At 59.3% G+C, this 57671-nt stretch carries 46 protein-coding genes (2 of these 46 cut by a window edge); 30 read left to right on the top strand and 16 right to left on the bottom strand.

Annotation, left to right across the window (positions count from 1 at the left end):
- The 3 genes in view from ACUNV4_RS15620 to ACUNV4_RS15610 are tightly spaced (at most 50 nt apart) and all read left to right on the top strand, a layout consistent with a single transcriptional unit that may run on beyond the window.
- A protein-coding gene (locus ACUNV4_RS15620; protein ID WP_430879514.1) for a mechanosensitive ion channel family protein crosses the window boundary here: on the top strand, positions 1 to 204 show its end. Its footprint begins 639 nt before the window's first position; the window shows 204 of its 843 coding nt (coding positions 640–843); its start codon lies off the left edge, out of view; it ends in the stop codon at positions 202 to 204.
- A 50-nt stretch (positions 205 to 254) separates the two neighbouring features.
- Positions 255 to 2567, top strand: a complete 2313-nt coding sequence (locus tag ACUNV4_RS15615; protein WP_430879513.1) for a 3-hydroxyacyl-CoA dehydrogenase/enoyl-CoA hydratase family protein — start codon at positions 255 to 257, stop codon at positions 2565 to 2567.
- Between the two features lie 27 nt (positions 2568 to 2594).
- A complete protein-coding gene (locus ACUNV4_RS15610; RefSeq protein ID WP_430879512.1) occupies positions 2595 to 4229 on the top strand; it encodes an NAD(P)H-hydrate dehydratase in 1635 nt (544 codons plus the stop codon).
- Between the two features lie 107 nt (positions 4230 to 4336).
- Here the strand turns inward: ACUNV4_RS15610 and ACUNV4_RS15605 are convergent, their stop codons facing one another.
- From ACUNV4_RS15605 to ACUNV4_RS15595, 3 genes are all read right to left on the bottom strand, one after another.
- A complete protein-coding gene (locus tag ACUNV4_RS15605; RefSeq protein ID WP_430879511.1) occupies positions 4337 to 5056 on the bottom strand; it encodes a hypothetical protein in 720 nt (239 codons plus the stop codon).
- Positions 5057 to 5422: 366 nt separating this feature from the next.
- Positions 5423 to 5821, bottom strand: coding sequence for an HIT family protein (locus ACUNV4_RS15600; protein WP_430879510.1), 399 nt, complete (start codon positions 5819 to 5821; stop codon positions 5423 to 5425).
- A gap of 46 nt (positions 5822 to 5867) precedes the next feature.
- A complete protein-coding gene (locus tag ACUNV4_RS15595) occupies positions 5868 to 6542 on the bottom strand; it encodes a DUF2461 domain-containing protein (protein ID WP_430879509.1) in 675 nt (224 codons plus the stop codon).
- 184 nt (positions 6543 to 6726) lie between these two features.
- Here ACUNV4_RS15595 and ACUNV4_RS15590 point away from each other — a divergent pair, with 184 nt between their 5' ends.
- From ACUNV4_RS15590 to ACUNV4_RS15575, 4 genes are all read left to right on the top strand, one after another.
- On the top strand, positions 6727 to 7914 hold the full coding sequence (locus ACUNV4_RS15590; RefSeq protein WP_430879508.1) for an MFS transporter: 1188 nt from the start codon (positions 6727 to 6729) through the stop codon (positions 7912 to 7914).
- A 17-nt stretch (positions 7915 to 7931) separates the two neighbouring features.
- Positions 7932 to 8810 carry a DMT family transporter gene (locus tag ACUNV4_RS15585; protein ID WP_430879507.1) on the top strand — a complete coding sequence of 293 codons (879 nt, stop codon included), beginning with the start codon at positions 7932 to 7934 and terminating at the stop codon, positions 8808 to 8810.
- Between the two features lie 68 nt (positions 8811 to 8878).
- Positions 8879 to 9151, top strand: coding sequence for a hypothetical protein (locus ACUNV4_RS15580; RefSeq protein WP_430879506.1), 273 nt, complete (start codon positions 8879 to 8881; stop codon positions 9149 to 9151).
- Positions 9152 to 9178: 27 nt separating this feature from the next.
- Positions 9179 to 10075 carry a phytanoyl-CoA dioxygenase family protein gene (locus ACUNV4_RS15575; RefSeq protein WP_430879505.1) on the top strand — a complete coding sequence of 299 codons (897 nt, stop codon included), beginning with the start codon at positions 9179 to 9181 and terminating at the stop codon, positions 10073 to 10075.
- An 11-nt stretch (positions 10076 to 10086) separates the two neighbouring features.
- Here ACUNV4_RS15575 and ACUNV4_RS15570 read toward each other — a convergent pair whose 3' ends face one another.
- Positions 10087 to 11616 (bottom strand): sulfatase family protein, encoded by a 1530-nt coding sequence (locus ACUNV4_RS15570; protein ID WP_430879504.1) that lies wholly within the window; start codon positions 11614 to 11616, stop codon positions 10087 to 10089.
- 162 nt (positions 11617 to 11778) lie between these two features.
- On the opposite strand from ACUNV4_RS15570, the gene ACUNV4_RS15565 reads away from it, so the two are divergent.
- From ACUNV4_RS15565 to ACUNV4_RS15545, 5 genes are all read left to right on the top strand, one after another.
- Positions 11779 to 12996, top strand: coding sequence for an ABC transporter substrate-binding protein (locus tag ACUNV4_RS15565; RefSeq protein ID WP_430879503.1), 1218 nt, complete (start codon positions 11779 to 11781; stop codon positions 12994 to 12996).
- Positions 12997 to 13060: 64 nt separating this feature from the next.
- On the top strand, positions 13061 to 13930 hold the full coding sequence (locus ACUNV4_RS15560) for a carbohydrate ABC transporter permease (RefSeq protein WP_430879502.1): 870 nt from the start codon (positions 13061 to 13063) through the stop codon (positions 13928 to 13930).
- Positions 13927 to 14811 carry a carbohydrate ABC transporter permease gene (locus tag ACUNV4_RS15555; RefSeq protein ID WP_430879501.1) on the top strand — a complete coding sequence of 295 codons (885 nt, stop codon included), beginning with the start codon at positions 13927 to 13929 and terminating at the stop codon, positions 14809 to 14811. Before ACUNV4_RS15560 ends, ACUNV4_RS15555 begins: the two co-directional genes overlap by 4 nt.
- Positions 14808 to 15575, top strand: coding sequence for an SDR family NAD(P)-dependent oxidoreductase (locus ACUNV4_RS15550; protein WP_430879500.1), 768 nt, complete (start codon positions 14808 to 14810; stop codon positions 15573 to 15575). Before ACUNV4_RS15555 ends, ACUNV4_RS15550 begins: the two co-directional genes overlap by 4 nt.
- Complete coding sequence (locus ACUNV4_RS15545) at positions 15568 to 16653, top strand: ABC transporter ATP-binding protein (RefSeq protein WP_430879499.1); 1086 nt, start codon at positions 15568 to 15570, stop codon at positions 16651 to 16653. The genes ACUNV4_RS15550 and ACUNV4_RS15545 overlap by 8 nt, the downstream gene beginning before the upstream one ends.
- Before the next feature lie 52 nt (positions 16654 to 16705).
- Here ACUNV4_RS15545 and ACUNV4_RS15540 read toward each other — a convergent pair whose 3' ends face one another.
- Positions 16706 to 17560 (bottom strand): SMP-30/gluconolactonase/LRE family protein, encoded by an 855-nt coding sequence (locus tag ACUNV4_RS15540; protein WP_430879498.1) that lies wholly within the window; start codon positions 17558 to 17560, stop codon positions 16706 to 16708.
- Between the two features lie 87 nt (positions 17561 to 17647).
- On the opposite strand from ACUNV4_RS15540, the gene ACUNV4_RS15535 reads away from it, so the two are divergent.
- Together ACUNV4_RS15535 and ACUNV4_RS15530 are read left to right on the top strand one after the other, a co-directional pair.
- The gene (locus ACUNV4_RS15535) at positions 17648 to 18349 is read left to right on the top strand and encodes a GntR family transcriptional regulator (RefSeq protein WP_430879497.1); all 702 of its coding nucleotides are present in this window, start codon (positions 17648 to 17650) and stop codon (positions 18347 to 18349) included.
- Positions 18342 to 19292, top strand: a complete 951-nt coding sequence (locus ACUNV4_RS15530; protein WP_430879496.1) for an SUMF1/EgtB/PvdO family nonheme iron enzyme — start codon at positions 18342 to 18344, stop codon at positions 19290 to 19292. The genes ACUNV4_RS15535 and ACUNV4_RS15530 overlap by 8 nt, the downstream gene beginning before the upstream one ends.
- Here ACUNV4_RS15530 and ACUNV4_RS15525 read toward each other — a convergent pair.
- Positions 19280 to 20689 carry a sulfatase-like hydrolase/transferase gene (locus tag ACUNV4_RS15525; RefSeq protein WP_430879495.1) on the bottom strand — a complete coding sequence of 470 codons (1410 nt, stop codon included), beginning with the start codon at positions 20687 to 20689 and terminating at the stop codon, positions 19280 to 19282. The two genes, ACUNV4_RS15530 and ACUNV4_RS15525, sit on opposite strands and share 13 nt — an antisense overlap.
- 296 nt (positions 20690 to 20985) lie before the next feature.
- Between ACUNV4_RS15525 and ACUNV4_RS15520 the strand changes: the two genes are divergently transcribed.
- The 3 genes from ACUNV4_RS15520 to ACUNV4_RS15510 are packed head-to-tail and all read left to right on the top strand — an operon-like array spanning position 20986 to position 23965.
- The gene (locus ACUNV4_RS15520; protein WP_430879494.1) at positions 20986 to 22428 is read left to right on the top strand and encodes an NAD-dependent succinate-semialdehyde dehydrogenase; all 1443 of its coding nucleotides are present in this window, start codon (positions 20986 to 20988) and stop codon (positions 22426 to 22428) included.
- Positions 22425 to 23336 carry a 2-dehydro-3-deoxygalactonokinase gene (locus ACUNV4_RS15515; protein ID WP_430879493.1) on the top strand — a complete coding sequence of 304 codons (912 nt, stop codon included), beginning with the start codon at positions 22425 to 22427 and terminating at the stop codon, positions 23334 to 23336. Before ACUNV4_RS15520 ends, ACUNV4_RS15515 begins: the two co-directional genes overlap by 4 nt.
- Positions 23333 to 23965, top strand: a complete 633-nt coding sequence (locus ACUNV4_RS15510) for a 2-dehydro-3-deoxy-6-phosphogalactonate aldolase (RefSeq protein ID WP_430879492.1) — start codon at positions 23333 to 23335, stop codon at positions 23963 to 23965. The genes ACUNV4_RS15515 and ACUNV4_RS15510 overlap by 4 nt, the downstream gene beginning before the upstream one ends.
- A gap of 333 nt (positions 23966 to 24298) precedes the next feature.
- Here ACUNV4_RS15510 and ACUNV4_RS15505 read toward each other — a convergent pair whose 3' ends face one another.
- Positions 24299 to 25327, bottom strand: coding sequence for a LacI family DNA-binding transcriptional regulator (locus ACUNV4_RS15505; protein WP_430879491.1), 1029 nt, complete (start codon positions 25325 to 25327; stop codon positions 24299 to 24301).
- Between the two features lie 199 nt (positions 25328 to 25526).
- Between ACUNV4_RS15505 and ACUNV4_RS15500 the strand changes: the two genes are divergently transcribed.
- From ACUNV4_RS15500 to ACUNV4_RS15455, 10 genes are all read left to right on the top strand, one after another.
- Positions 25527 to 26852 carry an ABC transporter substrate-binding protein gene (locus tag ACUNV4_RS15500; RefSeq protein WP_430879490.1) on the top strand — a complete coding sequence of 442 codons (1326 nt, stop codon included), beginning with the start codon at positions 25527 to 25529 and terminating at the stop codon, positions 26850 to 26852.
- Between the two features lie 39 nt (positions 26853 to 26891).
- The gene (locus ACUNV4_RS15495) at positions 26892 to 27785 is read left to right on the top strand and encodes a carbohydrate ABC transporter permease (protein WP_430879489.1); all 894 of its coding nucleotides are present in this window, start codon (positions 26892 to 26894) and stop codon (positions 27783 to 27785) included.
- A 6-nt stretch (positions 27786 to 27791) separates the two neighbouring features.
- Positions 27792 to 28613, top strand: a complete 822-nt coding sequence (locus ACUNV4_RS15490; RefSeq protein ID WP_430879488.1) for a carbohydrate ABC transporter permease — start codon at positions 27792 to 27794, stop codon at positions 28611 to 28613.
- 38 nt (positions 28614 to 28651) lie between these two features.
- On the top strand, positions 28652 to 29827 hold the full coding sequence (locus ACUNV4_RS15485) for an ABC transporter ATP-binding protein (RefSeq protein WP_430879487.1): 1176 nt from the start codon (positions 28652 to 28654) through the stop codon (positions 29825 to 29827).
- Positions 29828 to 29888: 61 nt separating this feature from the next.
- Positions 29889 to 31904 (top strand): alpha-amylase family protein, encoded by a 2016-nt coding sequence (locus ACUNV4_RS15480; RefSeq protein WP_430879486.1) that lies wholly within the window; start codon positions 29889 to 29891, stop codon positions 31902 to 31904.
- Between the two features lie 75 nt (positions 31905 to 31979).
- A complete protein-coding gene (locus tag ACUNV4_RS15475; protein ID WP_430879485.1) occupies positions 31980 to 32894 on the top strand; it encodes a LysR family transcriptional regulator in 915 nt (304 codons plus the stop codon).
- Between the two features lie 64 nt (positions 32895 to 32958).
- Entirely contained in the window at positions 32959 to 34650 is a 1692-nt protein-coding gene (locus ACUNV4_RS15470; protein ID WP_430879484.1) for an NAD(P)H-dependent oxidoreductase subunit E, read from the top strand.
- A 3-nt stretch (positions 34651 to 34653) separates the two neighbouring features.
- Positions 34654 to 37455 (top strand): formate dehydrogenase subunit alpha, encoded by a 2802-nt coding sequence (gene fdhF, locus ACUNV4_RS15465; protein WP_430879483.1) that lies wholly within the window; start codon positions 34654 to 34656, stop codon positions 37453 to 37455.
- A 145-nt stretch (positions 37456 to 37600) separates the two neighbouring features.
- On the top strand, positions 37601 to 39049 hold the full coding sequence (locus tag ACUNV4_RS15460) for a BNR-4 repeat-containing protein (RefSeq protein WP_430879482.1): 1449 nt from the start codon (positions 37601 to 37603) through the stop codon (positions 39047 to 39049).
- Between the two features lie 614 nt (positions 39050 to 39663).
- The gene (locus ACUNV4_RS15455) at positions 39664 to 41421 is read left to right on the top strand and encodes a hypothetical protein (RefSeq protein WP_430879481.1); all 1758 of its coding nucleotides are present in this window, start codon (positions 39664 to 39666) and stop codon (positions 41419 to 41421) included.
- 80 nt (positions 41422 to 41501) lie between these two features.
- Here ACUNV4_RS15455 and sucD read toward each other — a convergent pair whose 3' ends face one another.
- From sucD to ACUNV4_RS15410, 9 genes are all read right to left on the bottom strand, one after another.
- A complete protein-coding gene (gene sucD / locus ACUNV4_RS15450; protein ID WP_430879480.1) occupies positions 41502 to 42413 on the bottom strand; it encodes a succinate--CoA ligase subunit alpha in 912 nt (303 codons plus the stop codon).
- Between the two features lie 6 nt (positions 42414 to 42419).
- On the bottom strand, positions 42420 to 43613 hold the full coding sequence (gene sucC, locus ACUNV4_RS15445; RefSeq protein WP_430879479.1) for an ADP-forming succinate--CoA ligase subunit beta: 1194 nt from the start codon (positions 43611 to 43613) through the stop codon (positions 42420 to 42422).
- A gap of 429 nt (positions 43614 to 44042) precedes the next feature.
- A complete protein-coding gene (locus ACUNV4_RS15440) occupies positions 44043 to 44873 on the bottom strand; it encodes an SDR family NAD(P)-dependent oxidoreductase (protein WP_430879478.1) in 831 nt (276 codons plus the stop codon).
- Positions 44874 to 44950: 77 nt separating this feature from the next.
- The gene (locus ACUNV4_RS15435) at positions 44951 to 46282 is read right to left on the bottom strand and encodes a glycosyltransferase (RefSeq protein WP_430879477.1); all 1332 of its coding nucleotides are present in this window, start codon (positions 46280 to 46282) and stop codon (positions 44951 to 44953) included.
- Between the two features lie 111 nt (positions 46283 to 46393).
- Positions 46394 to 47674: a TRAP transporter large permease gene (locus ACUNV4_RS15430; RefSeq protein WP_430879476.1), complete on the bottom strand. Its 1281-nt coding sequence runs from the start codon at positions 47672 to 47674 to the stop codon at positions 46394 to 46396.
- Positions 47671 to 48198 (bottom strand): TRAP transporter small permease, encoded by a 528-nt coding sequence (locus ACUNV4_RS15425; RefSeq protein ID WP_430879475.1) that lies wholly within the window; start codon positions 48196 to 48198, stop codon positions 47671 to 47673. The genes ACUNV4_RS15430 and ACUNV4_RS15425 overlap by 4 nt, the downstream gene beginning before the upstream one ends.
- A 19-nt stretch (positions 48199 to 48217) precedes the next feature.
- Positions 48218 to 49261: a TRAP transporter substrate-binding protein gene (locus ACUNV4_RS15420; RefSeq protein ID WP_430879474.1), complete on the bottom strand. Its 1044-nt coding sequence runs from the start codon at positions 49259 to 49261 to the stop codon at positions 48218 to 48220.
- 206 nt (positions 49262 to 49467) lie between these two features.
- The gene (locus ACUNV4_RS15415) at positions 49468 to 52668 is read right to left on the bottom strand and encodes an efflux RND transporter permease subunit (protein WP_430879473.1); all 3201 of its coding nucleotides are present in this window, start codon (positions 52666 to 52668) and stop codon (positions 49468 to 49470) included.
- A complete protein-coding gene (locus ACUNV4_RS15410) occupies positions 52665 to 53867 on the bottom strand; it encodes an efflux RND transporter periplasmic adaptor subunit (protein WP_430879472.1) in 1203 nt (400 codons plus the stop codon). The genes ACUNV4_RS15415 and ACUNV4_RS15410 overlap by 4 nt, the downstream gene beginning before the upstream one ends.
- 191 nt (positions 53868 to 54058) lie before the next feature.
- Here ACUNV4_RS15410 and ACUNV4_RS15405 point away from each other — a divergent pair, with 191 nt between their 5' ends.
- The 3 genes in view from ACUNV4_RS15405 to ACUNV4_RS15395 are tightly spaced (at most 25 nt apart) and all read left to right on the top strand, a layout consistent with a single transcriptional unit that may run on beyond the window.
- On the top strand, positions 54059 to 55657 hold the full coding sequence (locus ACUNV4_RS15405) for an alkaline phosphatase (RefSeq protein WP_430879471.1): 1599 nt from the start codon (positions 54059 to 54061) through the stop codon (positions 55655 to 55657).
- Positions 55658 to 55682: 25 nt separating this feature from the next.
- The gene (locus ACUNV4_RS15400; protein ID WP_430879470.1) at positions 55683 to 57329 is read left to right on the top strand and encodes an alkaline phosphatase; all 1647 of its coding nucleotides are present in this window, start codon (positions 55683 to 55685) and stop codon (positions 57327 to 57329) included.
- On the top strand, positions 57326 to 57671 hold the beginning of the coding sequence (locus ACUNV4_RS15395; RefSeq protein ID WP_430879469.1) for a hypothetical protein. 458 nt of this gene lie beyond the right edge of the window; the window shows 346 of its 804 coding nt (coding positions 1–346); the start codon lies at positions 57326 to 57328; its stop codon lies off the right edge, out of view. The genes ACUNV4_RS15400 and ACUNV4_RS15395 overlap by 4 nt, the downstream gene beginning before the upstream one ends.

Below are 57671 nucleotides of genomic sequence, written 5' to 3'. Positions count from 1 at the left end.
ATCGGGGTGCTGGCGCTGGCCGACTCATCGGTGAACATTGCTGTCCGTCCCTGGGTTGCCACTGCCGACTACTGGCCATTGCATTTCGATCTGCATGAGCGGATCAAGCAGCGGTTCGACGAAGCGGGCGTGGGCATTCCCTATCCGCAGGTGGATGTTCATCTGCCCGAGCGACTCGATGGGGAGCCGGCGGCCGCGCTATAATCGGTGTCTGCAGTCTCGAGGCTGCGCCCACTCAGCGGAATGGATAAACGATGTTCAGGAACATTGCAGTCATTGGCTCAGGCACCATGGGCTCGGGAATCGCAGGACAGATTGCGAATGCTGGTCATCGCGTACTGTTGCTGGATCTGCCCGGTGAGTCGGATGCCAACAGTATCAGCCAGGCGGCGCTGAACCGTCTGCTGAAATCCGATCCGCCGGCGCTGATGCATCCCGATGCCGCAGCGCTGATCACGGTTGGCAATACTCGCGATGATTTTGACAAATTGGCCGAGGCCGACTGGATCATCGAAGCGGTGGTGGAGCGCCTGGACATCAAGCGGGAGCTGTACCAGCGGCTGGATGCCTTGATCAGCGAGGACTGCATCGTGACCTCCAATACCTCGACGATTCCCATCAGCCTGCTGGTCGAGAACATGCCGGAGAGCTTTCAGCGGCGCTTTGCCATCACGCATTATTTCAATCCGGTGCGCTATATGCGGCTGCTGGAACTGGTACGCGGCGCTGCAACCGATGCCGCCGTCATGCAGAAACTGGCTGACTTCAACGATCGCGAGCTCGGCAAGGGCGTGGTGCGCTGCAACGATACGCCGGGGTTTCTGGGCAATCGGGTAGGCGTATTCGCGCTGCAGGTCGGCATTGACGAAGCCGTGTCCCTGAACCTGCCCATCGAGCGTGCAGATGCCCTGATGGGCCGGCCGATGGGAATACCCAAGACGGGGGTGTTCGGTCTGTACGATCTGATCGGTATCGATCTGATGAGGGATGTGGTTCGCTCGCTGCGCAGCATCTTGCCGGAGGGCGATGCCTTCCACGCGGTGGGTGCAGAGAGCGAGCTGATCAACTCCCTGATCGAGGCAGGCCTGACCGGACAGAAGGGCGGTGGGGGATTCTACCGGCGTGGCGCTGACGGACAGCGACTGGCAAGAGATCTCGCCACCGGCGATTATCGTGCCGCCAGTGACGAGCTGCCGGCCCGCGCCCTCAAGGCGGCGACTGCCATCGCCGACCAGCAGGAACCGCTGCTGGATCTGGTTGCCTCGGACGAAGGCGAGTCGGACCGCGATGCGCGCTTCTGCCAGAATGTGCTGGGCCGGGTGCTGGGGTATGCCGCCAGTCTGCTGGGCGATGTCTGCGACTCGGCGCAGGACATCGACGATGCAATGAAGCTCGGCTTCAACTGGATTCGTGGCCCTTTCGAAATGATCGACGCACTGGGTGCGGATCGCGTGGCTGCCTTGTTGCAGGCCTGTGGACAACCGGTGCCTGCTGCCTTGCAGCGTGCCAGGCCCTTCTATGCGGAAGACGAAGGTCGTCTGATGGTGCAGCATGCCGATGGCGAGATGCAGCCTGTCGATCTGCCGGAAGGCGTGGTGCGCTTTCATCTGCAACGCCGCGTGACACCGGTTCTGCAGCAGAACCGCGCTGCCAGTGTGTACGCCATCGAGAACGATTTCCGACTGGTCGAGTTTCATTCCAAGGCCAATGCGCTGACGGATGAATCGATGGAGATGGTGGCCTTTGCCGCCGAGAATGCCGGGCGCGGCATACTGATTCACAACGATGCTCAACATTACTCGGCAGGCGTCGATCTGAATGCATTTCTGGCCATGATCGATGCGGCCGACTGGACCGGAATCGATGCCTTCCTGGCGCGATTTCAGCAGGCGGTACGAGCGCTCAAGTACGCGCCGGTTCCCGTGGTCGGCGCGCCTTCCGGTCTGGCGCTGGGCGGCGGCTTCGAGGTGTTGCTGCATTGCGATCAGCGCGTGATGCACAGCAACAGCGTAGTGGGACTGGTCGAGAGCGGAGTAGGGCTGTTGCCCGCTGGTGGTGGTGTCAAGGAAACCTATTGGCGCTGGTACCAGAAAACGGGTGACTGGCAGGAGGCAGCCTGGAAAGCCTGGATGAACCTGGGCTACGGAGCCACGGCATCATCGCCGAAGCTGGCCGGGAAACTTCAATATTACAAGCCTGGAGAAGATCTCTCGGTCATGAATCGCGATCGTCTGTACCGTCGTTCGCTGCAGGCGCTGGAGGAACTGAGTGTCGATTATCACAGACCCGACGAGCCACAGTTCGAATTGGCCGGTGGTGACATTCTGGAGCGCATGACGGCTTTCATGGACGCCGGTATCGAGCGGGGGGATTTCATGCCCCACGACAAGAGCGTGGCCATGCAGATTGCCTCGGTAATCTGTCGTGCAGAGGGCGAGTCCGGTACGGCGACGGAACAGGAGATGTACGACCGGGAACGCGCCGCCTTCATCCGATTGGCTCAAACCCCGCAGACCCGTGCCCGAATCCATGCCCTGTTGCACGAAGGCGGTGTGATCAGGAACTAGCCGAAGCTCGATCAGGAGGTCGGTGAAATGTATCGCACTCGCCCGAACAGCGTTGACCGAAGGCTCGCTTGCCGTGCTGAGGATGTGCAGGAGTCACCGACGCGATTGTTGAGTGCCGCCCAGATGCAGGCCGTCGATGCTCGTGCAGTGGCACAGGGGCTCGACAGCTTCGCGTTGATGACAGCTGCCGGCGAGGCGGTTGCTGCTGCGACCATCGATCTGCTGGTTGCTCGACCGGGTCGTGTTCTGGTCATGGCCGGGCCCGGCAACAACGGCGGTGACGGTGCGGTGGCTGCCAGAGCCCTGCATGAACAGGGGCACAGGGTTTGCCTGTGGCGATTCGTGTCTCGCTCGGACCCGTCACCAGCCACGCAGGGTGACGCAGCGAGTGATGCCGAGCGCGCGTTCGCCGACTGGCAGGGAGAGACGCACCACTGTCGTCTGGATGAGTCGCAACTGCCTCCTTCGCTTGCGGAGCTGATTGCGCGGGCTGATGTCATCGTGGATGCCCTGTTCGGAGCTGGCTTGTCGCGTCCTCTGGAGGGCGTACTGGCCGAGGTAGTTGCTCTGGTCAATGCGTCGGTTGCCAGGGTGCTGGCAGTGGACGTGCCGAGTGGTCTCGACGGCAATTCCCATCAGGTGTCTGGCGCCTGCATCGAAGCGACGGCAACGGTCACCTTCTTCCTTTTCAAACCCGCGCACTTCCTGTATCCGGGACGTGCCTTGTGTGGAGACAAGACGCTGGCACAGATTGGTCTGGGTGATGCGCAACTCGATCCTGCCTGGCCTGTCTGCCAGTTGAACGAGCCGGCTGCCTTTGAGGCGGAGCTGCCGGTGCTGTCCAACGATGGACACAAGTTCGATCGTGGTCATGTACTAGTGAGAAGTGGGCCCATGGTGTCCACCGGTGCGGCCAGGCTCAGCGCGCATGCGGCGCTTTACTGTGGTGCCGGGCTGGTTACTCTGGCCAGTCAGGAGCAGGCACTGGCGGTCAATGCCGCCCACCTGACGGCGGTCATGCTCAAGCACTGCGACACGGTATCGCAGTGGCGGGAGCTGTTGCAGGACTCCCGCATCAATACCGTGGTAGTCGGCCCGGGGAATGGGGTGGATGAGCACACCCGAGGCTGCACACTGGAGTCACTGGCAGCGGGCAAGCGCTGTGTACTGGATGCCGATGCGCTGTCGTGCTGGACGGATGCCGAGGATCGGCGCTCTCTGTTCCAGCAGCTGCAAGAGGCCGCCGGCATGGCGGTATTGACGCCGCACGGCGGGGAGTTCCGTCGCCTGTTCCCCGAGCTGTCGGCAGAGGACAGGCCCGGGGAATCCGCTTCACGCCTGCATCTAGCCAGGCAGGCAGCACGGCGGACCTCTGCGGTGCTTGTCTACAAGGGGGCGGATACGGTCATCGCGGCGCCCGATGGTCGGGCCGCCATCAGTGCCAATGCTCCGCCGTGGCTGGCGACTGCCGGGGCCGGGGATGTGCTGGCGGGGGTCATCGCCTCCTTGATGGCACAGGGCATGCCGGCGTTCGAAGCGGCCTGTGCAGCCGTCTGGTTGCATGGTCAGGCTGCGAGCGATCTGCAATATCCGATCAGTGCCGAGCAGCTGCTGACACGGGTGCCCGATGTCCTGCGCAGCATCAGTCCGGTCAATCGTTGAGATCGTTTCGCTGCAGGACGAATGCCAATGGGTCGGCACCGCGATGTGTGCGGCTGCATCGGGTGGCGGTGACAGGGGCAGCTCGATCCCCGTGCCCGGCCTGAGCGTCAACCGTCCCTGGCAGGCTCGGGTGCGCTGGTTTCATCCGTGTCGGTCTCGGGTGGATCGTCCTCGGATGGCTCCGCCGTCGATTCGGACTCTGTTGCCTCTTCAGTCGCCGTGTCGGCACTGCTCTCATCGGCAACCGGCTCCGATTCTTCCTGACTGCCTGTCAGCGGCAAGGTGGCCGAGATACCCGAGCTCTTGGACTTGAGCAGGGGTTCGAGGATGCCGACCACACGACCGAAGGCATGTCGCTGGCTGTGCAGGGCACTGCCTGCGACCTGAACCGGAGGAGACTTTCTCAACATGACACTGCCGGCGATGACATAGCGACGTGGCGCGGAATCGTCGGCATAGTGAACGCCACTGCGCGTCAGCCAGGCAATCATGCCCAATTCGCCTTCCTCGATTTCCTCACGTGACAGCAAGGGGGCGCGCTGGGCAACATTGAGCGCATCACCACGGGCCAGCAAGGTCAGACGCCGTCCGTCCACCGTATCGCAATGGATGAGCATGCGGGACGCTTCGCCATCGACATTGGCGTCGATGACCGTCTTGCCAGCCTGGGCGTTGGAATCGATGGTCAGCAGGCAGGAGCTGTCGGAGTAGAAGGCTGCAGAGAGCGAGGCATCGGCAACGGTAATGGGCTCGACGGCCAGCGTCGAGACGGCAGGCCATGACAGAATGGCAGCGCTGAGCAACAGTTGGCGGAGCACGCGATACATGTCAGGGGTGTGCCGTCCCGAATGCAGACAGGCATGCGCGAGTGGCCGGGACCCGGCCGCTGCCCCGGTGGGCGGCGACTCGCAGAGTTCCTTGCAGGTGGTGCAAGTGCTGCTTCTCTGGTTCAGGCTCGGGCAGAGTGTTCACTGCTTCGACGCTGTGCTGAAACCCGGGGAAGCTGTCAGGTAGTACTGAAATGCCAACTGTCGGTGCCTCGACTGAGTTTGAACTGGCTGCCTAGCATAGCCGCTGGGCAGGAATTAGGGTTGACTTCCTGCAGTCGCCGTCGATCTTTTATACTATCGAAGCTCTGTCGGGCGCAAGCTTTGCGGGAGAGCGGCAGGCCACGGCTGCAGGCAGGGCTCGTATCATTTGAATGACTTGCGCACGGTTGCCAGTAGCTCGTCTGCCTGTCCGGGCTCGTAGGGGACCGCTGTTCCAAAGCCCCAGACAGTTCCCGGCCAGTTGGGGTCATTGTCGTCCCGTGCCACAACATGGCAATGCAGTTGCGAGACCACATTGCCCAGCATGGCCACGTTCACGCTCTTGCACTGTGTAAACCGCTGCAACACGCGACTGACCTGATTGACGTCGGCCATGAAGCGATCGCGTTGCTCATGGGTCAGATCATGCAGTTCCTCGATATGCTCCTGCAGCGGAATCAGCAACAGCCATGGCCAGCGATTGTCATTCATCAGCCGCACATGTGCGTCTGGCGTGATACACACGGGCAGCGTGTCGGCAGCGATTCTGGGGTGCAGGTTCATACGGTTGTCCGGGCGGTGGTGATGAGTGAAGTCGGGCGGGTCAGGGTCAGAACATCAGGTCGTTGGCTTCGCACAGGAATTTCATCAGTGGTGCGGTGGTTTTCATGTGAGCTGCAATCTGCGAGGTAAAGTCTGCCTTGTGAATGGCGCTTGCCGGTAGCGTCAGCACGGCGATGAAATCCTTGCGCCTCAGGTCTTCGATCTCGGGATGTTCCGGCGAGAACCCCTTTGGCGCTCGTTTCAAGGAATCTCCGGACAACGCGAAGTCACTCTTGCCGAACACCTTTTTCTTCAGGGCGCGCCATTCGCGAGGATGCTCGTCGATCAGGGTGCGGATGGCCAGCACATTGGCACTGTCGGGTTTCCAGATGCCCGCCCCGAAGAAGACGTCGCCGGGCTCGATGTGCACATAGTAGCCTGGACAGTGAACGTCCTTGCCGCGCACATGCCGGAACTGGATACCGATATTGGTCTTGTACGGGGTCTTGTCCTTGCCGAAGCGAGTATCGCGATGCACTCGCATCAGTGCACCACCGACCTTTTTCGCGGTGCAATCCAGATAGGGCGAGAGCTGCTTGACGGATGGCTCCATGGCTTCGATGAAGTTCAAAGCAGGCGTTCGCACATCATCTTCGTAGCGGGACTTGTTGAGTGCAAACCACTCGCGATTGTTGTTGCTGGACAGTTCCTTGAGAAAGCGGATGGTCTTTTTCGGAAACATGGCGGCTCCGGGAAGTGCGGTGGCAGAAGGGCAGGGCGCGGCGGCTGATCACGCCACAGTTGTTGGTTACTGTCCCGATATTCTGATAGAGACACCGGGTGCCGCAATCAGGATAGTCGGAATACACAGAGCTGCTGTCTAGTATACGGTCGGTAGCCCTTCACTGTGCCAGCCCGTTCAGCCCATGTTTCACCGTCGCCCGGAAGCGCTGAGTCAACTATCCGGCAGCACCAGCCTGAATCTGGCACGAATGTCCGCCATTGAAGGTTTCTCCCGTTCGGTGCTTGTCAGTATCGTGCCTCTCGTGGCGCTGGAGACTCTCGGCAGCAAGGAGAATGTTGCTCTGGCCTATCTGCTGGGAGGTCTGTTGACCTTGAGCATCACCCTCAATGTGGGCACCATCGAGCGCTTCCTGCACCGCCGCTGGGTGGTGACTCTGGGAGGCAGTTTCGTGATGCTGGCCGCCGTCCTGTTGTATTCGCGTTCCACCGTCTTGCTGCCGCTGGGCATCGGCTTGCGCTCGGCGGCCGCCTCGGTCTATACCGTCTGCCTGTCCCTGTACATCATGGATTACATTGGCAAGAAGGATCTGACCCTCAATGAATCCCGTCGCACTCAATACACCGGGCTGGCCTGGCTGATCGGGCCGGCCCTGGGGTCATGGCTGGTTCAACAGGGGCATGTCAACCTGCCGTTCCTGCTGTCCATTCTTGCCGCGCTGCTCATGCTGGCTTTCTTCTGGCGCCTGCGGCTGGGGGACGATCAGGTGGTACGCCAGGCGCGTTCCCAGGCTCGCAACCCCTGGTTTGCAATCAAGCGATACTGGGGACAGAAGCGCTTGCGAATCGCCTATGGCATTACGGTCAGCCGTTCCTGTTACTGGGTGGCCCTGTATGTGTACGGACCCATCTACCTGGTGGAGGCGGGTCTGCCGGTCTGGTCAGCGGGGGTGCTGCTGTCGGCGGTGTCAGCCATGCTGTTCTTCAGCCCGGTCATTCGCCGAGTCTCCGATCGCTTCGGGACGCGGCAGGTCATCTACACCGGTTTGAGCATTACCGGCATCAGCCTGGTGGGGCTGGGTCTGGTCGGCCCGCCACACCCTGTCGGCATCCTGTTCTGGGTGAGCGGGGCCGTGGGTGGTGTTCTGCTGGATGTGCTGGGCAATATTCCGTTCATGCGCTCGGTCAAGGCGCATGAACGGGTCGCCATGACCTCGGTATTCTCCACCTGGCGCGAGGCCTCCGAGCTGTTGACTCCACTCCTGGTGAGCGCCGTGTTAATGTTGTTGCCGTTCCATGCATTTTTCTTCGTGCTTGCCCTGATGCATTTTTCCTCGGCCATCTCGACAAGTTATCTGCCCAAGCGCCTCTGATTCGTCTACGACTGCCTGTGTCTGCTCTCACTCTGGGCTATAGCCTGATGCTCTTCGCCTTTCTGTGCTTTGCCGGCATGGACACCTCGGCAAAGTGGCTGGTGGCTGCCGCCATTCCTGCCCTGCAAGTGGCCTGGTTGCGCTATCTGGGACATTTCATCTGCACGGTGCTGGTGTATGCGCCGAAGCACGGCACTGCCATGGTTCGCTCCAACAAACCGGCCGTGCAGTCCTTGCGTGCATTGTTTCTGCTCGCTGCCACCTGTTTCAATTTCACGGCATTGCAGTATCTGCCGCTGACCACGGCCATTGCCATTTTCTTCGTGACGCCGCTGACCGTGTGTCTGCTGAGCATTCCCATTCTGGGTGAAAAGGTGGGCATTCGGCGATTGCTGGCCGTCATGACCGGCTTCCTCGGCGTGCTGATCATTGTCGAACCCTGGAGCCAGAGATTCGAGCCGGCGATCCTGCTGTCGCTGGCCGCGATGGGTTGTGCCAGTGGGTATTTCGTCATGAGCCGTCTGGCGGCGGGGGTGGACTCCAATGCCACCGTACAGTTCTATGTCGCCGGTATCGCCACGGTGCTGCTGGCACCGGTGGCATTGATGAACTGGGTATGGCCGGAAAACCTCCTGACCTGGGGTGTCATTGTCGTGATCGGCAGTCTTGGCATCATCGGCCACTCGTGCCTGAGCAATGCTCATCGTCATGCCGAAGCTTCGGTGCTGGCGCCAGTCGTCTATTCTCAGATAATCTACATCGCTGTGCTGAGCTGGCTTGTGTTCGGCCAGACGCCGGACCAGAAGACCATCATCGGCACGCTGATCATCGTCAGCAGCGGACTGTTCATCTGGTTTCGCGAGCGGCAGGCGGTGCAGCAAAGCCCGGCAGCTTGAGTCAGTCTCATCAAGGTCAGTCTTGTGTCTTGCCACCATGTAAAGCCATTCGGGAGCAACTGAATTTCATGTCGACACTGCAGCAGGTTCTGGTTCTGTATCTGAAAAGCTCTGCGCTGGATTCGGCCGTTATCGGCTGGGCCCGCTACGATGGAACCGGACAGCAGCCGGGCGAACCGGGCGATTCGTCGGAGCCGCCTTATGAAACCGGGTTGGCGGCCTTGCAGGATGGATGGCGTCTGATTCAGGCCAGCCCTATCGAGGCACATGTGCCGGGCAGTGAATTCACCACTTCCTATCTCAAATTCGAGTTCTTTTTCGAAAAGCTGGTCGAGCTGTAGCCGCTCAGAACAGACGAGGAAACAGACATGCAAAAACTGACCACACTGCAGATGGCGGATTTTGCCGCTACCGGTCTGCTGCGCTTTGATGCCGTGGTGCCGGATGCCGTCAATCAGCACTTCATGCAGGCCATGAGCGAATTGCCGGATGAATCCCCGCGCGATCACTCGCAGCGCCTGATGCGTGAGCGGGCGGTACCGGAAGTCTCGCCAGGGTCACCGCTGGCGCAAGCCTATGATGCCGACTCGGCCATCGGCAGGGTATTGCAGGTACCGGAAGTCGCTGGGGCCATTGCCAGCCTGGTCGGGCAGAACGCCGTGGTGGATCATCACTACCTGCACATGACCTTCCCCGGCGGACGTGCCCAGGATACGCATCAGGACTCCACCATCGACTTGCGCCGGGCCTTTGATGTGCAGATGTTCTACTTCCCGCATGCCGTTACTCCCGACATGGGCGGAACACGCTTCGTGCCGGGCACGCATCTGCGCATTGTCAGCGAGATGAGTCTGGGGCGATATCAGAATATCCTGGGACAGCAGAGTGTTGTATGTCCGGCTGGCTCGGTGTTCTTCTTCCATCACGGTATCTGGCACGGCGCCGGGGCCAATCGTGGCCCCGACACGCGCTATGTACTGAAGATCCGCATGTGTCCTCGAGAGCCGCAGGTTCGACTCTGGGACACTGCCGACTTGCCCGAATCACTGGATGAGCAGCAGCCCATCTTCTGGAAGAATCCGGATGCACCCCGGCACCCGATCCATCAACGCCTCATGGCATCACAGCCCTGGTTCGAACACGATACCGGCCGGCTTGAGATGATCAATCGCATCCATCTGTGGCGTTACCTGACCGGTGATGAGTCCTTCGACATGGATTACTGGGCGACACGCGTCGAGAATGATCCGGCGCGAGTGAGCTGAGCGGAAACCGCTCAATGCCAGCCGACACGCGGTGAAACCGGAATCTGGTCGGCCGGCCGGGAGCGGATCATGTCCAAGTGTTCCTGTCTGACTGAGGCGTATCCCGGGTCATCGAACAGATTGATCAGTTCATCGGGATCTTCCTGCATGTCATACAGTTCCCCCGTATCGGTCTTCAGGTCGGTAGACATCCGGTAGCGTCGGCTGCGTACGGTCATCAGGTCCATGTCGACAGCACTGCGCATGGCATCGACTTCGTATTCGGATAGCGCAAAGTCGCGGCTCTGAGTGCCTTCCCACAGATGCCGCCAGGAATGCCCATGGTTGGTCGCCGTGTCGATGCCACACAGATCGGCAGCGGTGGCGAGAATGTCGATACTGCCGACCGGGTCGTCGATGACCCGACCCGAGGGTACGCCGGGGCCTTGTATCAGACAGGGTACGCGCAGTAGACCGTCATACAGCATTGGCCCCTTGAGCAGCAAGCCGTGATCACCCAGCCATTCACCGTGATCGCTGACATAGACGATATAGGTATTGTCCAGTTCGCCGGCGGCCTCGAGCGCATCCAGAATACGCGTCACCTGCGCATCGACGGCCGAGATCATGCCGAAATAGATGGCAGTCAGATCGCGCAGGGCGGCTTCGTTCAGCTCGCCTTTCTGTCCCCAGTCGATCCCCCCGGCATTGTGCTCAGCCCCCTGTTTTATCGGTCTGGCGCGATCCTCCACGAACACCTTGTGCCACCACGGGCGCCGTTCCAGGTCGAGCGTTGAATGCCTGGCAATCGAGACCTCGTCGCGCTGGTACATATCGCACCACGGGCGGGGCGCCAGAAAGGGCGGATGGGGGTCGGGAAAGGATACCCAGGCCATCAATGGTGAATCTCCCTTGGCCTCGATCATGTCCACGGCGCGATCACCGATCCAGGCGGTGGAATGCCAGGGTTCCTCCAAGGCAGAACGCCAGGTCTGGAAATGCGCGGTCTCGGGAGACAGATGCTGCTTTGCCAGATCCCAGCGCTGGCCTCCCTTGCCATCCGCGTCCAGCCAGTACTCGTAATGCAAGGCCTCGGGCGGCTCGGACCAGCGGGTGTGGTGATGAGGGCGAAGCATCATCTGTACGTTGTCGAATCCCATGTAGCTGCCGCGCCAGTCGCGTGGGAAATCCTTTGCGCTGGCATAGCATTCCGGGCGTCCGGTCGGTTCGAAGGTTTGCTGGCTGGACAGGTGTGCCTTGCCGATGAAGTGTGTGTCGTAGCCGGCCTTCGAGAAACTGCCGCCAAGCCCCTGTGCCCCCAGCGATTCATCGAGATCACGGCCGTTGTCCCGCACCCCGTGACTGTAGGGGAGCTTGCCAGTGAGTATCGAGGCGCGGGCGGCCTGACACATGGGGTGTGGTGTCACACAGCGCGAGAACCTGACGCCCGCTGCGCCCAGTCGGTCAAGCCCGGGAGTGCGAACACCGCGACCTTCGGCACCGATGCAGTCACCGCGCTGTTGGTCGGAACTGATGAGGATGAAGTTGGGCTTTCGAGACATGGCTGACCTTTGCTGTTCGAGTGAAGGAGAGTGCCACGAGAATACCGAGTCTCGAATCAGATTGCACGATGAAATAACTAAAATAATGTACAATTTCAAAAAATAATGTACTATCCATGAAAATAGTGTGCAATCTGCACATCCACTCAGGAGTAAATCACCATGGTTCGTATTCTTTTGTTGGGTTCATCACTGGCATTCGCCACGGCAGCGTTTTCGCAGACGACGTTGGATGTCGTGGCGTGGAAAGGCAACGAAGCGGAGCCGGCAGGCTTGCCCGAACTGATCGAGGCCTTCGAAGCTGCCAATCCGGATATCGATGTCGAACTGAGCTACGTCGCACGCAAGGATGTCGACAAGGTGATTCCACCGCGTCTGCAATCCGGCAATCCGCCGGACGTGACCATGGTGGACAGTTCATTGGTCGATCTCTGGGGAGGCGCAGGATTTCTGACCGACCTGGGTACCGATAGTGATTGGTATGCGCGCATGCAACCCGCGGTTTCCAGTGTTCTGACGTCGGACGAGGGCATTCTGGTGTTCCCGCTGGAAGTCATCGGCATGGGCAATTTCGTGAACATGGATCTGCTGGCGAAGGTTGGCATCGAGCAACCACCGCTGACGCTCGATGAACTGAAAGACGCCTGTCAGGCTCTGGCTGCCGAAGGCATTGCACCGATGATCTTCGCCGGTGGCTTCCCGGCAATGCTGTTCGTCGGTGCCAACGGTCTGGACCCGAACGACAATCTGGCGGCCAGCTACGGCGCGGGCGAACGCAGTTTTGTCGACGATGAGAATTTCAATGCGTCCCTGGATGCTGTACGCGATCTGGTCGATGCCCAGTGTTTCGATCCGGAGCTGCAGGCGGGGCTGGACCCCTGGGCGACTGCACCGCAGGAATTTCGTGCAGGCAATGTGGCCATTCTTCCCCAGGGTGCCTGGAACATCGGCAACTTCTCGTCGATCGAGGGGCTGAACTACCAGTTCGCACCCATGCCTTCAGCGTTCACTGATGCGGGGCTGGCGCTGGACCTGGTTGGACCCGGCTGGGCCATTCCCAAGGATGCCTCGAACAAGGAGGCGGCCCGCAAATGGATCGATTTCTTCACTGTCGAGGACAACCTCAACGTGTTCCTCGAAGCCGAAGGCGCCTATAGCCCGTTCACCGGTGGCCGCTCCACCATGCCTGAACTGGCCGCACCCTACACAGAGGCGCGTGAGCAGGGCAGCCTGATTCTCTGGCCTTTCTCGACACTGGAGTTTCCCAAGCCTCTGCAATCCGAGTGGGAAGACAGCATCACCGGTTTTCTGCTGAATATCGACGAACCCAACGAAGAAACACTGCAACGCTGGGACTACACGATTGAAGACAATCTGTAATCCGATGATTGCCCGGTGAGCGTCAGGCTCACCGGGAGCCCCCTCAACCAGACAGGAGTGTCCGATGCGTGCTCGCTATTCGCTGTACCTCTTCACATTGCCGGCGCTTGCCGTTCTGTTTCTGTTCTTTGTTCATCCGATCATTCTGACGGCCGACATGAGCTTCACCAGCTTCAAGGGCATCGGTGAATCGAAGGATATCGGCTGGCGCAATTATGAGCGTATCTTCTCGCGTGTGCGCTATCTGGATTCCATCTGGATCACGCTGTTCTATACCCTGATAGTGGTACCGGCGCTGACGGTCACCGGTCTGTTCTTTGCGGCCATCCTTCATCGCTTGCCGGCCATCCGCAATTTCAGTCGTGCCGCACTCTATACACCGGCGATGATGAGTTTTGTGGTCATCGGCTATGTGTGGCAGTTCCTGTACTCGCCACTCAATGGCGGTATCAATGTGGCATTGCGCGATCTGGGGCTGGGTGCGCTCGAGCAGAACTGGCTGGGCAATCCGGACATTGCTCTGTTCTCGGTGGCTTTCGTGCAGGTGTGGATGTTCACCGGATTCACCTGCGCCATCTTTCTCGCAGGCTTTGCCGGTATTCCCGAAGAGATAGGCGAGGCGGGCCGCCTGGAAGGTGCGAGCTCCTGGCAGCGGTTCCGCTACCTTGAACTGCCACTGCTGGGGCCGTCGATTACCGTGTCTGTCATGCTGACCACCATCGGTACGCTGAAGACGTTCGAGTTGCCCTTCATTCTGACCAACGGCGGGCCGGATGGGGCCACTCGAATGCTGTCGATCGAGATCATCGACAATCTGTTTGGTCAATACAAGTTCGGCTTCGCCAGTGCGTTGTCGATCATCATGCTGATCATCGTTCTGGCGGTGGCCTTTGTACAGAACACCGTACTGCGAGATCGGGAGCACACCTCATGAATGCACTCGGAAACAGCGTCAGGTCTGTTCGGCGTCAACGTGGCCTGAATCAGGAGTATTTTCTGAAGCGCTTGAGGTCTGTGCTGGCCCACGGCAGTGTGCTCATGCTGGTGCTGATCATGTTGCTGCCATTGTTCTATCTGGTGATGATGTCATTCAAGACATCCACCGAGATTGCCTCGGACCCGCTCGGACTGCCATCGAGTCTCTACTGGGGCAACTACATGAAGGCATTGTCCTCCATGGGCTATGTACGTTCGGTGCTCAACTCGCTCGGCATCACGCTCTCGGTCATCGTGCTTGTCGTTCTGGCAGGAGCCATGGCGGCCTACCCGCTGGCGCGATTGCACAACCGGGTCAGTCGCACCATTGTCATGATCATGGCGCTGGGTCTGGCAACACCGAATTTCGTCACCATCACACCGATCTACGTCATCTTTCGTGACCTGGGGCTGCTCGACAGCTATCTGGGAATCGTGCTGGCATTCACCGCCTTGAAGCTGCCTCTGGCCGTGTTCTTCTACACCAGCTTCATTGCGGCGATACCGATGGAACTGGAAGAGGCAGCTCGCCTGGATGATTGCTCCAACTGGCAGATCTTCTGGCACATCATCCGCCCCTTGCTGACACCGGTGACGGCCACATTGAGCCTGTTCGTCATGATCATGGTGTGGAACGATTTTGTCTATCCGCTGTTGCTGCTGACCGACAAGGACAAGCTGACAGTGATGATCGCGGTGTACAAGTTCGTCGGTAACACCGGCGTCGATCCGACCAAGCTGTTCCCGGCTGCGGTGCTGGGCTCCCTGCCTTTGTTGCTTCTCTTTGCATTCTTTCAGCGACAGATTCTCTCGGGTGCAACAGCCGGAGCAGTGAAATGAGTCTGACGAATCGTCATGTCATCGTGACAGGGGCCGGTGCCGGGATCGGTCTGGGTATTGCGCGGCAGGCGCGCGCCGCCGGGGCCGAGGTCACCGGTTTCGATATCAGCGATGCCGGGAAGGCAAGACTGGATGAGATTGGCGCACGCTTCGAAAGGGTGGATGTGTGCGAGGTAGAGGCGTTTGTCGATGCCATCCATGGCGCAGCTGACAGAGTGGGTCGTCTCGATGGCCTGGTGAACAATGCGGGTGTGACCATCAAGGTGCCATTTCTGGACATGACACTCGAGCAGATGGAAACGCTCTGGCAGGTCAATCATCGTTCTGTGCTTGTTGGTTGCCAGGCTGCGGGCCGCATCATGACGGCAGCCAGGCAGGGTGCCATTGTCAATATCGCCTCGAACCATGCACGTGCGACCAATCCCGGGCATGAAGCCTATGCCGGAACCAAGGGTGCCATAGTTGCAATGACTCGCGCCATGGCCTGGTCGCTGGGGCCTTACGGTGTCAGAGTCAATGCCTTGATGCCTGGCATGACACAGACCGAGATCGTCGTCGAGGCCATGCAGGATCCGGCCAATAGCGAGAACTTTCGGTCCTGGGCGGCCGACCATGAAGTCAGCACGGTCGAGGAAATTGGTGATGCTGCCGTGTTCCTGTTATCCAATGCGTCGAGTGCACTGAACGGTGCCGACGTCATGGCTGATCGCGCGATGTCTGCGCTACTCGGCGTCAATGATTCTAGAAGGAGAAACCATGTCTGAGCTTGCGCTGAAAGAGGTTGTCAAGGTATTTGGTCAGATAGAAGTCATTCACGGCGTTGATCTGACGGTCGAGGATGGTGACTTCTGTGTATTCGTTGGTCCTTCCGGCTGTGGAAAATCGACCTTGCTGCGCATGATTGCCGGTCTGGAGGAAACCTCGGCAGGCCAGATGACCATCGGCGAGCGCGATGTCACGCACTCGGATCCGGCCAAACGTGGCGTGGCGATGGTCTTCCAGACGTACGCGCTCTATCCGCACATGACCGTGCGGGAGAACATGAGTTTCGGATTGAAGATCAGTGGTGCGGCGCCTGAGGAAATCAGAAGCAAGGTGGACAAGGCGGCCGGGATCCTGAAACTCGATGCCTATATGGATCGCAAGCCCAAGGCCTTGTCGGGTGGGCAACGACAACGTGTTGCCATTGGTCGTGCCATTGTCAGAGAGCCGGATGTGTTCCTGTTCGATGAGCCACTGTCGAATCTCGATGCCGAGCTGCGTGTGCAGATGCGGTTGGAGATCGCCAAGTTGCACAAGCAACTGGGAGCCACGATGATCTATGTCACCCATGATCAGGTAGAGGCGATGACCATGGCAGACAAGATAGTGGTGTTGCGAGACGGGCGCATCGAGCAGGCGGGAGCACCGGTGACGTTGTACGAAGACCCTGACAATGTATTCGTCGCAGGTTTCATCGGCTCGCCGCGCATGAACTTCTTCGAAGGTAGTGTGGTCAGGGTGGAGGCGGAGCATGCGCATATCAGCCTGCCTCGCCTCGGCGGTGTCGAAGTGCCGGTCAAGGTGGCTGAGCTGCCCAGGGAGGGGGATAGTGTCACACTGGGTATTCGGCCAGAGCATTTCGAAGAAGCGGCTTCGGTGCAGATCGATCTGCTCATCGACGTGATCGAGAACCTGGGCGGTGTGTCCTATGCCTACGCCTCGAGTGAAGGGGATGAATTGCCGGTCATCATCGAGCTGCGCGGCAAGGCACGTCCACGCGAAGGCGGCAGGATGACGGTAGGGTTCGACCCGAGTTCCACGCTTCTGTTCGACAGTGGGTCGGGCCGACGCATTCGTTGAGGCCGGCAAGCAGATTTCTGTTGCAGAAATCTGCTGCCATGGCTGGCTGCAATCAGTGAGGCCAGCGTGCTTCATGAGCTGGCAGGCCGGGTACCGCCATACGGGCGGCGAACAATCCGCCAGCCATTGGGTTGGCCGCCTTCTCCTGCTCACTCATGCTGAAGGTGCCAGTGGTGATGTACAGGGTGCTCAGGTCGTGTCCGCCGAAACAGCAGCTGGTAACGATCTCGCAGGGCAGGTCGAACTGCGAGGTGATGGTGCCAGAGGGTTCCATGCTGATTACGCGACCGTGATCACAGATGGCGATCCACAAGGTGCCGTTGCTATCGACGGTCATGCCATCGGGTTTGCCGGTGGTTTCATCAAAGCGATGCAACACCCGCCACTCATCATCCTCGCGTACGTACAGCACCCCCGGCACACTGTCGATGAAATACAATCGTGTCCCATCCGGGCTGAAACCCAGGCCATTGGAGATGGTTGTGCCGGACATCTGGGTGCTGGTACCGGCACCGTCGAGGCGATACAGTGCACCGGTGGGTCCACGGACGCCTTCGGACATGGTGCCGACCCAGAGCGCGCCATCGGGGCCTGCAATGATGTCGTTCAGGCGGTTGTCGGAGAGGCCCGGTTCGGGGTGCTCGAGTGGCGAGAGTTCGCCGGACCTGGTGTCCAGGCTCGCCATGCCACGCGCTGAGGCTATCAACAGACCTTCCGGTGCCAGCGCCAGAGAGCTGACCAGGCAGGGTGCATCGAACTGTCGGTTCTCCTTGTTGGCCGGATCGTGTGCATGAATGATTTCTCCGGCAATATCGACCCACCAGAGCAGGCCGCTACGATGATCCCAGAGCGGACCCTCGCCACAACCAGCCCTGGCTGCGTGAATACATTCAACTGTAATCGGCATAATCGTATGTCCCCTTTGTGTATGATTGTGGATATATCATGTGCGATAGCACTCAGTACCTGATTCCATGCAAACTCGACATTCTTGATGGTTCCGACACTTTCTCTGACAGCGCTACCGGGCACTCAGCCGTCTTCCAATGCGATCTACGAGCGTATTCGTCACGATATTCTTTCAGGAGCGCTCGAGGCCAATGAGCGTCTGAAGGTGTCAGCACTGGCAAAACAGCTCGATTCATCCACCAATCCGGTGCGCGAGGCGCTGCAGCAGTTGCGTGGTGAGGGCCTGGTGCTGTTCACACCCAACCAGGGCGCTCGGGTACGTCCCATCGACATGGAGTTCGTTCGTGATGTCGCCGAGGTGGGTTATCTGCTGGAGCCATATCTGCTGGAACTGTTCGTCGAAACGGTCAGCGATGAGGATATCGCCGAGCTGGAACGCATCCAGAACGAGATCGAGGCACTGAACTTCGAGGACAAGGCAAGACATACCCAGCTCAACAACACCTTCCATGAGAGCATGTACGAGCGACACTACAACCGTGTCGCTTTCAATGTGTGGAAGCAGCATCGTGAGGTCATCGGCTCGATCAGCACGCGCATCCCCATAGCCATCGGTCGTCAGGAAGCCATCTTGCGGGAGCATCGTGCGCTGATCGAGGCCGTTCGGAAACAGGATGTGGCCACGGCAGTGTCCGTGCTCAAACAACACATAGGCGATGCTGGCCGACATCTGGTCGACCAACTGAGAATCATGCAGACGCGCGCTGCACGCAGTGCCGGTGACTAGTCGGTCCTGTTGCACACCTCGCCGCGACGGTAGCGCGCTTGCCGAGGGCATGGTTTCTGCGCCGACTGTCCAGTCGGTGGGGGCGCATGCGCCAGATTGCGTGGCCGTGCCCGGTGGTCGAGCACTGGTCGGCACGAAGAAGCCTTTGCTTGTGGCGGACGGCGAAGGCCCGCTGGTGATACAGCGAGTTCGGGACCTGTGGTGGGAACGAGGCGCCATCAGCATCGGACAATTCAGGCGCTTTGTCGAGGCCACGGGCCATACCACGCTGGCGGAGCGTTATGGATGGTCCTTTGTGTTTCACACGCATGTGCCGGGTGGGGCAGAGGGGACTCTGGGTATCGAGGGGCTCGAATGGTGGCGCCGCATCGATGGGGCAAACTGGCAGTACCCGACAGGGCCGGAAGGGTCGCAGGGTAATGACGACATGCCGGCCACGCACATCGCTCTTGCCGATGCCGAAGCCTTCGCTGCGTGGGCCGGGGGACGGCTGCCGAGTGAAGCCGAATGGGAGCACGCCGCGCGGGGCGGACTGGGCGATGTGCCTTATCCCTGGGGTGATGAAGAGCCGGACGATATCGGCTTTTTCCCGTGCAATATCTGGCAGGGGCGTTTCCCGGATCAGGATACCGCCAGGGACGGATATGCCGGACCGGCACCCGTGACGAGTCTGACCGCCAATGGCTATGGGCTTCACCACATGGTTGGCAATGTCTGGGAATGGACCGCTGCTCCCTTTCGCTTGCGGTCATCAACAAGCGCCGCACGCAAGCGGAACCGGGAGATGAGGGGCCTGCATTTGCTGAAAGGTGGTTCATTTCTCTGTCACCGCAGCTATTGCCACCGCTACCGGATTGCCGCGCGAACCGGCAATACGCCGGACAGCACCAGTGAGCACACCGGTTTTCGCGTGGTCTATGATCAGCCGCCTCACGCCGGATGATGATGTTGCTCATCACGGCCGCGTCCGTCGATATAGCTGCCCACGGGTGGATGATGACCGGGCCCGGCCAGCCAGTCGCCTTCTTTTGACATCCAGTCGAACAGGCGTTTTTTCAATCGCGCAACCGTGTCGGCACGGGCCGGGTCATTGGCGAGGTTGAGGCGCTCTCCGGGATCGCTCTGCAGATCGTAGAGTTCCTCGATATCGTGTGGACTCCAGGCATACTTGAACCGTGCTTCACGAATGCCGCGGAAGCGGAATTGCCTGCCCTGATAGGCATCATAGACATAGAAGGCGGCGTCAGCCTCGGTTCTGTAGAAGGAACGCCCGGCATCGAGATCGCCACCGGCACGTTCGATCAGCGTGGGGAAGAGGTGGTGGAAACTGACGAATTCATCGCGTGTTGTGCCACTCTTGCAATTCGGTGTACGCAGCAGCATCGGAATGCGCATGACTTCCTCGTAGAAAAATGGCCCCTTGTCGAACCAGCCATGAGCACCGAGCATCTCGCCATGATCCGAGGTAAAGGCGAAGACCGAGTTGTCGTCGAGCCCGGCCTGGCTGGCCGCTTGACGAAAATTGCCGAACAGCTCGTCGGTGTAGGAACAGAAACCCCAATAATGTTGCGTCGTGCGTCGCCAGTCTTCGCTACTCAGATGAGAGGTATCGTGTACGGCGTGCCAGGGGCGTGATTGCGCCAGAGGTTTGTTCTCTTCAGTGAATGGCTCGCAGTAGTTGTCCGGTACGAAATCGGCGGGCAGATCGTCGTAGAGAGCAACAAAGCGCTCCGGTACGTGGTGCGGAAAGTGCGGAGCATGCAGGGAAACCACCAGACAGAAAGGTTTTTCTGCCGCAGCCAGTTGCGGCAGCATGCGGATTGCTTCCTGCACGCGAATGCCATCCAGCGGCTCACCGTCGGTGATCGTGCCATACCAGGGAGACTTGCGAGGTTCACCGATCGTCACATCGCCCTGTTCGGTCAGCGGTGTGCTGGCGCCGTCGGACAGGGTCACGTCCTTGATACCACGCTCCAGAATCGTGCCATCACCCAGATGCCATTTGCCGATGAAGGCCACATGATAGCCATCGTCCTGAAGACGCTCGAGATAGGTGGTTTGTTCGGGATGCAATTTGCCGTGCGGGTAGAAGGCCTTGCCCTGCACATTGTCCAGCGTACCGTTCTGGTGGGGTAATCGACCAGTGAAAAGGCTGCCCCTGGCCGGTGTACATAGTGGCACCGTGGTGAAGGCATTGCGGAAGTTCTCGGCTTCTTCGCGAAACGCCTGCAGATTCGGCAGCTTTGCCGGGTTGCGTGGATCGTTCAAGGTATCCCATCGCCACTGATCGGTGATGAACAGAATGATGTTGTGCTTCTTGCTCGCGATGTCTGTGCTCATGGCCCTGCCTGTGGCTGCTGCTTGCCTGATCATTCAAGTATAGAGTACTATATTTGAAAAATAATGTACGATATGGTTGAGATTGTGGATGAAGCACTCATGCCTTAGAGTCGAAGAGTGTCTTTGATGCGGGAGCCTCTCGGGTGTCGCTCGGGATTCGCGCCAAGGGTCAGTACCAAGGGTCAGTACCAAGGGTCAGTACCAAGGGTCAGTACCAAGGGGTTGCGCCCACTGTTCGCTCGGGAAGCTTCCTGCCGCAATCACGTTGAACTTCTCTGGTCATGAAGGAATTTTCGATGTCGATGTTTGAAAAGAAGATGTACATCGCCGGTGAGATGAGTGACGGCGAAGGCCGTGTCGATGTCTTCAACCCGGCAACCGAAACCTGTGTGGCCAGTGTGCCCACGGCTGGCATTGCGGACGCAGACAGGGCATTGGCGGCCGCAAAGGCAGCGTTCAAGAGCTGGTCACGAACGTCCATCACCGAACGGCAGGAGTGGATGCGCAAACTGCGCGACGCGGTGATCGAGAATGAGGAGCATCTGCGTGACTGCATTCACCATGAGATGGGCAAGCCATGGGGCGGCACCCAGGAGGATGTCGACAGCCTGAAGAACGCTCTGGCTTTCTATGCCGAGGAAATCGCGCGGGTACACGACATCAGTTTGCCGGATCGCGCTGGTACGCACTCACACCGGTTGGTGCATGAACCGGCAGGCGTGGCGCTGGCCTACCTTGCCTGGAATTTCCCGCTTCTGAACCTTGCCTTCAAGATCGCTCCGGCGATGGCCGCGGGTTGTCCCGTCATCATTCGCCCCTCGGAGCAGACACCCATCTCGGCCTACGCCGTGGGCGAGCTCTGTCATCAGATCGGACTTCCCGCAGGCGTCGTGCAGATTCTGTGTACCGATGGTTATGATGTGGCCGACCACCTCTCGGCATCGCCAGTGCCGGCGCTCATCACGCTGATCGGTTCCAGCCGGACTGGCAGGCACATCATGCAAACCGGCGCCACGTCAATCAAACGCTATTCCATGGAACTGGGGGGCAATGCACCGGTGCTGGTCTTCCCCGATGCCGATCTGGATCTGGCCGCCGATATCGTCTGTGGAGTCAAGTTCAGCAATGCTGGCCAGATCTGCGTCTCACCCAATCGCGTCTTTGTGCATGCCGATGTCCTGGAGGCTTTCACCAAGCGTGTTGTCGAGAAGGCCGTCAATGCCGGAGTCGGTTGGGACAAGGGCGCCGATATCATGACCGGTCCGGTCATCGATCAGCGTGCCTGGACACGATTGAAACGCCTTGTCGATGACGCCGTGCAAGACGGTGCGACGCTGCTGGCCGGTGGTGACAGGCCGCAGGGTCTGGATACCGGACATTTCCTGGCGCCCACCGTGTTGTCTGGCATAACCGAAGAGATGGATGTCTACCGTCAGGAAACCTTCGGACCCATCATCAGTATCGTGCCCTTTGATGAGCACACGGAGCTGGAGCGCATGGCCAATGATTGTGACGAGGGTGGACTGACTGCCTATGTATTCACCGCCGACCTTGCTCGTGCAGAGCGTTGGGCAGACACGCTGCGCTATGGTGAAATCCAGATCAATGGCGTGAAATACGATATCGATCTGCCGCATGGTGGCATTGGAGAGTCCGGCATCGGGCATGATTGCTCGTATCTGGCGCTGCGTGACTATCTGGTGCTCAAGCGCATTACGCGTGCGGTCGAAGCGGCATGAGCGGGCACTGGATCGGTGTTGACTGGGGTACCACGAATCTGCGTGCGTGGATCTTCGATGATGACAACACGCCCTGCGCAAGCTTCACCTCCGAACAGGGAGCCTCGTTGCTGACTGGCGCGGAATTCGAATCGGTTCTGCTGTCGCTGATCGGCGAACAGCTTCCGGCGCAGCCACAAATCGATGTCTTCTGCTGTGGCATGGTGGGCTCAAGGCAGGGATGGGTCGAGGCGGACTACCGCATGGTGCCCACCGAATTGCTGCCGGATGCTTCGCAACTGAAGGTCTTCGATGCTGCCTCGGGTCGTCTCAAGGTGCATATCGTGCCCGGGGTTGCACAACGCTCACCTTCGGATGTCATGCGAGGGGAAGAGACGCAGATCGCCGGTTTCTTCGCAGCGACACCGCGATCCGACACCGCATTGTGCTTGCCGGGGACGCATTCGAAATGGGTACGAGCCGATAGTGATGGGCTCAAACACTTCAAGACCTACCCCACGGGAGAGCTGTTCGCCCTGTTGTCGAAACAGTCCATCCTGCGACATTCCATGAAAGAGGGGCCCACGGACTCCAGCTCGTTCTCTGCAGCCGTGCAGGAAAGCATGGAATTTCCCGAGCGATTTCTGTCCGAATTGTTTCCGATCCGTGCGGTCGAGCTTCTCGGGTCGAGCGCAGGAGTCTCCGGTCGTGACCGCCTGTCGGGTCTTCTGATCGGGCTCGAACTCGTCAATGCACGAAACTTCCTCGATGGCAGGCCGGTTGCCGTCATCGGGGCTGACGCACTGTCAGAACTCTACCGTTCCGCCCTGGCGATTGCAGGAATCGATGCAGAGCTGCTGGATGGCGGAGAGATGGTCAGGGCAGGATTGATTGCCACCCGCCAACATTATCAGGGAAAACAGACATGAGCAGACCCCTAGTTGCCATATTGAGAGGCATCACGCCCGACGATGCCGTTACGGCCGGAGAAGTCCTGGTGGAGGCGGGCATCACGATGATCGAAGTGCCATTGAACTCGCCGCAGCCATTCGAGAGCATTCGCCGTCTTGCCGACTCCTGTGGACCCCATGTCACTATCGGCGCGGGGACGGTGCTCAGCGCCGATGACGTAGACAGAGTGAGTGAAGCCGGAGGACGTCTGATCGTCTCACCTGACTGCAATGATGACGTCATTCAGCGGACCAAGGCGCTTGGCATGCTTTCCTATCCGGGGGTATTCACACCCAGCGAATGCTTTCGAGCATTGCGGCAGGGCGCAGATGTGCTGAAATTCTTTCCCGGATCCCTGATGGGGCCGGAAGGTTTGAAGGCGATCAGAGTCGTGTTGCCGGAATCGGCGCAGGTGTTTGCGGTGGGCGGTGCCGGAACCGGGAATTTTCGGGAATGGATCATGGCGGGTGCTGCTGGATTCGGGTTGGGTAGCGCGCTGTATCGTGCCGGCGATACGATGGAAACACTGACCGCCAACGCCAGGGATATCGTTACTGCGTTCGATGAGGCTCATCGGGAAGGCCAGGCCGCGTTGACAAGCTCTTGACTCTGCAGCCTGTCGGAAGGCTGATGGCAAGGTAAACGGGCTTCGGACACGCTACCGTCCGGCAGGTGATGACCAAGCGTCCGCATTTGCGATACCACCTCGCCGGCGTCGAGTCCATTGCGTATCACGCCTTGCCGACGCAAGCCTCAATGAGACATAAGCCCACGACCAGAAACCGCCTACGGCTCGCGCTATACCGGCGTCTACAGCCGCGTACTCGTTGTTTTCGGGGCGGCCTTCCGCAAACCTCACTTGGAGTAACCAAGCCACGGTTCGGAAAACACTCCGTGCGCGACTGTATTCACCGGTCTATCGCGTTTCTGCTGCGCGTCTTTATGTCTCATTGAGGCTAGCCGAGGAATCACCGATCTTGAGGACAGGCGGAAAGATGTTGTCCGTGAATTCAGCGGCCGTGTTCGAGCCGTTCTGGCGTTGTTCTATCCGCTCCAGAATCAGCCTGGCGGTGGTTTGTGCCATGGCCTCGACAGGTTGAACGACCACGGTGATCTGCGGGCTGATCATGTGCATCCAGGGGACATCGTCGATGCCCGTCAGCGAGATATCACCCGGGCATTCGAGCCCCAGGTCGCGTATGGCCTGCAGAGCGGCCAGCGACATGACATTGCTGCAGGCCAGCAGAGCCGTCGGCGGCCTCTGCATGGTCAGCAGGCGACGGCTCTGGGCGTAACTGGCCTCGTAGGTGTAGCGGGCATCGACCATCAGTTCGCTGTCTATCTCCAGCCCGGAAGCCTGCATCCGGTCAACGAATCCTCGCTCACGCTCTCGGGCGGTGTACAGCCCTTCCACTCCTCCCAGAAATCCGATTCGTCGGTGCCCGAGTTGTATCAGATGGTCAGTCAGGGTGGCGCTGGCCAGCTGATTGTCGGTGCCGACGAAATCGCAGCTCAGGCCCTCGTGTTTCTGATCGAACAGGATGAACGGCGTCTTCAGATCGTGCAGGTGAGCTGTTTCGGCCTCGTTCAGTCCGCAAGGTGAGACGATCATGCCGGCAACCCGCATGCTGCTCATGTGCCGCAATATCTTCTCTTCCCGTTCGTGCTCTGCGTTGGAATCCGAGACGATCACCAGATAGCCCCTGGCATGCGCGTGCAGTTCGACCTCGCGCAGCAGTTTGCCGAAAAAGGCGTTGCTGATATCTGCCTGAACCATGCCGATCAGCTGGCTGCGACCGCTGGACAGGGTCTGTGCCACCGGGTCCGGACTCTGGTAGTCGACGGAGGCTGCCGCCCGGGCGATGCGCTCGCGAGTCTCGGGGCTGACCCGCTCGGGCGAATTGAAGGCAAGGGAGACGGTGGACACGGATACGCCGGCCTCGCGCGCCACATCTCGAATGGTGCTCATGGCAGAAGAAGGGCTCCTTCGGTGGTTGCGGTTCTCATCAAGTCTTGACTGATTAATGATTTATGTGCAAGGCTATTATTCCATCGAACCGGTTCGATAGCAACTCGGCAGTGTTCGATCCGGGTGGCAACACGCCGCCGACGATCAGACCAGCCACGCAGATGGCGGTCTCGGACAGGCCACAACAGGAGTCTTGACAATGATTGGACATGTGAACAACAGGAACCGGGCAGGGCTATGCCGCACACTGGTGAGCGGGGCTTTGGCACTGAGCACCCTGACAGTGGGTAGCAGCGCAGTGGCGGATGATCCCGTCACCTTGAAGATGTGGGCGCTGGTCAACGAGAATTACCCGGAGTTCATCCAGACGGCCACGGATGAATTCCGCGAGAGCAATCCGGGTATCGACATCGAACTGGAAAGCATTCCCAACGAGGCCTACAAGACAGCCATTCAGGTAGCGCTGGTCGGTTCCGAACCACCGGATATCTTCTTCAACTGGTCGGGAGAGGACGCTGCTCGCCTTGCCCGCTCCGGTCTGGCGCTGGATATCACCGATCTCGGTGCCGCAGAAGGCAATTACAGAAACGTGCTGTCCGAAGCCTGGCAACAGGCCTTCGCAGTCAATGGGCGTCAATACGGCATTCCGGTGGATGCCGTTTCCAAGTATTTCTACTACAACACGCGATTCTTCGACGAACACGAGCTCGAGGTACCGGTCACTTTCGACGAGCTGCTGGGCTTGTGTGGCAAGGTACGGGAAATCGATCCGGAAATGGTACCTCTGCCACTGGGCAATTCCGAGCGCTGGAAGCTCAATCATCTGATCACCGTGGTCAACGAGCGTGTACTGGGTCTGGATGCAGTTCGCGCCGACTATGCACTGGAGGCGGCTGACGACAAACTGTTCACCAATCCGGATTATGAAAAGGCCTGGGAAAAGGTATTGGCCATGCAGGCGGCTGACTGTTTTCAGGATGCCCCGAATGCCACGTCACCGGAGGTGTCTCGCAGCCTGTTCTCGGCCGAGATCTCGCCCATGATCTTCTGCGGCACCTGGTGCATGTCCATCTTCGACAAGGAAGGGTTTACCGACTATGCGCTCTTTCGCTTCCCACCAATGACCGATGGTGCGAGCGATGGCAGCACCAATATGGTCATCCCGCAGGGCTTGCAGATATCTGCCAAAACGGAACACCCGGAGGAAGCCGTGAAGTTTGCCAGCTTTCTGGTCACCGCCGACATGGCGAAGCTTTATGCCGAGCTTCGAGGAGCCATCCCGTCGAATCCGGAGAAAGTGGGGGAGATGGACGCTACCGACCAGTTCAAATGGGTTGCTCAGGATGTCGCCTCTCTGTCCGAGTCGTTCAGTGTTCTGGATGTGATGCTCGAAGCCGGCGTCTCGGAAGCCTATCTCGACATGGGCGTGGAAGTGCTCAATGGGACGAAGACACCGGCGCAAGCGATGGATGTGATACGTGCTGCTGCCCAGGAGGGCAAGAAGAAACTGGCGGCCGGTCAATAGGCCGCCTGGAACTGCTGACGAATCATCGGGACAAGCACCGTGTCAGACACCTCTCTTGACAAGCCCGTCACCGGGCCGGATGTCAGCACCTGGATATTGCTGACGCCGGCCCTCGGACTGGTCATCCTGTTCATCGTGATTCCGGCATTGCTGGCCATCGCGGGCTCCTTTTTCACCATTGGAATCGGTTCCACCAACTGGCAGTTTGCGGGTCTGTCCAATTATTCCCGCGCGCTGAACGACTCGATCTTCTGGCTGGCACTGCGCAACAATCTGATCATGGTGGGAGGTTCCATCGTGCTGCAGGTCGGTTTCGGTACGGTGCTGGCTGCGATTCTCGATCGTGGACTGCCGCGCGGCTCGACGATATTCCGCACGATCATCTTCGCGCCCATGGTGATGTCCACCATTGCGGTGGCCTTGATCTGGCTGGTGATCATGGATCCGAATGTGGGCGCCCTGAACTCGCTCGTCAAATCCCTGGGACTGCAACCCCCCACGCAGGGCTGGTTGGGTGATCCGGATATTGCCCTGTGGGTGATTCTGATCATTGCCATGTGGCAGTACACCGGCTTCATGATGGTATTGATTCTGGCGGGCTTGCAGGGTATTCCCCGGGAATTGTACGAGGCGGCTGCCCTGGACGGTGCCCGTGGACTGAAGGCCTTCCGATACATCACCTTGCCCGGCATACGCAATGTGCTGATCGTGGCCGTGTTGATCACGACCATTGGCGGGTTCAAGGTGTTCGATCTGATCTTTGCAACGACACGTGGCGGACCGGCCAATGCCACCCAGGTACTGGGTACCTACATCTACCAGCAGGCATTCAACCTCGGCAACATGGGATACGCCAATGCCATTTCGGTGGTCCTGCTGTGCATCGCCGTACTGCTGGGCTGGTTGCAGCTGCAAGTATCTCGAAGGAGCTGAGCGAACATGGGTTCACGATTTCGTTGGGTACTGGTGTTGCTGTATGGCTTCGTGTCGCTGTGGAGTCTGTTTGTCCTGCTGCCAACCGCGTGGATGGTCATCGGGGCATTCAAGACCAAGCGCGAGTTCTTTCTGGATCCGCTTGGTTTACCCGCAAGCTTCGCCCCCGATGCGTTCGAACGAGCCTGGGGTACCGGGGTTGGCGGATTCCTGCTGAACTCGATGTTCGTCACCGCCTTGTCCGTGCTGGTCATCGTGGTGGTGAGCGCCATGGCAGCCTATGTGCTGGCGAGAACGGACAGCCGCTGGATGCGTCTGGTCTATCTGGTCATCGTGGCGGGCTTTGCCGTGCCGGTACAGGCCGTCATCATCCCCTTGTACCAGATGGTATCCGGCGCCGGCATGCTCAATTCGCTGTTTGCGATCGTGCTGCCCTATGCCGCCTACGGCATACCCTTCACCATCATTCTGTTCTATGCCTTCTTTCTGGATTTCCCGAAGGAACTGGAAGAGGCAGCTCTGCTTGATGGATGCAGACCGGTCAAGACCTTCTTTCACATCGTGCTGCCACTGATGGGGCCGGCGGTTGCCAGCGCGGCGATCTTCCAGGCGGTATTCATCTGGAACGAGTTTCTGCTGGCGCTGCTGATGCTGACCAAACCGGCGGTAAAGACGCTGACGGTAGGGATACTGCAACTCGGGGGAGAATTCACTTCGGATTGGGCGGCCATCATGGCCGGACTGTCCATTGCGGTTCTGCCGATTCTGACCATCTTCATTCTTGCACAGAAATACTTTGTCAGATCGCTGGCGGGGCTGGGCAAGTGACCCGGCTCGGGCGCGACTGAACGAACAGGAATACCGATATGGCAAGTCTTCAAATACGCAATCTGATCAAGGACTATGGCAGCTTCAAGGCGATCCGGGATGTCAGCCTGGATGTGCCTTCAGGAGAGTTCGTGGTCATGGTGGGTCCATCAGGCTGTGGCAAGTCGACTCTGCTGCGTTCCATCGCCGGCCTTGAGAGTGTCACTTCCGGTGAGATATCCATCGATGGCAGGGATATCTCGCGGGTCGAACCCTTCGACCGTGGAGTTGCCATGGTGTTCCAGAACTACGCCCTGTACCCGCACATGACGGTTCGTCAGAATATGGGATTTGCGCTGAAGATCGGCGGTGCCTCGAAAGCGGAAGTGGAGGCGGCTGTTCAACGTGCCGCGGGAATCCTGCGGATCGAAAGTCAGCTGGACAAGAAACCGAAGTCACTCTCCGGCGGGCAGAAACAGCGCGTGGCAATAGGCCGAGCGATAACCCGTTCGCCGGATGTCTTCCTGTTCGATGAGCCCTTGTCGAATCTGGATGCGGCCCTGCGTTCGCAGATGCGTGTGGAGCTGGGACGCCTGCATGCCGAACTGGGTGCCACCATGGTGTACGTGACGCACGATCAGACCGAAGCCATGACCATGGCCAGTCGTATCGTGGTGCTGCGCGATGGTGTCATCGAGCAGGTGGGGGCGCCTCTGGAGCTCTACAACTTCCCTGCCACGCGGTTCGTTGCCGGCTTTCTCGGCTCGCCCAGAATGAATTTCATCAAGGCTTCCGTGAAGGCCTGTGACTATGATCATCTGCATCTGGAAGCTGCCGGGCTTGCCGGATGCCTGCGGGTGCCGCTGCTGCACGAGAACAATGCAACCGGCAACATGCAGGCCGGTGCCGAGGTGATCGTCGGTGTACGACCGGAAGGCTTCGTGAGTGACGATGTCGACGGCTACAGCGACTGGCGACTGGAGGGGCGTGTTGCCGTGGTGGAGAGTCTCGGGCGCGATACGCTGCTGTATCTGGATTGCGACGGCGTCCGGGCCTTCGATTCCGAGTCCCATGAAGGCTATTTCGCCATCCACCGTAGCTGCCAGTTGCCCGCTGTTCATGGGCAGAATCTGCAGATGGCGGTGGATCCTCGTGCCACCTATGTATTCGATTCCAGCGGCGCTACCTGTGTCTACCCACTGGCCCCGAATCATCTGCTGGCGGGCGCGGTCTGACGTCCTCGGACTGTCTGCCACTCGCCGCTTCATCAGCCAACATCAAGAGACAAGCCGACGCATGCGATTTCGTCAGATACATCTGGATTTTCATACCTCGGAGCTGATACCCGGTATCGGATCCCGTTTCGAAGCCGATGCCTTCGGCAAGGCGTTTTCCGATGCCCATGTCGACAGCGTCACCATCTTCTCCAAATGCCATCATGGCTACAGCTACCATCCGACCGAGGTCGGTCGCATGCATCCGCACCTGGAATTCGATCTGACTCGGGCGCAGCTGGACGCACTGCATGCACGCGGCATCAAGGCGCCTCTCTACACGACGGCCGGCTGGGATGAACTGGCTGCCCGAGAGCATCCCGAATGGCGCATCGTGTCTCCCGAAGGCGGCTCACCGAGATCCGGTACCACGCCCAATGGTGCCGGGTGGGCCTTTCTCGATTTTTCCTCACCCTATGTCGATCATCTGTGTCTGCAGATAGATGAGATGATGCGCCTGTTTCCCGATTGTGATGGCATCTTCATCGATATCGCGCTGCAGCCGCTCAATGTCTCGGTTCATGCGCAGGCACAGATGGAGGCGGACGGGCTGGACTGGACGGATCCGGAGCACCAGTTGCAGTTCAGCACCTGGGCGCTGGAAAACCTGTTCGAGAAGACACATGCAGCAGTCCGCCGTCACGATGAGAAGATGCCCGTTTTCTACAACTCCGGTCATATCCAGCGTGGTGCCCGCCAACACTATCAGCGCTTCTTCACTCATCTGGAACTGGAGTCGCTGCCAACCGCGGGCTGGGGCTATGATCATTTTCCGATGAGTGCCCGCTATGCCGATACCCTGGGATTCGATTTTCTGGGAATGACCGGCAAGTTTCATTATCACTGGGGTGAGGTGGGCGGTTACAAGAAAGCCGAAGCGCTGATCTACGAATGCGGGGCCATGCTGGCGCAAGGGGCGCGTTGTTCCATTGGTGATCACCTGCATCCTACCGGCGCCATCGACGCTTCCTCCATGGCAGTCATTGCACCGGCCTATGACTGGATACGCCAGCGTGAAGCCTGGGCCATCGACACTGTCAATTGCGCCGAGATCGGTCTGCTGTCATCCGAGGGAGTCAATGCGCGAACGCTGGCAGGTGTCATGGCGACCAGCAATCGTGCAAACCCTGCCGATACGGGTGCCGTGCGGGTACTGCTCGAAGGTCAGTTCACTTTCGATGTACTTGATCTGGACAGTCGGTTCGAGACCTATCGGCTGATCATTCTGCCCGATGACATCGTGGTGGATGCGGCGCTGGAAAAACGCCTGCTGGACCATGTATCCGGCGGTGGTCATGTGCTTCTTACCGGGAACAGTGGTCTTGATGAACAGCGCGGGCTGATCTTTGATGTCGGTGCCCGCTGGGAGTCGCAGTCTGCCAATGCCGGCGGAGACTATGTCCTGCCGATATCAGAGCTGCGCGCCGATGCCGTGAACGACCCCCTGTTCATGTACCAGCCTTGTCAGAAGATTCTACTGACCGATGGAGAATCACTGGGCGAGGTGTACGAGCCCTATATGGATCGCAGTGCCCGCCATTTCTCGGGGCATGTCAATGCACCCGGCAAGCCGGACCCGGAACAGCATGTTGCCGGTGCCAGCAAAGGGGGGTTCCATTACTTCGCCTTCCCCCTGTTTTCCTGCTATCAGCAGGCGGGTGCCGTGGCAATGCTGGAAATTGCCGAAAGGCTCATAGCCCGAGCCCTGCCGGAAGAGCGCATGATCAAGGCCGAGTTGCCCAGAGCAGGGCGGGTCACTCGTCGTCATCAGGCTGCGTCGAACCGCGATGTCGTTCATCTGCTGTACGCCACCCCGACCTTGCGTGGCAATCTGCATGGTGCCAATATCCAGCCTGTCCAGGATCTGCTGACCCTGAATGGCATCGAGGTGGATATGGCGGTCTCGGCAGATGTTGCAGAAGTGCGTACAGTGCCTGAAGGAAAGACGCTGGCATTCACCCGAGAAGGTGATCGCATCCGGTTCAGCGTTCCCGAGCTGACGGGGCATCAGATGGTGGAGGTGGTTTACGGCAATTGATCGTCACGCATCGTCAGAAAACCCGTTCGTCCGCTGTATTCTCACTCATGTCGACCTCTGGAATGACAGCCTGCCATGATCACTTATCCGGACATTCGCGACCTGCAGATGCTGCTGGCGCTGGCGCGTCGCCGGCATTTCACCCAGGCTGCGGCCGATTGCGGAATCTCGCAGCCAGCCTTCTCTGCCAGAATCAGGCATCTGGAAGAGGATCTGGGCGTTCCCATCGTGCGACGTGGCAATCGCTTTCTGGGGTTCACCCCGGACGGGGAGCGGGTGATTCGCTGGGCCAGCAAGTTGCTGGTGGATGCCGAGGGACTGCGCCAGGACATGGAGGTGGCGCGCGGCGAGTTGCGTGGCAAGCTGGTGCTGGGGGTCGTGCCCACGGCCTTGCCCTTTGCCGCTGACATATCCACCCGACTGCGCAGCATGCATCCGGGGCTGGCCATCGAGATTGCGTCGCAGACCTCCTCGCAGATTGTACGGGCGCTGGGTGACTATTCGGTGGACGCAGGCATAGTCTACCGAGCGTACATGGAGGGGAGTTCATTGCGTTTCGAGCCCATCTATGAAGAACGGTATGTATTGCTGGTCAGCGCCGAGCTGGCTCCACGCACCACGGGCACGGTCAGCTGGCGGGAAGCGGCTGGTCTGCCTCTGTGTCTGCTGGGCAAGGACATGCATTTCAGGCGAGTCGTGGATGATGCGTTTCTGGAGGCAGGAGTGCAGCCGGAGCCGGTGATGGAAACCAATGCCTTCACCGCGGTTCTGGCCCAGGTGGCCATCGGCACGGCTGCCACCATTGCCCCACAATCGCTGGCCGACAGTCTGTTGCTGTCGGAACAGACCATCAGACTGCCACTGGTCGAGCCGGAGGCGGTGCAGGAAATCGGCATTGCCGTGCAGGACCACGAACTGAGTTTGCCAGCCATTGCGGCATTGCACGAGGCGATTCGGGTTCACGATAGGCAAAACGAATTGCTTGATTGAAAAATATGATTTGTAATTATTGACGTTTTGGATTCCCATGACACAAACGTATTGGAGAGAGGTCATGACGTCGTCCAGCAGTGCAGCAGGAATCTGGAAATCGGGGAAGGGCAAGGGGCGCCATACGCCCAAGGGGCGTCAGGTCGATGATGCGGCGCTGACTGAGATCCGGCAGTTGCTGGGCGCGCGTGAGCGGCGAGCCGACCTGCTGATCGAGCATCTGCACCTCATACAGGATGCCCATGGTCATCTGTCCAGCGCGCATTTGCGGGCCCTGGCCGATGAGATGCGTCTGTCGCAGGCCGAAGTCTACGAAGTGGCGACCTTCTACGCCCACTTCGATGTGGTTCGGGAAGGGGAATCCCCCCCACCGCCGCTGACCATTCGTGTCTGTGACTCTCTGGCCTGTGAACTGGCCGGCGCGCAGCAGTTGTTGAGCCGCTTGCAGGCCGGCATGGATCCGGCGCAGGTGCGGGTGCTTCGAGCTCCCTGCATGGGACGCTGCGATAGCGCTCCGGTGCTGGAACTGGGGCACCATCACATCGATCACGCCAGCCCGGAGAAGGCAGAGGCGGCATTGGCTGCCGGCGATACCCACGCCCATCTACCGGACTATCAGACGTTTGCCGAATACCGCCATCGCGGTGGCTACGAGCGTCTGCAAGCGCTTCGCAACGGTGAACAGACGCCGGATGAGGTGCAGGATGTCATTCTCGCCGCCGGATTGCGTGGGCTGGGAGGGGCCGGATTCCCTTCCGGCAAGAAGTGGTCGTTCGTGCGTGCCGAGCAGGGCCCGCGCTATCTGGCCGTCAACGGCGATGAAGGTGAGCCAGGCACATTCAAGGATCGCTATCACCTGGAGCGTGAGCCGCACCTGTTTCTCGAAGGCATGCTGATTGCCGCCTGGGCCATAGAGGCAGACACCTGCTTCATCTACATGCGCGACGAGTACCCTGCGGTTCTGCAGATCCTGCGCCATGAAATCCTGGCCCTTGAACAGAGTGGCCTGGTAGCGCCCGGTCATATCGACCTGCGACGGGGAGCCGGGGCCTATATCTGCGGTGAGGAGAGCGCAATGATCGAGTCGATCGAGGGCAAGCGCGGCATCCCGCGACACCGTCCGCCTTTCGTGGCTCAGAAGGGAATATTCGATCGACCGACGCTGGTTCACAACATCGAGACACTGCACTGGATAGCGCGCATCTGCCGTGAAGGGCCGGAAATTCTCTCCGGTGTCGAGAAGAATGGTCGAGTCGGTTTGCGGTCGTTTTCCGTCTCCGGGCGGGTGAAGAACCCCGGGGTACATCTGTTGCCGGCAGGATCCACCATCAGCGATCTGATCGAGGCGGCGGGTGGCATGCTCGATGGTCATGTGTTCAAGGCGTATCAGCCCGGTGGTCCGTCCGCCGGGCTGTTACCGGCAAGTATCAATGAGGTACCCATGGATTTCGATACCTTGCAGCCTTACGGTACCTTCATCGGCTCGGCCGCTGTGGTGATCCTGTCGGATCAGGACAGTGTTCGCGAGGCCGCCCTGAACATGCTGCGCTTCTTCGAGGACGAGAGCTGCGGGCAATGTACACCGTGTCGTGTCGGTTGCGGCAAGGCGGTCAAGCTGATGGAACAGGAGCGTTGGGACAAGCCACTGCTGGAAGATCTGTGTACGGTCATGGTGGATGCGTCCATCTGCGGTCTGGGGCAGGCAGCTCCGAACCCGATACGCCTGACCATGAAGCACTTTGCGGATGAGGTATAGAGCATGACTGATTCGAACAATGCAGGGATGGTCACTTTCACGCTCGATGGACAGACGGTGACGGCCGCAGTCGATGAGTCACTGTGGGAAATCGCCAAACGTCAGGGCACGCTGATTCCGCATCTGTGCCACAAGGATGCCAGCGGTTACCGTGCCGATGGCAACTGTCGGGCCTGCATGGTGGAGATTGAAGGCGAGCGAACGCTGGCTGCATCCTGTATCCGCACGCCCACCGAAGGTATGGTCGTCAACACGCAGAGCGATCGGGCCAGTCACTCCCGGCGCATGGTGGTCGAGATGCTGATGGCCGATCAGCCGGCCAGGAACGAGGCGCATGACCAGTCATCGCACTTCTGGGACATGGCGGCAATGCAGGATATTTCGGTCAGTCGATTCCCGCCGATCGATGCGTCGCGGCGACCCGCACCGGATGCATCGCATCTTGCCATGAGCGTCAATCTGGACGCCTGCATTCACTGCAATCTATGCGTCAGAGCCTGTCGTGAAGTACAGGTCAACGATGTCATCGGCATGTCGGATCGAGGCCACGATGCCCGGATCACCTTCGATTTTGATGATCCCATGGGGCAGTCCACCTGTGTGGCCTGTGGCGAATGCGTGCAAGCCTGTCCCACCGGCGCACTGATGCCGGCCGTGCTGCTGGATGAGCAGGGCGTGGGCGACAGTCAGTCCTTCGACCGGGAGGTCAAGAGCGTCTGTCCGTATTGCGGGGTAGGTTGTCAGGTGTCGTTCAAGGTCAAGGAAGAGAAGATTCTCTGGGTGGACGGTATAGCCGGACCGTCCAATGAAAATCGCCTGTGCGTGAAAGGCCGGTTCGGGTTCGACTACATCTCCCACCCGCATCGGCTCACCAAACCGTTGATCAGGCGTGAGGATGCACCACCCAAGGGACTGAACGTGGATCCGGCCGATCCGCTGACTCATTTTCGCGAAGCCGAATGGGATGAGGCGCTGGCTTTCGCCGCCGGTGGCATGGCCAGATTGCGTGATGATACCGGCCAGCGTATCGCCGGCTTCGGATCGGCCAAGTGCTCCAATGAGGAGGCCTATCTGTTTCAGAAGCTGATCCGCCAGGGCTTTGGCCATAACAACGTGGATCACTGTACCCGTCTTTGCCATGCATCATCGGTAGCAGCCTTGCTGGAAAATGTCGGTGGTGGCGGCGTCACCGCGACATTCAACGAGATAGAGCATGCCGACGTGGCCATTGTCATCGGGGCCAATCCGGTGGAGAACCATCCGGTTGCCGCAACCTATCTGAAGCAGTTTGCCAGGCGCGGTGGCAAGTTGATTGTCATGGATCCGCGCGGTGTCGGGCTCAAGCGGCATGCCTCGCACATGTTGCAGTTTCGGCCGGGTACCGATGTGGCCATGCTCAATGCCATCATGAACGTGATCGTGGAGGAGGAGCTGTACGACAAACAGTACATTGCCGGGTTCACCGAGAACTGGGAAGCCATGAAGGCGCATCTGTCCGAATTTCCGGTGGCGAAGATGTCGGCCCTGTGTGGCATCGAGGAGTCGGTGCTGCGCGATGTGGCCAGGACCTTTGCCGGAGCACGGGCCGCCCTCATCTTCTGGGGCATGGGGATATCCCAGCACATTCATGGCACGGACAATTCACGTTGCCTGATATCGCTGGCCCTGATGACCGGCCAGATTGGCCGTCCTGGTGCGGGTCTGCATCCCTTGCGAGGGCAGAACAATGTACAGGGCGCATCCGATGCCGGTCTGATCCCGATGTTCCTGCCCGACTATCAATCCGTCACCGATGAGGGGGTACGGTCCGCCTTCAATGACATCTGGGGCTCGGACAACATCGATGAGCGGAAAGGTCTGACGGTGGTCGAGATCATGGATGCGATTCACGAAGGGCAGGTGCGTGGCATGTACATTCTGGGAGAGAACCCCGCCATGTCGGACCCGGATGTCACGCATGCACGGGATGCGCTGGCGAAACTGGAGCATCTGGTTGTGCAGGATATCTTCCTGACGGAAACGGCCAACTATGCCGATGTCATTCTGCCCTCATCGGCCTGGCCCGAGAAAACCGGTACGGTCACCAACACCAATCGCCAGGTGCAGATGGGACGCCCAGCCGTCTCGCCACCGGGTGAGGCGAAAGAGGATTGGTGGATTACCGTTGAACTGGCAAAGCGTCTGGGACTAAATTGGACCTATACCCATCCCTCGCAGGTCTTTGCCGAGATGAAGCGTTCCATGCCTTCACTGGACAACATCAGCTGGGAGCGACTGGAAAAGACTGCGGTAACCTACCCGTCATTGTCTCCGGACGATCCAGGTCAGCCGATCCTGTTCGCCGACGGTTATCCCAGGCCGGAAGGAAGGGCCCGCTTCACACCTGCACAGGTCACCTCACCGGCCGAAGTGCCCGATGATCAGTACCCCATGATACTGACTACCGGGCGACAGCTGGAGCACTGGCACACCGGTTCCATGACGCGTCGGGCGTCAGTACTGGATTGGGCGGAGCCGGAGGCCAATGCGTCACTGCATCCGAAGACCTTGCGTCGCCTTGGTATCGCACCCGGTGACATGATGAGTCTGGAGACGCGTCGTGGCACCATCACGATCATGGCACGTGCCGATCGGGCGGTGGCAGAGGACATGGTCTTTCTGCCCTTTGCCTACGTGGAAGCCGCCGCCAATGTGCTGACCAATCCGCAACTGGATCCCTATGGCAAGATTCCGGAATTCAAGTTCTCCGCGTGCCGGGTGTCGGCGATCGAGTCCAGAGTCACAGAACCGCTCGCCCGAGCGTGACAGATCACTGAAAAGCGTCTGGCCAGGCACTGACTGATTGGTGTCTGGACGGATTCCTGCAGGGCATTGCGCGCTCCGATAGAGACCTGACTGCTCGGCCGGAGCGCCTTCGCCATTCAGCCACGCTCCTTCAGCTTTCGCAATCATGATGACTCTGTCGAGAACGGCGGCAGCCGGCCTGCTGCTGTTCCTGTCCATGCCGCTACCGGTCTCCCCGGATGCGGCCGTATCGGCCCAGGCGGCCATTGCCTCGGGCGCGCATTGTGCAGGCGATGCATCACTGCCTGTCGACTGCCTGGCGGAGGCGGCGATGCCCGTCAGCGATGCCAGGCTCGACAGGATCCCGTCGCGCATGGACAACCTCTATCGCTACAATGTGAATTCCGATAGTGATCTTGTCACCTTCTACAACCGGGCCGAGCACAAGCTGCAGCAGGTACTGACCTTCTACAATGAGCAGCGGCGCCTGGCGATCGTGATACGTGATTTTCCGAACGGATCCTGGAGCGAGGCCGTGGACATTCACCAGCACATCGGCAATGAGGCGCTCGAATACGACAGTCACAACTACACGGCCTTCGGCGTTGCAGCCGACGGTACCCTGTTTGCCACCGCCAATCATCATGTCGATCCGCTGCGCATGGCGATATCCTTGAGACCCTATGATATCACCTCGTTCAGGCAACTGCCCGAGCGGTCGATCAACCCGCAGGACGATGACCGGGTAACCTATCCTTCATTCAGCTATCTGGGAGAGGAGTTGTATTTCTCCTACAGGGAACAGGAAGTGGGTGGTGGCAAGCCCGCCTTTCGCTGGTTGCTGAAGCGCTGGAATACGTCTTCGCGTTACTGGGAGGATGTGGCTCAACTGAACACGGGAACGCATTTGCGTCTGTATGTCAGCAACATTGCCTGGAATACGGATGGTACGCAATTGCACTTGTCGGCCTTGTGGCGTGATGATCGACCTGAGGTACTGTCGAGAAGTACCGAACAGCAGCATGACCTGTTTCATCTGTACAGCGATGACGGACGGCAATGGAAGCAGTACGGTGAGGGGGAGGTGGCATTGCCCTTGTTGTGGAGTGGTGCAGGTCAGAGTACGGTTCCGCAACTGATCTGGAACACCGGCAAGGGCGATCCCGTTCCCGGAAACGCGGGTTCCATTGCCGTAGACAGTGACTCCCATCCACACATCCTGAACACGGCCAGAGACGGAAGACTGTTTTACCATCATTTCGATGGCAGACAGTGGGTATCGCTTGGCGATGTGTTCCGATCAGGTACGGATGATGTGTTTCAACTGCCTGATGGCATGGGAGCGGTATCCGCCAGAGGGGATTCCCTGTATTTTCACCGTCTCTCTCCCGAGCTGGACAGGAAAGGCGTGTTGTTGGCCAAGGGGTATGTGACGAGGTATTACCATGCCAGTGTGGACAAGAATGCCATCGAGCATGGCTGGCTGTCGATGATGCTGACCCTGAACCAGCACCACGCTGTTGGCAGCAAGCGCGGCAATCATGCTGTCGAGGCTTACGTCTTGAGCATACCCCTGTCCGAGCTGGACGATTTTTCAACGCCCTATCTGAAGTAGATTCGGGCCTTTCCCGTAATGAGTGCCGCTGCCTTGCCAGCCAGTGTCCTGGTGGCCGTGGCAGGCTTGCAGTCGGGTTCCGCAAGCCTGCGGTCAGGTCAATATGTTATTTCCGGTTACATGCTCTGAACGGGTCTCCGAGGCTGAATGTGACTTGTCCGCGACCGTGTTGTCATGTTCCATGGCGTTGCTGCCATCGACCAGGCAGCCCTGAGCAGGAATAGTCGATACAGCAGACAGCCGATCTGCGCTCGGTGACGGTTTTTAGCGGCTCTGGCGATATAGTCAATGAAATCAGCTGTCTACAAGGCGTGGTGGGTGGTGATCCCGCGGTACTGCAGAAAACCATCTCCGACTTGTATTGATAATCTGCGCAATCCGTGTCAAAAAACAAGCGCGTTTACCGGCGTGTTTTTTCATTCGATTTCCGGATGCCGGATTCTCCAGAAGGGACGCAGATGTATTAACGCGTGAGGGCTTTTCAAGCTGTTGGCAAATTGCGTTATTGCTCAGACGCTATATGATCGGCTCGTCGTCAAGAAGCGAAAACACCTGTAAAAATAGGGGGCGACTTATTGATGATCGTTGAACCGAAGCCAACCTGGAAACCATTCATGAGACTACTTTCGGCCTCTTTTCTGTTTTTCGCATTGACAACATCTGCTCTTGCAGCCAATCAACATTACAAGTCTGGTGATCTGATATCGGTTCATTGGGACAGCAGCTACGATTATGACGACCTGCAGTCCATGCCGGCTACGCGTGAGGTATTCGATACGTATTCCGGCCTGAATGTACTTGCCATCAACGGAACCAAGAGTGATCGAAACTCCGGAATACTGAAGGGGAGCTCCGACATCATGCGAATGGTGTTTCCCGATGGTCTGGACGCGTTCCACGACAGGAGCAATACATTGCATCAGGCTGCCGACCGGTGGCAGCAGACCCTGCGCTCGGGCGGGACGGTACATGTCGCCGAGAGTGGACCCAGTGATTTCACCGCAGATGTGATTCGCGAACTCAAGGCGCGCAATGTCAGCGCACTGAAGAACATTCGTGTCGTGCAGCATTCCGAGTGGAACGAGGAACATACCAGCAGTGGCAATCTGGCACTGGTCAAGTCGGCGACCAGTTACCGCAAGATCGACGACGGCAATCGTCAGAACGCGACTGCCTGGCTCAGAACGAACCGGAAGAATGCGTCGGATTTCCAGGATCTGACCAGCAAGAGTCGCTATGCGCATGTCTGGGACACGGCATTCCAGGCGGTGACCAACTCGAACCGGGTGGTCGACTTTTCTGATGTGGTGGAAATTCTGGAGATACTCGACGTGTCCACGAATCGCGTGGCTGATGCCTTCGACTTCGGGCAGGTCTACTTCGGGGCAGCAAGCGTTGAAGTGCCGGCACCCGCTTTGCCAACCGAGCCTGAGGCACCGTCTCAACCACGGCCGAATGACGAGCAGAGTACCGGTCGCGTTGCGGTGTATGGCAGTTCGTTGGGGAACGCACGAGCACTGTATCGAAGTGCCACGTCACTGAGACGAGTTGACTGTGATCCTGCCGGCGGTGGTTATGTCTGTGCCAGTTTCCAGAATCCGACGCTGGCAGATACACAGGGCAATGCGAGCACGGACCCGGTGACGAATGACGAACCATCGCAAGTGGTGGTACCCACACAGCCTGACACAACTGTTGTCAGCAGCGGTCGGGTTGCCGTCTATGGCGGCAGTCTGTCGGCTGCCAGACGGGCCTATGCACAGATCACCAGTCTGCCACGGGTTGATTGCGATCCGAGTGGCAGTGGCTACATCTGTGCAAGCTTCCGGAATCCGACGCTGGCCGATATCGATGGTTCGGTGCAAGACAGCGCGCCATCGGAACCCTCGACTTCGCCGTCAGACAGTGCCGCCGAGACCACTACAGGAAACTCCCTTCGTATCGAGGTGGAAAATCATCCGCTGGGTAGCGGCTGGGTGAAGGACACCCAGCGTGCCGGCTATTCGGGAAATGGCTATATTCGCTGGTCCGGCGCAAATCTGTACAACGTGCGACAGGCCGGCAAGGGAATCATGTCATTTACGGTAACGCCCGGCAGCACGGGGAAATACACCTTGCAGCTACGCAGTCGGGCCCTGAACCCTGCTGCCAGTGATCTGAACAACGATGTCTGGTTGCGCATGAACGGATCTTCCTGGATGAAGATCTTCAACAAGGGCAAGGATCAATGGATCGTGGGCGGCAAGGTCGATGCACACGGCAAGCGCTATGTCCTGAAGCAGAACCTGACTGCCGGCAAGACGTATCAGCTGGAGATATCCGGCCGTAGCCATGGCTTTGCCATCGACTACATCGAACTGGTCAGGAACTGAAAACAGATGCCGGCCATCAGGACCATGGCCGGCAAGTACGAGCCGGGCAGTGCGGGTACCGCACTGCCCGCAAGGCTTCCTCAGCCGATGGCCTGAAGCAGAGCCTCACCCAGCTTGGCAGGGGAGCGAGATACGACAATGCCGGCACTTTCCATGGCCGCGATCTTGTCTTCAGCGCCACCCTTGCCACCGGAGATGACCGCACCGGCGTGGCCCATGGTACGGCCCGGAGGTGCTGTGCGACCCGCGATGAAACCAGCCATTGGCTTCTTGCGACCTTGTTTGGCCTGTTCGATCAGCCACTCGGCCGCTTCTTCCTCGGCAGACCCACCGATCTCACCGATCATGATGATGGATTTGGTTTCCTCGTCGTCAAGGAACAGGTCCAGCACGTCGATGAACTCGGTACCCTTGACCGGGTCGCCGCCGATACCGACAGCTGTTGTCTGGCCCAGACCTGCCTGTGTGGTCTGATACACCGCTTCGTAGGTCAAGGTACCTGAACGAGACACAACGCCAACGCTGCCGTCCATGAAGATGCTGCCGGGCATGATGCCGATCTTGCAGGCATTGGGCGTCAGGATGCCGGGGCAGTTGGGACCGACCAGACGGGAGCTGGAGTCCTGCAGTCGCGCCTTGACTTCGACCATGTCACGTACGGGTACACCTTCGGTGATGCAGATGATCAGTTCGATCTCGGCATCGATGGCTTCGGTGATGGCGGCAGCCGCACCCGCAGGTGGGACATACACGACAGAGGCCGTCGCACCGGTCTCGGCCTTGCCTTCCTTGACGGTTGCAAAGATGGGCAGTTCCTGACCTTCGGCATCGCCTGCGCCGCACGTCCAGACGCTACCGCCTTTCTTGGGGTGGATGCCGCCAACCATCTTGGTACCGTGATAGGCCAGCGCCTGTTCGGTGTGGAAGGTACCGGTCTTGCCGGTCAAGCCCTGGACGAGGACCTTGGTGTTTTCGTTGATCAATATTGACATGTCTGCTTATCCCTTGACCGCGTTGACAACTTTCTGGGCGGCATCGTCCAGATCGTCTGCGGCAATGACGTTCAGGCCGCTTGAATTGATGATGGCCTTGCCTTCTTCGACCTTGGTGCCTTCGAGGCGGACAACCAGAGGTACCTGCAAACCGACTTCCTTCACTGCCGTGACCACCCCTTCGGCAATGACGTCACAACGCATGATGCCTCCGAAGATGTTGACCAGAATGCCCTTGACGTTCGGGTCAGAGGTGATGATCTTGAAGGCAGCCGTGACTTTCTCCGCGGTCGCGCCGCCCCCGACGTCCAGGAAGTTGGCAGGAGAGGCACCGTACAGCTTGATGATATCCATGGTGGCCATGGCCAGGCCTGCACCATTGACCATGCAGCCGATGTCGCCATCGAGTGCGATATAGGCCAGGTCGTATTTGGAGGCTTCGATCTCCTTGTCGTCTTCTTCGGTCTTGTCGCGCAGTTCGACAATCTCGGGATGCCGGAACAGGGCATTGCCGTCAAAGGATACCTTGGCATCCAGAACACGCAGATGACCGTCCTTGAGCACGACCAGCGGGTTGATTTCCAGCAGGCTCATGTCGGTATCGACAAATGCCTTGTAGAGCAGGGGAAACAGGGTCTTGCCATCTTCGGCTGCTGCACCGTCGAGTTCGAAAGCCGAATTCAGTGCGTCGATGTCGGCGTCGACCATGCCTTTCAGGCAATCGATGGCGACGGTATGAATCTTCTCGGGGGTGTCGTGGGCAACGGTTTCGATGTCCATGCCACCTTCGGTGGATGCCACGAATGACACCTTGCTGTTGTCGCGGTCCACCAGGATGGACAGATACAGTTCACGCGCGATGTCTGCGCCGTCTTCCAGGTACAGGCGGTTGACTTGCTTGCCGGCAGGGCCGGTCTGCGCGGTAACCAGCGTCTTGCCGAACATTTCCTGAGCATTGCTGCGGGCTTCGTCCGCCGAAAAGCAGACACGTACACCGCCCTTGGCGTCGCTGGACAGCTCCTTGAAGGTTCCCTTGCCGCGTCCACCGGCGTGAATCTGGCTCTTTACCACGTAGACGGGACCAGGCAAGGTCGATACCGCAGAATCGATATCATCGAGTGACAGAATGGGCACTCCTTCGGATACGGGGGCGCCGAATGATTTCAGCAGCGCCTTTGCCTGATATTCATGAATATTCATAGAAGCAAGGTCTCATGGATGGACTGTTACAAGGGTCGGGAGCCGCAGCATCGCTGCCGGTGGCGACCGGATAATCGGTGACGGGAGTGTTCATGGACAGACACCTTCCGCCAGATAGGTGATCAGTGGAGGTCGTGCCGGGACTCCGGGTCCGTGGCCGCTCTGAAACGCGTGCGCAAGCGCTTGTTGCCCGTCGTCACTGACTAGCATGGAAGCAATTGGCCGTCTGAGCACCTGTCTCTCCGTGGGTCTTTTCCGATCAGGGACCGACTCTGGTGCCGTTGTCATCGGCTTCGAATCGGACACTGCATTGGAAATAGTGGCGGCTGAACAGCCACCAGAATGAAATTGACGCCCCAAAAATCTGCTATATGGTATACCACCGAGCGCCAAGTGTGACGAAATCGCGAATGTTGGTGGGGTGTCAGACTAGCGGGACAGCACCCGATCCAGCCACCGGGTGCTGAGGATTCGTTTCAGAATACCCGCGACGCGAGTGGGTGTCGTCACGTAGTAACGTGGGCGTGCCTGCCGGCTTTCCAGCGCGTGAACCAGCTTGTCGCTCACTGCACTGCATGGCAGCTCGAACCGGTCCTTCTTCAGCTTCGGCTCGTACAGTCGCGGGCGCAGCTGGTTTTCATAGGCGTCGCGTCGCGCAGAGGTTTGCCAGTCTATCCAGCGCTCGAAGTGAGGAATGGAATTTTCCCGTATGCGAGTGCCTATCGGGCCGGGTTCGATCAGCACGACCTGGATTCCCGTGTCACGCATTTCCAGCCGCAATGTGTCGCTCAGGCCTTCCATCGCGAACTTGCTGGCCACATACGCACCACGAAAGGGCATGGCTGCAAAGCCCAGTACTGACGAGCAATTGACGATTCGGCCGTGCCCCTGTGCCCGCATGGCGGGCAGAATGGCGTTGATCAGCTCGAACTGGCCAAACAGATTGGTCTCGAACAGTGTTCGGAGGGCATCCCTTGGCAGATCCTCCACCAGGCCGGGGATGGCGAAGGCACCATTGTTGAACAGAGCGTCCAGTCGGCCATGGGTCATATCCAGCGCCTGTCGGGCGCCCGCTTGCACGCTATCGCTGCTGGCGTAATCCAGGACAAAGGATTCCAGCCCTTCAGCGTTGAGGCGTTCACAGTCTGCGGCTTGCCTGCAGGTGGCCAGTACCCGCCAGCCGCGCGCTTGCAGAGTACGGGCTGCATCCAGACCGATGCCAGACGAGCAGCCGGTAATCAGAACGGAGCGTTGATTCATGCAACAGGCCACATTGATGGTAAGGGGGAGGTTTCGAACCCTGACAGTACTGCATCACACTGGCAGGTCGAGTGATTCTACCCGTTTGCCAGTGTCAGGGTGTCGGGCTCCTGCCACAGGGAATCGTCGCTGGTCAGCGCTGCCTGTGTCATTGGCAGCTCGATCAATGACAACAGCGACCGCACGTAGTCGCGCAGTTGATGGTGTTCCCGCATATACGCTTGCCGCTGCCGGGCTTGCTCTGGCGAATCGGTGAAAACGGCCGTGCGTAAGGCGCTGTCGATCGCGTCATTGTCGTCGATATCCGCTTGCTGCAGCAGCGACAGCAAGGGCTCATCGAATCCGGTAGCGCCTTCATGGATCACGACCGGCTTGCCCAGACTCAGGGCCTGCAGGACATCGCGCGGGTAGGCGTCAATGCGTGAGGAGAGGTACAGAGCATCGGCCGCCGATAGCCACGAGTCGGTGTATGGGGCACGATCAAGCAGATGAAGTCGCCCTTTCAGTGTCTGGCGAGGCAGGCTGCGAAACCACTGTTTCATTTCCCGTGAGCTGCCGCCAATCCAGCAGAAATGCAGGTTGTCGTGCTCGGCACACAGGCGTTGGGCAGCCATCACGAAGCGGTCGAAACCTCGTCGGCGGGTGCCGCGACCGGTGCCGATGACCAGTCGGTCTTCCTTGCGCAGACCGAGCTGGCGACGCAGGGTGTCGCTGTTGTTGCTCATCCGGCTGTCTGCATATTCCAGTCCCGGAGCCTTGACCTGCACAGAGCCGCGGATATAGGGCTCGTGGTATTCGAACTCGGTCCGCACGGTTGCCGAGGAAAAGACAAGATGCCTGGCCAGATGCGCTATCTCATTGGCCTGTGGCTGCAGGCAATCTGCCTGAATGATGGCCGATGGTTCATGCAACAGTGCCACGCAGGACAAGCCAGCCTGTTGCGCGGCTTCCAGCAGATCGCCCGTGTTGCAGCCATTGAAGATGGCATGTCGACAACCAGAGTCATGAAACAGGTTCTGCGGGTCCTGTTCGAAGTCGGCTTTCAGTACGACCGTCTCGGCGATGTCCATGAAGCGGGGCAGAAGGGCACCACCCTGCCTGAGCAGGATCCGCACGTCGATATCGAACTCTCGGGACAGCACGCGTGCCAGTGACAGCAGCAGTCGGCTAGCGTCGCTCGCATGGGCGTTCTGCCCGACCAGCAGAACCGACCTCGCGGTACCGGGGCCGAATGGTGGTCTGTCATGAACGGTTGTCGATCTGGCCAGACGACGCAGAGCCTGACGTTGTTGACAGCGGTGCCATCGGCGAACCGATGCACGAATCATTTGCTGCCCCCATTGGCGACAGATTTGCCACACCCCCTCCCTGGTGTTCGGCGTAGACAGCTTGGCAGAGTGCTTGTTCATGACAGGGAGTCGTATGTCGGGCAATCACTGGTTTTCAGGTGGATAGGCGAGATAGCGGTGTACGAAACCGGCAACTTGAGCGAATGGGTGGTCACTGGATCAGATGAGAGGTCAGCTGAAGAGCAATGATGGGATGAACAGGGAGATACCTGGTATGTAGGTGATGATCATCAGTACCACGAGGTTGGCCAGTACAAAGGGCCAGACGCCGCTGATGATGGTGGCAACCGGCTTGTTCAGCGTCGAAGAGGCGACAAAGATATCCAGGCCGAAGGGCGGTGTGATCATGCCGAGGCCTATGTTGAGAGAGACGATCATGCCGAAATGCACGGGATCCACTCCCAGGGAAGTAGCTACCGGGAACAGCGGCGGCACCAGTATCAGCAGAGCCGAATTCGGGTCGATGAACATGCCGGCGATCAGGAAGCACAGGTTGACGGCGAGCAGGAAGGTAACAGGGCCGGCGTCGATGGCGACCAGGAATTCACTGATATGCTGCGGCACCTGGGCCAGGGTCACGAAGAAGGAGAGCATGCCGCCCATGGCCAGCAACACGAAGATGATGGCGGTGGACAGCGCACTGGCTTCCACGATGTCTGCGAGCTGCCGCAGGCTCAGATTCCGGTAGACCAGCATTTCCACCACGATGGCATAGACCACACTGACGGCAGCTGCCTCGGTAGGCGTGAAGATGCCGGAGTAGATGCCACCGAGAATGATCACCGGCATGCCGAGGGCCCAGGTGGCTGATCGCAGTGCGGCAAATCGTTCGGCAGTCGTGGCCCGGCCCGCAGCGGGCAAGCCCTGGCGGCGTGCCTCCCAGGAGACCAGCAAGGCAAAGGCGATGCCCAGAACCAGGCCGATGGCCAGGCCGCCGGCAAACAGTCTGGCAATGGAGGTGCCGGTCATCCAGCCATAGATGATGAAGGTGATGGATGGAGGTATCAGCAGCGCCGTTTCGGCACTGGCGACCAGCAGACCCAGACTGAATCGTTCCGAGAATCCGTTGCTGCGCATTTCCGGATAGACCATGCGGCCCATCGCTGCCACGGTGGCAGGGGCTGAACCCGATACCGAGCCGAAAGCCATGGAGCCGCCGATGACCGTATGCCCCATACCACCGCGTGAATGACCCAGCAGGCTCTTGACCAGGTGTGTCAGACGGTTGGCTATCTGTCCCGAGCCCATGAGTTCGGCGGCCAGGATGAAGAAGGGCACGGCCAGCAGGGTCGAATGATTGATACCGCCGACCATCTTCTGGATCAGGGCAACATCCGGCAGATTGGCGTAGAACAGGGTCTTGGTGGCCAGTGCCGGTACCAGTAGCACCAGAAACATCTCGAAGCCCAGCACCAGCAGGGCCAGGGCGATCAGTACGATGAGCGCGATCATTGTGCGGCAGCGGGCGAGCTGGGTGAGGAGTCCGCCTGTGCACCTTGCGGGCGGCGATCGATACGGCTGGTGAGACTCAGACCATAACGCAGGGCCAGCAGGCAGAATCCTCCCAGTGGTGCGGCATAGATCCAGCCCATGGGAATATCCAGCGTCGGGCTGCGTTGTCCGGTGGCCAGCACGAACCGCACGAGCTTGAAGGACAGCCAGGCCATGTACAGCGAGGCCAGCAGTCCGATTGCGTCGATACACCGGTATAGCGCGCGACGCAGCGTGGGCCTCAGCTTCTCGCGCAGACTGTCGATGCTGACATGGCGCCCCCGTTCCAGCGCCAGACCGAGCCCGCCGAAGACCAGAAAGATGTTCAGCAGGCGCACGGCCTCCTCGGTCCAGGCCAGGTCACTGGCATGCTGAGGTGCGAAGGTGCGCACCAGAACATTAGCGAAGAACAGCACGACCATGCCCAGAAAGATCGTGATCAGCCAGACGCGCTCCATGCGCCTGATCAGCGAGAGGATAGTCACGGCAAGGACGGGGCTGTGGCTACAGAGTGTTGTAGGCTTCGTCGTAGACCTGCATCAGCGCGGTACCATCTTCGCCGGCGCGTTCCAGATAGGCATCGCGTGCCTTGTCGAACATCAGCGCGCGCATGCTCGAGCGTTCTTCATCGCTGATTTCACGAATGTCGATATCGCTCTGACGGATGACATCGAGAGCGGCGTTCACGGCATCGGCCTTGTGACTGCCGAGTTCGGGAATGACGGCATGAAAGGCCTCGATGATGATGGACTGGTTTTCCTCACCGATACTCTGCCACCAGCCGGGATTGAACAGCACGACATCTTCCATGGCACCGTGATTGGATAGCACCAGATATTTCTGTACCTCGTGGAATTTCATGCGCTGGATCGTATCCAGCGGGTTTTCCTGTCCGTCGACCACACCGGTCTGCAGGGAGGTATAGAGCTCGCCGAATGGCAGGGCAATGGCGCTGGCATTCAGGGCGTCGAACTGTTCGATCAGGATCTTCGAGTCCATGACACGAAATTTCTGGCCGTTGAAGGCGTCGATGCTGGCCAGCGGTTTGTTGGATGTGAAATTCTTGCGGCCGTTGGGCCAAAGCGCGATGGCCTTGACACCTTTCGCATCGAAGGAATCGAGCAGGGCTTGCCCGAAGGGACCATCACGCAGACTTTGCGCAGCAGATTCATCAGCCGGCAGCAAAAAGGGGATATCCAGAATCGATACGGCGGCATTGAAGCCGCCGAGAAAGGCAGCCGGTGACACGGTGGCTTCCAGCGTGCCCAACTGCACGCTTTCTGTCATTTCACGTTGTCCGCCCAGTTGGCCTTGCGGGAAGATCTGGAACTCCACGGCTCCAGCAGTGCGCTCCGCTACCAGGTCGGCGACTTTCTGCAGGTGCACATGACGGGATTGCTGGTCCGATTCGAGATGGCCTATGCGAGCAGTGAAGTCGGCCGCAAGGGCGCTGCCACTGGCCATCAGGCTTGCTGCAAGAATACCGGCGGTCGAGAAGATTCCCATGGCTGCCAGTGGCCTGGACAAGAGCATCCGTCGTGTGGTCATGAGTTGCTGTTCCGAAGAGGGGCGTCGGGTAATGACTGCAGATTACCCGATGGAAGTCGTGTAGTTAACCCCTGCTACCATACCAGCGCATCGGACTATTTCAAGAGAAATATGTCATGGGTATGACAGTGATTGCCGTTCGTCACAGACCAGTCGATCGCTCGAATCCGCACACCGGTGTGGTGTGCGGATTCGAGGTGGTGCAATCACACGGCCTGGCCCATGACCGCCTTGCCACGGTTGACTCGCTGCAGTTCTTCGGTCAGTTGACGATTCGCCGCACCTTTGGAGGTCGAGAATCCCGCAAGCAGACGGTAGGCTACGGGAGTCAGGAACAGGGTGAAGAAGGTGGCAATGCCCAGTCCGCCAACGATGACCCAGCCCAGGGCCGTTCTGGCTTCCGCGCCGGCACCCGATGCCAGTACCAGAGGTACGCCACCCAGTACGGTCGAGAACAGCGTCATGGCAACAGGGCGCAATCGGATCGTGGCGGCCTGCAATGATGCCTCGGCCACGCTCATGCCTTCATCACGCAGCTGGTTGGCGAATTCGACAATCAGAATGCCGTTCTTGGCCATGATGCCTACCAGCAGCACCAGCCCGATCTGACTGTAGACGTTCAGACTGGTGCCGGTCAGGTACAGCGCGAAGACCGCACTGGCCAGGCCGAAGGGCACCGTGAACATGATGATGAGCGCGCTGACGAAGCTCTCGAACTGCGCCGCCAGCACCAGGAACACGATGACAATGGCGAAGCCGAAGGTCAGGGCCAGGCCACTGGAGGTCTCGTTCAGGGAAGCCGCTTCAGCCAGCGGAATCAGACGCATGTCGCTCTCCAGCAGCGGTGTTGCAATGCTCTCGAATTCCTGCATCGCGGTACGCAATGCCATCTCCGGTGTCAGACCTGCGGTGATGGTCACTGCTCGCGATCGCTCTTCACGCGGCAGGGAAGGCGCTATGGCCGACTCGGTAAGCGAGGCGATGGTGGACATCGGTACGATGCGGCCGTCGGATGTTCGCAGAAACAGATTGGCCAGATCGGTCGGGTCGTTCACCGGCTGGGTCGTGGACAGCAACTTCACGGCCACGGCACGATCTTCGATGAACACATCGCCGATGTCACGTCCATCCAGCACCGATTGCATGGCTGCTGCCAGCCCGGTGATGTCGATGCCGAGGTCGGCAGCGCGTTCCCGGTCGATGCTGATGGAAAGCTGAGCCTGGTTGGTCTCGTAGCCCAGTTCCACCCGCCCGAAGCGCGGATCCTGTTCCAGTTGTTCGACGATGCTGTCGGCCGTGGCAGCCAGCGTCTGGTAACTGCTGCCCGCAATGGCCACTTTCAGGCCCGAGCCTGCACCGCGAATGCCCAGACTGTTGGGCTGGATGGCAAAGGCGCGCACGCCGGGAATGGTGCGCAGACCGGCGTTGATGTCATCAACGATGTCCTGCTGTGAACGGTCTCTGTCTTCCCAGGGTTTCAGTGTCACCACCATGAAGCCGCTGTTGCTGCTGCCGCCTCGACCCGCCAGTGAGAACACGTTTTCCGCCTCGCCGTTTTCCACCAGGGGCTGCACAACGTCCTCGATCTTGCGTAGCTGGGCAGCGGTGTAGTCCAGGCTGACGCCCTGCGGTGCGGAGATGCGCAGCAGGGCAACGGAGCGATCTTCGCGCGGAATGAGTTCCTCGGGGACCGATGCCAGAGTGAACCACGCCAGTGCTGCCATCAGCAGGCTGCCACCGACCACGAGCCAGGGCATGCGCAGGCAACCCTTGAGAACGCTGGCATACAGGTCGGCGCACAGATTGCCAAAGCGTCTGACGGGGTTGCGCGAGGCGCTCTCCTGGCTCCGCTGCGCCGCTTCTGCATTGCCTGGCACCGGTGTGTCCTTGAGCAGGCGGGAAGCCAGCATGGGGCACAGTGTCAGGGCGACCATGGATGAGATGGTGACTGCAATGGCGAGTACGAAGCCGAACTCGCGAAACAGACCGCCAGCCTTGCCCGGCAGAAACGACAGTGGAACGAACACCGCGGCCAGTACAGCCGTGGTGGTGATGACGGCAAAGAATACCTGACGTGTACCGATGACAGCCGCCGCCTTGGGGCCGGCACCGTCATTGCGTCGGTTGACGATGTTCTCCAGTACCACGATGGCGTCATCGACCACCATGCCGGTAGCCAGCAGCAGGGCCAGCAAGGTCAGGATGTTGATGGAAAAACCGGCAAGCCAGATACCGGCCACCGTGCCGATCAAGGCAACGGGCAGGGTGATCGCCGGGATCAGTGTGGCGCGCCAGTTGAGCAGAAAGACGTAGATGATCGAGATGACGATGGCGATGGCCAGCGAGATCGACAGCAGGACTTCCTTGATGGAGCCACGAATGAACACGGCATCATCACTGGTGACACGGACTTCCATGCCTTCAGGCAGACTCTGGTTGAGGCGCTCGGTGACGGCTCTTACACTGTCGGATATCTCCAGCGTATTGGAGCCGGCCTGACGAATGATACCCATGCCGATACCGGTGCGGCCATTGGCGCGTAGGGAACTGGAACCGATGTCGGCGCCCAGCGTTACCGTGGCGATATCCCCGATGCGGGTGCGTTCATCGATCAGCAGTGTCTCGAACTCGGCGGCTGAATTCACGGTAGCCGTGGCCCGTACAGACAGATCCTGAGTATCACTGGAGAGCGAACCTGCCGGCGTATCGAAGGCGGCATCCTCCAGTGCCCCGGCCAGGTCTGCGATGCTCAGACCGCGACTGGCCAGTTTCGTCTGGTCCACATCCACTCGAAATACCTGCTCTCGATCGCCATAGACCTGGACATCGGCAACGCCGTTGACCGCCGTGTAGTTGTCGACGATCTGGTTCTCGACGATGATGGTCATCTCCTCGGCACTCAGTCGGTCCGAGGTGACGGCCAGGCGCATGACCGCCTCGGCATCACTGTCCGCCTTGACGATACGTGGATCGTCGACATCCTCCGGCAAGTCGCGTGACACCCGCGCAATGGCATCGCGCATGTCGGAGGCGGCAACGTCCAGATCGGTTGATTCCTTGAAGTCAACGGTCACCCGGCTACTGCCGAACGAGGAGGAGGAGGAAATGGACTGCACGCCCGGTACCCGCCCCGCGGCAGATTCGATCACGGCGGTTACCTCGCGATCGATGGTCTCCGGTGACGCACCGGAGTAGGTGGTGGTCACGCTGATGACGGGGCTGTCGACAGCCGGCAGTTCACGAATTTCCACACCGACGATGGCAGCGAGACCGGCGACAATGACCAGCAGGCTCAGTACGGTGGACAGTACCGGTCGGCGTACGAACAGAGAGGTGAAGTCATTCTTGCTGGATGTCAGTGAGCTGTCATCCGATGGCGTCAATTGCCCTTGCGTGTCGTTGCTCATGGTTGTGCAGCCTGTGTCGTGGCAGCGTCGGCTGAAGCTGTGCTCTGTCCCGATGCCGGCTGGCTGCCGGGGCCCTGTCCGCCAGGCGCATTGCGCGGGGCACCCTGCTTGCGTATCCGGGAGCCGGGGCGCAAGGTCAGCAGACCTTCTGTAATCACTTCATCGCCTGCGGCCAGTTCACTGGCCACCAGCACCGACTCGGGGTTGCGTTGTATGATCTTCACCGGAACGCGCTCAGCCTTGTCCTCGCTGGCTCGCCATACGAAGGAGCCGGTGGAATCCCACTGGATGGCCAGAGGGTCGACAGCCGGGTAGGTCTCGCCATTGAATGCCAGAGACAGGTTGAACGACATGCCGGGTCGCAGGGTGTCACTCTGGTTGTCCAGTTGCGCCTCGACTGGCAGGGTTCGGCTGTCACTTTCGACACGACTGCTGATACCGGTGATGAGACCCTGGTGAACGCGTGAGGGGTTGGCTTGAGCCGTGGCCTCGATAGCCTGGCCAACCGCTATCTGGTTGGCGAATCGTTCAGGCACCCAGAATTCGAGCACGATGGTTTCACGGTTGTCGATCGTGACGATTTCGGTCTGTGTTGTGACATAGTTTCCAGAGTCCACAGCAACCAGTCCGACGATGCCGTCGATGGGGGCGGTGATCTTTCTGCGAGCCAGTGCCAGCTCCGCTTCACGCAGCGCCAGATTGGCGTCGGCCAGATCGGCGCGGCTTCTGATCAGTTCCGCCTCCGTCGTGGTGCGAGTGCGATAGAGTTGTGCCAGGCGAGCCTCATCCACAGCTGCATTTTCGGCGGTACGTGCGGCACGGTCTCGGGCGAGACTCTGTTCATCGTCATCGAGCAGGGCCAGCACATCTCCCTTGCTGACCCGCTGGCCGGACTTCACCAGTACATCGGTCAGCAGGCCACTGGACAAGGGAACGACGCTGACCGAAGCGAGTGCCTTGCCGCTGCCGACAGCCTTCAGTCGATCATTGATGACGGCGTCCACCACCGGCCGCACAACGACCAGTGCTGCCGACGGACCTCTGCCACCAGGGCCGCCTCCACCGGCTCGACCACCCGGACCCGCTTGCGCCGTTTGCGCCCCATCGGAGGGCGTCGTGCCCTGAGACTGGGACCACCAGTAAGCTGCGGCCGCAACAACGACTATCACGGCCAGGCCGCCGAATTTCCAGGATTTCATGCTGGTGAAAATCTCATGCATTTTTTGAAGATCATGACAAAACTCGCCCTTGTAAATGTAACAAGTTGTATTTGACACAATGGGGCCGCTCCCCGCGGCTTTGACAATCAGCCGTCACGATAGTTTCATTTGCAGCAGGCAGACTCCGTGCACACCCAGGCAGCACCGGTATCATGAAAAGCAGATTATCAATGGCTACGTGCATCAGCACCTTCGCCACGGTATTGACGTTATCCACGCAGGCCCATGCACAGGCCGTACCCGCGGGCCAGGCCAACAGTGCCTGGTTCACCGATGCTCAGGCCGTGCAATTGCAGCGTCTGCAGCGACAATCCAACGGCAGCGCCAGGAACGTCATTCTGTTCGTCGGAGACGGCATGGGCGTATCGACGCTGACCGCAGCCAGAATCCTGGCAGGACAACGTGAGGGTCAACCCGGGGAAGAGGGGTATCTGAGTTTTGAACGATTCCCCTACACCTCGCTGGTAAAGACCTACAACGTCGATGCACAGACTCCCGATTCCGCCGGCACCATGACCGCGATGATTTCCGGTATCAAGACCGATGTCGGCGTCATCGGCGTGGATGAGGACATCGTGCGCGGCGACTGCTCGACGGTGTCCGGCAATGAAGTGGTGACGGCGCTCGAACTGGCCGAACTCAAGGGGCTTGCCACCGGCATCATCAGTACGGCTCGCATTACGCATGCCACACCTGCAGCTACCTATGCCAAGTCGGCTGATCGGAACTGGGAAGATATCTCGGACATGCCGGAAGAGGCCGTTGCAGCGGGTTGCGAGGATATCGCCTCGCAGCTGATCAATTTCGAAGCGAATCTGGAAGCCCGTTTCACCGCTGCCGATGTCGATGGTCTGGAGGTCGTCTTCGGCGGTGGCCGTCGGCATTTTCTGCCCAAGGATGCATCAGCCAACAGTGCGGATGCCGCCAGTGAGGTGGAGGGTGATCGTAGTGATGAGCGCAACCTGATCGATGAGTGGGCGGCACAGTACCCGGCAGGCAGCTACGTTTTCGACCAGGCCGGTTTTGATGCCCTGGATGATTCTGCAACTCCGGTACTGGGTTTGTTCAATGAATCCCATATGCAATACGAGGCGGACCGCGGCAACGATATCGCTGGCGAGCCTTCGCTGAGTCAGATGACCGACAAGGCCATCAGTCTGCTCAAGCAGAATGAGGCAGGCTTCTTCCTCACGGTGGAATCAGGTCGGATCGATCATGCTCACCATGCCGGCAATGCCTACAACGCCTTGAATGACACGATCGAACTGTCCAATGCAGTCCGGGCAGCCTACGAGGCCACTGATCCGAACGACACACTGATCCTGGTAACGGCGGATCATGGTCATGTCTTCACCATCGCGGGGTATCCGAAACGCGGTAATCCGATTCTGGGCAAGGTGGTCGCGGTAGGCGAGACCGAGCCAACGCTGGCAGATGATGGTTTTCCCTATACCACTCTGGGCTACAGCAACGGACTGGGATTTCGTGATCTGGGGGCCGAGACCGATGCGGATGCCGGCTACAGCCTGGACGGTGCCGCCGGTCGACAGGACCTCAGCGCGGTGGACACGCTGACACCGGGTTTCCATCAGGAGGCTCTGATTCCTCTGGGCTCCGAAACTCACGCCGGTGAAGATGTCGCCCTGCATGCAACGGGTCCGGGCGCGTATCGCGTCAATGGTGTGATCGAGCAGAACCTCATCTTTCATGTCATCGATCAGGCTCTGGATCTGAGTACCCAGAGTTTTCCATCCAGCGTCAGCAACTGAACCGATACACAGGATATAGAAGACAATGACTATTCGATTGATCACCCTGTCCCTGTTGGCAGCGATGACTCTGGCAGCCTGCAGCGATGATGATGACCCTGTGCAACAGGACGATGCGACCGGGGATGCGGCCCTGTTGAGCAATACCACCAGCAATGACTGGTTCGTGCAGGCGGCAGCCAGCATTGCCGATGCGCAGGACTACGCAGAGACTCGCGGTGCCGCGAAGAATGTCATCCTGTTTGTCGGCGACGGCATGGGCATTTCCACCGTGACAGCTGCACGCATTCTGGAAGGGCAGCAGCGTGGTGAGCAGGGAGAGGACAATACGCTCAGCTTCGGCAACATGCCGTTTGTCGGCCTTGCCAAGACCTATAACGTTGATGCTCAGACTCCGGATTCGGCCGGCACCATGTCGGCATTGATGAGCGGCGTGAAGACGGATGTCGGTGTCATCGGTGTCGGTGAAGATGTGGTGCGCGGCGATTGCTCCAGTGTTGCAGGCAACGAGCTGGTCACGGCGCTGGAGCTGGCTGAAATGGCCGGCATGTCTACCGGCGTGGTATCCACGGCGCGTATAACCCATGCGACCCCGGCGGCAACGTATGCCAAGTCGGCGGATCGCAACTGGGAAGACGTCTCGGACATGCCAGAGGAGGCGGCGACAGTCTGCGAGGACATCGCCTCACAGATGATCAATTTCGAAGCGCGGCTGGAAGGACGTTACGACGGTCTGGATGTTGATGGCATTGAAGTCATGTTCGGCGGCGGACGGCGCCATTTCCTTCCCAGGGATGCCAGTTTCAACAGCCCGGATGCCAGCAGTGAGGTCGAAGGTGATCGCACCGATGAGCGCGATCTGACGGCGGAATGGAAGGCGCTGTATACCGATGGCAACTATGTCATGGACCAGGCGGGATTCGATGCCATCGATCCCGAAGTGACACCGCATGTACTGGGACTGTTCAACGAGTCGCACATGCAGTACGAGGCCGACCGCGGCAATGATATTGCCGGTGAGCCGAGCCTGTCCGAAATGACCGAGAAGGCCATTGCCATACTGGACAACAACGACAAGGGCTTTTTTCTGAGTGTCGAATCAGGCCGTATCGATCATGCTCACCACGCAGGTAATGCCTCCGGAGCGCTGACCGAGACGATCGAGTTTGCTGCTGCCGTCCAGGCTGCCATGGACGTCACTGACCCGGCTGACACGCTGATCATCGTGACCGCTGATCACAGCCATGTATTCACGATTGCCGGTTACCCGAAGCGGGGCAATCCGATTCTGGGCAAGGTGGTGTCGGTTGGATCCGATGAACCGGCTCTGGCAGCCGACGATATGCCGTACACCACGCTGGGGTATGCCAACGGACTCGGTTTTCGCGATCTGCAATCCGAAACAGATGCAGACGCCGGCTACGGTCTGCCTGCAGCCAATGGTCGTCAGGATCTGACACTGGTGGATACCACGGCACCCGGGTTTCATCAGGAAGCACTGATCCCGCTGGGCTCGGAGACACATGCCGGTGAAGATGTCGGTATCTACTCGCAAGGTCCGGCCGCTTCGCTGCTCACCGGTACACTGGAGCAGAACCAGATCTTTCATGCAATGGACTTTGCAGCGGATCTGATCGGCAAGGCCAATACGGCACTGGGTGTCATCAATTGAGCGGCCTGATTCATTCGCGGACTCTGTCTGCTCTGGCGGCCGGTACGGCCCTGCTTCTGGGGTTCATCTCACCGCGTGCCGTGCTGGCCGATGAATCCCAGGTGTCGTGTGATGCGCTCCGCGAGGCTCTGGGAGCCAGCTATACGATATCGTCCAATGGCCGGCAGGACGTGAGCCTGGATTTCTGGCGAGCGGGCAATCAGGTGATGTACCACTACCCTGACAGGGATGTGGCTGATCAGTGGACACGGACCCGCAACGGGTATCTGAAGCCGGTGCGTTATTTCACTGCTGACGAAAGAGCCATCGAGTACGATGCCTTCGATATCAACGGTGGCAAGG

This window comes from Granulosicoccus sp. 3-233 (assembly GCF_052681095.1).
This window is presented reverse-complemented; position numbering and strand designations above follow the sequence as displayed.

Bases quoted from the DNA above. Each gene is read 5' to 3' on its own strand.
- ACUNV4_RS15615 (WP_430879513.1), top strand. From the start codon at position 255: ATGTTCAGGAACATTGCAGTCATTGGCTCAGGCACCATGGGCTCGGGA.
- ACUNV4_RS15610 (WP_430879512.1), top strand. From the start codon at position 2,595: ATGTATCGCACTCGCCCGAACAGCGTTGACCGAAGGCTCGCTTGCCGT.
- ACUNV4_RS15605 (WP_430879511.1), bottom strand. From the start codon at position 5,056: ATGTATCGCGTGCTCCGCCAACTGTTGCTCAGCGCTGCCATTCTGTCA.
- ACUNV4_RS15600 (WP_430879510.1), bottom strand. From the start codon at position 5,821: ATGAACCTGCACCCCAGAATCGCTGCCGACACGCTGCCCGTGTGTATC.
- ACUNV4_RS15595 (WP_430879509.1), bottom strand. From the start codon at position 6,542: ATGTTTCCGAAAAAGACCATCCGCTTTCTCAAGGAACTGTCCAGCAAC.
- ACUNV4_RS15590 (WP_430879508.1), top strand. From the start codon at position 6,727: ATGTTTCACCGTCGCCCGGAAGCGCTGAGTCAACTATCCGGCAGCACC.
- ACUNV4_RS15580 (WP_430879506.1), top strand. From the start codon at position 8,879: ATGTCGACACTGCAGCAGGTTCTGGTTCTGTATCTGAAAAGCTCTGCG.
- ACUNV4_RS15575 (WP_430879505.1), top strand. From the start codon at position 9,179: ATGCAAAAACTGACCACACTGCAGATGGCGGATTTTGCCGCTACCGGT.
- ACUNV4_RS15570 (WP_430879504.1), bottom strand. From the start codon at position 11,616: ATGTCTCGAAAGCCCAACTTCATCCTCATCAGTTCCGACCAACAGCGC.
- ACUNV4_RS15565 (WP_430879503.1), top strand. From the start codon at position 11,779: ATGGTTCGTATTCTTTTGTTGGGTTCATCACTGGCATTCGCCACGGCA.
- ACUNV4_RS15560 (WP_430879502.1), top strand. From the start codon at position 13,061: ATGCGTGCTCGCTATTCGCTGTACCTCTTCACATTGCCGGCGCTTGCC.
- ACUNV4_RS15555 (WP_430879501.1), top strand. From the start codon at position 13,927: ATGAATGCACTCGGAAACAGCGTCAGGTCTGTTCGGCGTCAACGTGGC.
- ACUNV4_RS15550 (WP_430879500.1), top strand. From the start codon at position 14,808: ATGAGTCTGACGAATCGTCATGTCATCGTGACAGGGGCCGGTGCCGGG.
- ACUNV4_RS15545 (WP_430879499.1), top strand. From the start codon at position 15,568: ATGTCTGAGCTTGCGCTGAAAGAGGTTGTCAAGGTATTTGGTCAGATA.
- ACUNV4_RS15540 (WP_430879498.1), bottom strand. From the start codon at position 17,560: ATGCCGATTACAGTTGAATGTATTCACGCAGCCAGGGCTGGTTGTGGC.
- ACUNV4_RS15535 (WP_430879497.1), top strand. From the start codon at position 17,648: ATGGTTCCGACACTTTCTCTGACAGCGCTACCGGGCACTCAGCCGTCT.
- ACUNV4_RS15525 (WP_430879495.1), bottom strand. From the start codon at position 20,689: ATGAGCACAGACATCGCGAGCAAGAAGCACAACATCATTCTGTTCATC.
- ACUNV4_RS15520 (WP_430879494.1), top strand. From the start codon at position 20,986: ATGTCGATGTTTGAAAAGAAGATGTACATCGCCGGTGAGATGAGTGAC.
- ACUNV4_RS15515 (WP_430879493.1), top strand. From the start codon at position 22,425: ATGAGCGGGCACTGGATCGGTGTTGACTGGGGTACCACGAATCTGCGT.
- ACUNV4_RS15510 (WP_430879492.1), top strand. From the start codon at position 23,333: ATGAGCAGACCCCTAGTTGCCATATTGAGAGGCATCACGCCCGACGAT.
- ACUNV4_RS15505 (WP_430879491.1), bottom strand. From the start codon at position 25,327: ATGAGCACCATTCGAGATGTGGCGCGCGAGGCCGGCGTATCCGTGTCC.
- ACUNV4_RS15500 (WP_430879490.1), top strand. From the start codon at position 25,527: ATGATTGGACATGTGAACAACAGGAACCGGGCAGGGCTATGCCGCACA.
- ACUNV4_RS15490 (WP_430879488.1), top strand. From the start codon at position 27,792: ATGGGTTCACGATTTCGTTGGGTACTGGTGTTGCTGTATGGCTTCGTG.
- ACUNV4_RS15485 (WP_430879487.1), top strand. From the start codon at position 28,652: ATGGCAAGTCTTCAAATACGCAATCTGATCAAGGACTATGGCAGCTTC.
- ACUNV4_RS15480 (WP_430879486.1), top strand. From the start codon at position 29,889: ATGCGATTTCGTCAGATACATCTGGATTTTCATACCTCGGAGCTGATA.
- ACUNV4_RS15475 (WP_430879485.1), top strand. From the start codon at position 31,980: ATGATCACTTATCCGGACATTCGCGACCTGCAGATGCTGCTGGCGCTG.
- ACUNV4_RS15470 (WP_430879484.1), top strand. From the start codon at position 32,959: ATGACGTCGTCCAGCAGTGCAGCAGGAATCTGGAAATCGGGGAAGGGC.
- fdhF (WP_430879483.1), top strand. From the start codon at position 34,654: ATGACTGATTCGAACAATGCAGGGATGGTCACTTTCACGCTCGATGGA.
- ACUNV4_RS15460 (WP_430879482.1), top strand. From the start codon at position 37,601: ATGATGACTCTGTCGAGAACGGCGGCAGCCGGCCTGCTGCTGTTCCTG.
- ACUNV4_RS15455 (WP_430879481.1), top strand. From the start codon at position 39,664: ATGAGACTACTTTCGGCCTCTTTTCTGTTTTTCGCATTGACAACATCT.
- sucD (WP_430879480.1), bottom strand. From the start codon at position 42,413: ATGTCAATATTGATCAACGAAAACACCAAGGTCCTCGTCCAGGGCTTG.
- sucC (WP_430879479.1), bottom strand. From the start codon at position 43,613: ATGAATATTCATGAATATCAGGCAAAGGCGCTGCTGAAATCATTCGGC.
- ACUNV4_RS15440 (WP_430879478.1), bottom strand. From the start codon at position 44,873: ATGAATCAACGCTCCGTTCTGATTACCGGCTGCTCGTCTGGCATCGGT.
- ACUNV4_RS15435 (WP_430879477.1), bottom strand. From the start codon at position 46,282: ATGAACAAGCACTCTGCCAAGCTGTCTACGCCGAACACCAGGGAGGGG.
- ACUNV4_RS15430 (WP_430879476.1), bottom strand. From the start codon at position 47,674: ATGATCGCGCTCATCGTACTGATCGCCCTGGCCCTGCTGGTGCTGGGC.
- ACUNV4_RS15420 (WP_430879474.1), bottom strand. From the start codon at position 49,261: ATGACCACACGACGGATGCTCTTGTCCAGGCCACTGGCAGCCATGGGA.
- ACUNV4_RS15415 (WP_430879473.1), bottom strand. From the start codon at position 52,668: ATGAGCAACGACACGCAAGGGCAATTGACGCCATCGGATGACAGCTCA.
- ACUNV4_RS15410 (WP_430879472.1), bottom strand. From the start codon at position 53,867: ATGAAATCCTGGAAATTCGGCGGCCTGGCCGTGATAGTCGTTGTTGCG.
- ACUNV4_RS15405 (WP_430879471.1), top strand. From the start codon at position 54,059: ATGGCTACGTGCATCAGCACCTTCGCCACGGTATTGACGTTATCCACG.
- ACUNV4_RS15400 (WP_430879470.1), top strand. From the start codon at position 55,683: ATGACTATTCGATTGATCACCCTGTCCCTGTTGGCAGCGATGACTCTG.